At 45.6% G+C, this 57,671-nt stretch carries 55 protein-coding genes and 1 pseudogene (2 of these 56 running past the window's edge); 46 read left to right on the forward strand and 10 right to left on the reverse strand.

Translation table 11 applies throughout. The features are described from left to right. A protein-coding gene (gene purD, locus JOJ89_RS01880; RefSeq protein WP_203289421.1) for a phosphoribosylamine--glycine ligase crosses the window boundary here: on the forward strand, positions 1-511 show its 3' portion. It extends 758 nt beyond the left edge of the window; 511 of the gene's 1,269 nt are visible here — the last part of the coding sequence; the start codon falls outside the window, past its left edge; the stop codon is at positions 509-511. Here the strand turns inward: purD and JOJ89_RS21335 are convergent. Next, a complete protein-coding gene (locus tag JOJ89_RS21335) occupies positions 492-593 on the reverse strand; it encodes an EYxxD motif small membrane protein (RefSeq protein ID WP_342825766.1) in 102 nt (33 codons plus the stop codon). The two genes, purD and JOJ89_RS21335, sit on opposite strands and share 20 nt — an antisense overlap. A 71-nt stretch (positions 594-664) precedes the next feature. Next, complete coding sequence (locus JOJ89_RS01885) at positions 665-907, reverse strand: YgaP family membrane protein (protein ID WP_029285488.1); 243 nt, start codon at positions 905-907, stop codon at positions 665-667. Positions 908-998: 91 nt separating this feature from the next. Here JOJ89_RS01885 and JOJ89_RS01890 point away from each other — a divergent pair, with 91 nt between their 5' ends. Genes JOJ89_RS01890 through JOJ89_RS01900 form a run of 3 tightly spaced genes read left to right on the forward strand, consistent with a single transcriptional unit; the run spans position 999 to position 4,123 of the window. Beyond that, positions 999-2,732, forward strand: a complete 1,734-nt coding sequence (locus JOJ89_RS01890; RefSeq protein WP_203289422.1) for an adenine deaminase C-terminal domain-containing protein — start codon at positions 999-1,001, stop codon at positions 2,730-2,732. A gap of 33 nt (positions 2,733-2,765) precedes the next feature. Continuing rightward, entirely contained in the window at positions 2,766-3,791 is a 1,026-nt protein-coding gene (locus tag JOJ89_RS01895; RefSeq protein ID WP_242524647.1) for a DUF3048 domain-containing protein, read from the forward strand. A 23-nt stretch (positions 3,792-3,814) separates the two neighbouring features. Beyond that, the gene (locus tag JOJ89_RS01900) at positions 3,815-4,123 is read left to right on the forward strand and encodes a YerC/YecD family TrpR-related protein (RefSeq protein ID WP_029285494.1); all 309 of its coding nucleotides are present in this window, start codon (positions 3,815-3,817) and stop codon (positions 4,121-4,123) included. A gap of 65 nt (positions 4,124-4,188) precedes the next feature. On the opposite strand, the gene JOJ89_RS01905 is transcribed toward JOJ89_RS01900, so the two are convergent. Then, positions 4,189-5,163 carry a DUF3231 family protein gene (locus JOJ89_RS01905; RefSeq protein ID WP_242524648.1) on the reverse strand — a complete coding sequence of 325 codons (975 nt, stop codon included), beginning with the start codon at positions 5,161-5,163 and terminating at the stop codon, positions 4,189-4,191. 167 nt (positions 5,164-5,330) lie between these two features. Between JOJ89_RS01905 and pcrB the strand changes: the two genes are divergently transcribed. From pcrB to JOJ89_RS01930, 5 genes and pseudogenes are all read left to right on the forward strand, one after another. Beyond that, entirely contained in the window at positions 5,331-6,017 is a 687-nt protein-coding gene (gene pcrB / locus JOJ89_RS01910; protein ID WP_029285498.1) for a heptaprenylglyceryl phosphate synthase, read from the forward strand. 108 nt (positions 6,018-6,125) lie between these two features. Further along, positions 6,126-8,298, forward strand: a pseudogene (gene pcrA / locus JOJ89_RS01915) (DNA helicase PcrA). Positions 8,299-8,318: 20 nt separating this feature from the next. Further along, entirely contained in the window at positions 8,319-10,328 is a 2,010-nt protein-coding gene (ligA, locus tag JOJ89_RS01920) for an NAD-dependent DNA ligase LigA (protein ID WP_029566462.1), read from the forward strand. Positions 10,329-10,380: 52 nt separating this feature from the next. Continuing rightward, positions 10,381-11,544, forward strand: coding sequence for a CamS family sex pheromone protein (locus JOJ89_RS01925; protein WP_234703394.1), 1,164 nt, complete (start codon positions 10,381-10,383; stop codon positions 11,542-11,544). 130 nt (positions 11,545-11,674) lie between these two features. Continuing rightward, positions 11,675-11,860 (forward strand): hypothetical protein, encoded by a 186-nt coding sequence (locus tag JOJ89_RS01930; protein ID WP_029285506.1) that lies wholly within the window; start codon positions 11,675-11,677, stop codon positions 11,858-11,860. A gap of 27 nt (positions 11,861-11,887) precedes the next feature. Here JOJ89_RS01930 and putP read toward each other — a convergent pair whose 3' ends face one another. Further along, positions 11,888-13,369 (reverse strand): sodium/proline symporter PutP, encoded by a 1,482-nt coding sequence (gene putP, locus JOJ89_RS01935; protein WP_203289424.1) that lies wholly within the window; start codon positions 13,367-13,369, stop codon positions 11,888-11,890. A gap of 350 nt (positions 13,370-13,719) precedes the next feature. On the opposite strand from putP, the gene JOJ89_RS01940 reads away from it, so the two are divergent. The 20 genes from JOJ89_RS01940 to JOJ89_RS02035 all read left to right on the forward strand — a co-directional run bounded on the left by JOJ89_RS01940 (position 13,720) and on the right by JOJ89_RS02035 (position 37,900). Continuing rightward, complete coding sequence (locus JOJ89_RS01940; protein ID WP_203289425.1) at positions 13,720-14,094, forward strand: Hsp20/alpha crystallin family protein; 375 nt, start codon at positions 13,720-13,722, stop codon at positions 14,092-14,094. Positions 14,095-14,352: 258 nt separating this feature from the next. Then, positions 14,353-15,624, forward strand: a complete 1,272-nt coding sequence (locus tag JOJ89_RS01945) for an ABC transporter substrate-binding protein (RefSeq protein ID WP_029285512.1) — start codon at positions 14,353-14,355, stop codon at positions 15,622-15,624. Positions 15,625-15,695: 71 nt separating this feature from the next. Then, the gene (locus tag JOJ89_RS01950) at positions 15,696-16,547 is read left to right on the forward strand and encodes a carbohydrate ABC transporter permease (RefSeq protein WP_029285514.1); all 852 of its coding nucleotides are present in this window, start codon (positions 15,696-15,698) and stop codon (positions 16,545-16,547) included. A gap of 89 nt (positions 16,548-16,636) precedes the next feature. Continuing rightward, complete coding sequence (locus JOJ89_RS01955) at positions 16,637-17,428, forward strand: carbohydrate ABC transporter permease (RefSeq protein ID WP_029285516.1); 792 nt, start codon at positions 16,637-16,639, stop codon at positions 17,426-17,428. Between the two features lie 12 nt (positions 17,429-17,440). Next, positions 17,441-19,162 carry a glycoside hydrolase family 35 protein gene (locus tag JOJ89_RS01960; RefSeq protein WP_203289426.1) on the forward strand — a complete coding sequence of 574 codons (1,722 nt, stop codon included), beginning with the start codon at positions 17,441-17,443 and terminating at the stop codon, positions 19,160-19,162. A 14-nt stretch (positions 19,163-19,176) separates the two neighbouring features. Further along, entirely contained in the window at positions 19,177-21,402 is a 2,226-nt protein-coding gene (locus JOJ89_RS01965; RefSeq protein WP_203289427.1) for an alpha-galactosidase, read from the forward strand. Positions 21,403-21,405: 3 nt separating this feature from the next. Continuing rightward, positions 21,406-23,358 carry a beta-galactosidase gene (locus JOJ89_RS01970; RefSeq protein ID WP_203289428.1) on the forward strand — a complete coding sequence of 651 codons (1,953 nt, stop codon included), beginning with the start codon at positions 21,406-21,408 and terminating at the stop codon, positions 23,356-23,358. Continuing rightward, entirely contained in the window at positions 23,355-24,536 is a 1,182-nt protein-coding gene (locus JOJ89_RS01975; protein WP_029285524.1) for a galactokinase, read from the forward strand. Before JOJ89_RS01970 ends, JOJ89_RS01975 begins: the two co-directional genes overlap by 4 nt. Further along, positions 24,533-25,531, forward strand: a complete 999-nt coding sequence (galE, locus tag JOJ89_RS01980; protein ID WP_029285526.1) for a UDP-glucose 4-epimerase GalE — start codon at positions 24,533-24,535, stop codon at positions 25,529-25,531. The genes JOJ89_RS01975 and galE overlap by 4 nt, the downstream gene beginning before the upstream one ends. Further along, a complete protein-coding gene (galT, locus tag JOJ89_RS01985; protein WP_203289429.1) occupies positions 25,528-27,081 on the forward strand; it encodes a UDP-glucose--hexose-1-phosphate uridylyltransferase in 1,554 nt (517 codons plus the stop codon). The genes galE and galT overlap by 4 nt, the downstream gene beginning before the upstream one ends. Continuing rightward, positions 27,032-28,069 (forward strand): aldose epimerase family protein, encoded by a 1,038-nt coding sequence (locus JOJ89_RS01990; protein WP_203289430.1) that lies wholly within the window; start codon positions 27,032-27,034, stop codon positions 28,067-28,069. The genes galT and JOJ89_RS01990 overlap by 50 nt, the downstream gene beginning before the upstream one ends. Before the next feature lie 36 nt (positions 28,070-28,105). After that, positions 28,106-29,098 carry a LacI family DNA-binding transcriptional regulator gene (locus tag JOJ89_RS01995; protein ID WP_029566454.1) on the forward strand — a complete coding sequence of 331 codons (993 nt, stop codon included), beginning with the start codon at positions 28,106-28,108 and terminating at the stop codon, positions 29,096-29,098. 323 nt (positions 29,099-29,421) lie between these two features. Next, on the forward strand, positions 29,422-30,345 hold the full coding sequence (locus tag JOJ89_RS02000; protein ID WP_203289431.1) for a glycerophosphodiester phosphodiesterase family protein: 924 nt from the start codon (positions 29,422-29,424) through the stop codon (positions 30,343-30,345). Between the two features lie 97 nt (positions 30,346-30,442). Beyond that, a complete protein-coding gene (gene gatC, locus JOJ89_RS02005; protein WP_203289432.1) occupies positions 30,443-30,733 on the forward strand; it encodes an Asp-tRNA(Asn)/Glu-tRNA(Gln) amidotransferase subunit GatC in 291 nt (96 codons plus the stop codon). A 17-nt stretch (positions 30,734-30,750) separates the two neighbouring features. Further along, positions 30,751-32,208, forward strand: coding sequence for an Asp-tRNA(Asn)/Glu-tRNA(Gln) amidotransferase subunit GatA (gene gatA, locus JOJ89_RS02010; RefSeq protein ID WP_203289433.1), 1,458 nt, complete (start codon positions 30,751-30,753; stop codon positions 32,206-32,208). Between the two features lie 12 nt (positions 32,209-32,220). Beyond that, positions 32,221-33,651, forward strand: coding sequence for an Asp-tRNA(Asn)/Glu-tRNA(Gln) amidotransferase subunit GatB (gene gatB / locus JOJ89_RS02015; protein ID WP_203289434.1), 1,431 nt, complete (start codon positions 32,221-32,223; stop codon positions 33,649-33,651). Between the two features lie 171 nt (positions 33,652-33,822). Next, positions 33,823-34,734 carry a diacylglycerol kinase gene (locus tag JOJ89_RS02020; RefSeq protein ID WP_203289435.1) on the forward strand — a complete coding sequence of 304 codons (912 nt, stop codon included), beginning with the start codon at positions 33,823-33,825 and terminating at the stop codon, positions 34,732-34,734. 81 nt (positions 34,735-34,815) lie between these two features. After that, a complete protein-coding gene (rlmD, locus tag JOJ89_RS02025) occupies positions 34,816-36,195 on the forward strand; it encodes a 23S rRNA (uracil(1939)-C(5))-methyltransferase RlmD (RefSeq protein ID WP_203289436.1) in 1,380 nt (459 codons plus the stop codon). A gap of 165 nt (positions 36,196-36,360) precedes the next feature. Further along, on the forward strand, positions 36,361-37,359 hold the full coding sequence (locus tag JOJ89_RS02030; protein WP_203289437.1) for a tRNA dihydrouridine synthase: 999 nt from the start codon (positions 36,361-36,363) through the stop codon (positions 37,357-37,359). A gap of 145 nt (positions 37,360-37,504) precedes the next feature. Then, the gene (locus JOJ89_RS02035) at positions 37,505-37,900 is read left to right on the forward strand and encodes a VOC family protein (protein ID WP_203289438.1); all 396 of its coding nucleotides are present in this window, start codon (positions 37,505-37,507) and stop codon (positions 37,898-37,900) included. Between the two features lie 44 nt (positions 37,901-37,944). Here JOJ89_RS02035 and helD read toward each other — a convergent pair whose 3' ends face one another. Further along, positions 37,945-40,278, reverse strand: coding sequence for an RNA polymerase recycling motor HelD (gene helD / locus JOJ89_RS02040; protein ID WP_203289439.1), 2,334 nt, complete (start codon positions 40,276-40,278; stop codon positions 37,945-37,947). A gap of 737 nt (positions 40,279-41,015) precedes the next feature. Between helD and abc-f the strand changes: the two genes are divergently transcribed. The 3 genes from abc-f to JOJ89_RS02055 all read left to right on the forward strand — a co-directional run bounded on the left by abc-f (position 41,016) and on the right by JOJ89_RS02055 (position 44,216). After that, positions 41,016-42,908 carry a ribosomal protection-like ABC-F family protein gene (gene abc-f, locus JOJ89_RS02045; protein WP_203289440.1) on the forward strand — a complete coding sequence of 631 codons (1,893 nt, stop codon included), beginning with the start codon at positions 41,016-41,018 and terminating at the stop codon, positions 42,906-42,908. A gap of 121 nt (positions 42,909-43,029) precedes the next feature. Further along, positions 43,030-43,506 (forward strand): YehS family protein, encoded by a 477-nt coding sequence (locus JOJ89_RS02050; RefSeq protein WP_203289441.1) that lies wholly within the window; start codon positions 43,030-43,032, stop codon positions 43,504-43,506. Positions 43,507-43,508: 2 nt separating this feature from the next. Next, positions 43,509-44,216, forward strand: coding sequence for a M48 family metallopeptidase (locus JOJ89_RS02055; RefSeq protein ID WP_203289442.1), 708 nt, complete (start codon positions 43,509-43,511; stop codon positions 44,214-44,216). Between the two features lie 126 nt (positions 44,217-44,342). Here JOJ89_RS02055 and JOJ89_RS02060 read toward each other — a convergent pair whose 3' ends face one another. After that, positions 44,343-45,308 (reverse strand): quinone oxidoreductase family protein, encoded by a 966-nt coding sequence (locus JOJ89_RS02060; RefSeq protein WP_203289443.1) that lies wholly within the window; start codon positions 45,306-45,308, stop codon positions 44,343-44,345. A gap of 136 nt (positions 45,309-45,444) precedes the next feature. On the opposite strand from JOJ89_RS02060, the gene JOJ89_RS02065 reads away from it, so the two are divergent. Then, complete coding sequence (locus JOJ89_RS02065) at positions 45,445-45,897, forward strand: SRPBCC family protein (protein ID WP_203289444.1); 453 nt, start codon at positions 45,445-45,447, stop codon at positions 45,895-45,897. A 50-nt stretch (positions 45,898-45,947) separates the two neighbouring features. Here the strand turns inward: JOJ89_RS02065 and JOJ89_RS02070 are convergent, their stop codons facing one another. Continuing rightward, positions 45,948-46,919, reverse strand: coding sequence for a M20/M25/M40 family metallo-hydrolase (locus tag JOJ89_RS02070; protein WP_203289445.1), 972 nt, complete (start codon positions 46,917-46,919; stop codon positions 45,948-45,950). A 174-nt stretch (positions 46,920-47,093) separates the two neighbouring features. Here JOJ89_RS02070 and JOJ89_RS02075 point away from each other — a divergent pair, with 174 nt between their 5' ends. From JOJ89_RS02075 to JOJ89_RS02085, 3 genes are all read left to right on the forward strand, one after another. After that, positions 47,094-47,420 carry a hypothetical protein gene (locus JOJ89_RS02075; RefSeq protein WP_203289446.1) on the forward strand — a complete coding sequence of 109 codons (327 nt, stop codon included), beginning with the start codon at positions 47,094-47,096 and terminating at the stop codon, positions 47,418-47,420. Positions 47,421-47,576: 156 nt separating this feature from the next. Further along, positions 47,577-48,299: a hypothetical protein gene (locus JOJ89_RS02080; RefSeq protein WP_203289447.1), complete on the forward strand. Its 723-nt coding sequence runs from the start codon at positions 47,577-47,579 to the stop codon at positions 48,297-48,299. 5 nt (positions 48,300-48,304) lie between these two features. Continuing rightward, the gene (locus tag JOJ89_RS02085; RefSeq protein WP_203289448.1) at positions 48,305-48,580 is read left to right on the forward strand and encodes a hypothetical protein; all 276 of its coding nucleotides are present in this window, start codon (positions 48,305-48,307) and stop codon (positions 48,578-48,580) included. 58 nt (positions 48,581-48,638) lie between these two features. Here JOJ89_RS02085 and JOJ89_RS02090 read toward each other — a convergent pair whose 3' ends face one another. Then, on the reverse strand, positions 48,639-49,415 hold the full coding sequence (locus tag JOJ89_RS02090) for a hypothetical protein (protein ID WP_203289449.1): 777 nt from the start codon (positions 49,413-49,415) through the stop codon (positions 48,639-48,641). A 92-nt stretch (positions 49,416-49,507) separates the two neighbouring features. On the opposite strand from JOJ89_RS02090, the gene JOJ89_RS02095 reads away from it, so the two are divergent. Next, positions 49,508-50,110 carry a vWA domain-containing protein gene (locus tag JOJ89_RS02095; RefSeq protein WP_203289450.1) on the forward strand — a complete coding sequence of 201 codons (603 nt, stop codon included), beginning with the start codon at positions 49,508-49,510 and terminating at the stop codon, positions 50,108-50,110. Between the two features lie 68 nt (positions 50,111-50,178). Here the strand turns inward: JOJ89_RS02095 and JOJ89_RS02100 are convergent, their stop codons facing one another. Next, a complete protein-coding gene (locus tag JOJ89_RS02100; RefSeq protein ID WP_242524649.1) occupies positions 50,179-51,078 on the reverse strand; it encodes an endonuclease/exonuclease/phosphatase family protein in 900 nt (299 codons plus the stop codon). Between the two features lie 268 nt (positions 51,079-51,346). On the opposite strand from JOJ89_RS02100, the gene JOJ89_RS02105 reads away from it, so the two are divergent. The 7 genes from JOJ89_RS02105 to JOJ89_RS02135 all read left to right on the forward strand — a co-directional run bounded on the left by JOJ89_RS02105 (position 51,347) and on the right by JOJ89_RS02135 (position 55,398). After that, the gene (locus JOJ89_RS02105) at positions 51,347-51,706 is read left to right on the forward strand and encodes a hypothetical protein (RefSeq protein ID WP_203289451.1); all 360 of its coding nucleotides are present in this window, start codon (positions 51,347-51,349) and stop codon (positions 51,704-51,706) included. Positions 51,707-51,717: 11 nt separating this feature from the next. After that, positions 51,718-51,990 (forward strand): DUF5344 family protein, encoded by a 273-nt coding sequence (locus JOJ89_RS02110; RefSeq protein ID WP_203289452.1) that lies wholly within the window; start codon positions 51,718-51,720, stop codon positions 51,988-51,990. Between the two features lie 19 nt (positions 51,991-52,009). Further along, positions 52,010-53,344 carry an LXG domain-containing protein gene (locus JOJ89_RS02115; protein ID WP_203289453.1) on the forward strand — a complete coding sequence of 445 codons (1,335 nt, stop codon included), beginning with the start codon at positions 52,010-52,012 and terminating at the stop codon, positions 53,342-53,344. Between the two features lie 5 nt (positions 53,345-53,349). Further along, positions 53,350-54,042 carry a potassium channel family protein gene (locus tag JOJ89_RS02120; protein ID WP_203289454.1) on the forward strand — a complete coding sequence of 231 codons (693 nt, stop codon included), beginning with the start codon at positions 53,350-53,352 and terminating at the stop codon, positions 54,040-54,042. A 27-nt stretch (positions 54,043-54,069) separates the two neighbouring features. Further along, positions 54,070-54,345 (forward strand): DUF4176 domain-containing protein, encoded by a 276-nt coding sequence (locus JOJ89_RS02125; RefSeq protein WP_203289455.1) that lies wholly within the window; start codon positions 54,070-54,072, stop codon positions 54,343-54,345. Positions 54,346-54,590: 245 nt separating this feature from the next. Next, complete coding sequence (locus JOJ89_RS02130; protein WP_203289456.1) at positions 54,591-54,767, forward strand: amino acid transporter; 177 nt, start codon at positions 54,591-54,593, stop codon at positions 54,765-54,767. Between the two features lie 19 nt (positions 54,768-54,786). Continuing rightward, a complete protein-coding gene (locus tag JOJ89_RS02135) occupies positions 54,787-55,398 on the forward strand; it encodes a DUF2441 domain-containing protein (protein WP_203289457.1) in 612 nt (203 codons plus the stop codon). A gap of 49 nt (positions 55,399-55,447) precedes the next feature. Here JOJ89_RS02135 and JOJ89_RS02140 read toward each other — a convergent pair whose 3' ends face one another. Continuing rightward, a complete protein-coding gene (locus tag JOJ89_RS02140) occupies positions 55,448-56,110 on the reverse strand; it encodes a YesL family protein (protein ID WP_203289458.1) in 663 nt (220 codons plus the stop codon). Between the two features lie 228 nt (positions 56,111-56,338). Between JOJ89_RS02140 and JOJ89_RS02145 the strand changes: the two genes are divergently transcribed. Then, the gene (locus JOJ89_RS02145) at positions 56,339-57,337 is read left to right on the forward strand and encodes a LacI family DNA-binding transcriptional regulator (protein ID WP_347401527.1); all 999 of its coding nucleotides are present in this window, start codon (positions 56,339-56,341) and stop codon (positions 57,335-57,337) included. A gap of 84 nt (positions 57,338-57,421) precedes the next feature. Further along, a protein-coding gene (locus JOJ89_RS02150; protein WP_203289459.1) for an ABC transporter permease crosses the window boundary here: on the forward strand, positions 57,422-57,671 show its 5' portion. The gene runs 686 nt beyond the window's last position; the window shows 250 of its 936 coding nt (coding positions 1-250); the start codon lies at positions 57,422-57,424; its stop codon lies off the right edge, out of view.

Here is a 57,671-nt window from a genome sequence, read left to right on the forward strand (position 1 = left end):
TGCCCGCGGAATGATTGCGAATGGCACACCATTTACAGGGATATTGTATGCCGGTCTGATCTTAACGGCTGAAGGTCCCAAGGTGATTGAATTCAACGCACGATTCGGCGACCCTGAAACACAGGTTGTCCTTCCGCGTCTTGAATCCGATTTGATTGAAGTGCTGCTTGATATTCTCGACGGAAAAAAAGCAGAACTGAAATGGCGCGATGAAGCGGTGATGGGAGTCGTTCTTGCATCAAAAGGCTATCCGGATGCGTACATGAAGGGCGAAGCTATCGGTTCGCTTTTGCAGGGTTTTGAGCAGGGAGCCCTGTTCCATGCAGGCACAAAAAAAGAAGGCCAGCAGTATGTAACTGACGGCGGAAGGGTCCTTGCAGTCGTCGCATACGGAAGCGATCTGCTTGAAGCACAGACACAAGTATATGAATACGTGGCAGAAGTTGCGTCAGATGCCCTGTTCTACCGAAAGGACATTGGAGCAAAAGCGACTAAGCACGTCTTTTCTTAACATACACAAACAAGAGCGCCACAATGCTGCCGATTAGAAGGGCAAGCACAAACGACATATCAGTCAGGTATTCCATGATCATAACGTTCACCTCTTTTAATGGATGCTCTAGTTAAGCAAACCCCCAAATGATGATTTGGGGGTTATTTGTTCTTAAGATGGATTATAAGTCTTATCCTCAAACTCCAAATCCTCTTTTTTATACTCCTGATACATAAATGTAAGCGGGCAGAAACGCAGGATTCCTTCTCCGACTTTCATGGCGCCGAGCAGCATGACAAGCAGGGCAGATTCTTTCCATGGCTTCTTTGAATATTTGGCAGATGCCCATGAGAGCAGGAAAAGTCCGATTGTGATGCGGACCAGGCCGTTTACAATGCCGATGTTTGGTTTCATAAAGATCAGACTCCTTTTTCGAGAAATTCTTTAGTGCGTTAATAAATTGAATATGTTACCATATTGAAAAGACCTTCAGGGAGGTGCTGTCATGCCAAAGCCAAATGCTCCGTGGAAAATCCGGGAGATCAGAGGCCATATTGACGCAGCATCCGGACAAGAGCCGCCGGATCTTTTGCTGAAAAATGGTACCTATCTGAACTCTTATTTAAAGAGATGGGTAAAGGCCCATATTTGGATTAAAGATGACCGGATTGTTTATATAGGAGAAAATCTCCCGGCCTCCGCAAAAGAAACAGCGGATTGCGAAGGGCAGTTTATTGTACCCGGCTATATTGAGCCGCACGCCCACCCGTTTCAACTTTATAATCCCCTTTCTTTCGGAGAGTATGTGTCGCAGTTCGGTACAACAAGCATGATCTGTGATAATTTATTTCTGCTTTTTCAGTCCGATAAAAAGAAAGCGTTTTCTTTTTTGGGGGAAATCAATCGCAGCCAAGTTCAGTATTACTGGTGGGCACGGTTTGACCTGCAAACGGAAGTACCGGATGAAACAGGTATTTTATCTCTGGATTTTATGAAAAAATGGATGGATTCTGAATATGTTATTCAAGGCGGTGAATTAACCGGCTGGCCAAAGCTATTGCAGGATGATGATCTCATGCTGTCGTGGATGAAGGAGATAAAAGGCAAGGGGAAGCGGATAGAGGGGCATTTTCCGGGTGCTTCTGCCGGTACGCTTACCAAAATGAAGCTTTTCGGTGCAGATTGCGACCACGAGGCGATGACAGGCGGGGATGTAGTCGAAAGGCTTTCTCTAGGCTATACGGTAGCCCTGCGCCATTCATCCATCAGGCCGGATCTGCCAGAGCTGCTAAAAGGCATCCGGGAGAAAGAAATCACTTCGTATGATCACTTCTTTTTTACAACAGACGGATCAACGCCGCATTTTTATAAGGACGGCATGATAGACAGTCTGATAAAAATGGCGATGGAAAGCGGTATTCCTGCAGTCTATGCCTACCATATGGCAAGCTTCAATGCGGCCCGCTATTACCGGATGGAAGAAGTGACGGGGGCGGTGGCACCTGGAAGAATGGCCAATCTGAATATCCTTTCAGCGATTGACCAGCCGCTTCCTGTCAGTGTGCTCGCTAAAGGAAAGTGGCTTAAAAAAGCTGGAGTCGCAGCTGAGTTTCCTTCTTTTGACTGGAAACAGACAGGACTTGAACCTCTGCAGCTGAATTGGTCACTCTCCCTTAATGATCTGCAATTTTCCATGGCTATGGGCCTGAAGATGAAAAATGACGTGATCATCGAACCATACAGGATCACCGTTGATCATTCCTTTGATGAGCTCAGTGACAGTCACGATGAATGCTTTCTCGCTCTCATTGATAAAAGAGGAAAATGGAGAATCAACACCATGCTGAAAGGTTTTGCCTCAAGTCTCGGCGGACTTGCAAGCTCGTACTCAACAACAGGTGACATTATTCTAATCGGAAAAAGCAAGCACGATATGATCACTGCTTTTCAGAGGATGAAGGAGCTTGGCGGGGGTATCGTTTTAGCAGAAAAAGGAGAAGTTCTGCACGAGATTCCGCTTGGAATTGGCGGCGGAGCATCTTTGCAGCCGTTTCAGGAAGTGGTAAATCAGGAGGAGACATTCAGAAGTCTTTTGGCGGAAAGAGGCTATCTGTTCGGGGACCCTGTTTACTCTCTGTTTTTCCTCTTATCGACTCATTTGCCTTATATCAGAATAACGCCAGCGGGGATCTATGATGTGCTCAAAAAAATAATACTCTTTCCGCCGATAATGCGTTAAAATATAAAAGGAAGCAAAAGGAGTCAAACTCACGTGAAAACCATCAAGAAGAACTTACAGCGGCTGTTGGCGGCAGTTATGCTGCTTGCATTGTGCACAGCATGCGTCAAAGAAGAGAGCAGCGTGCCAAAACCAAGCGTGATAAAGCAGGAACCATCAGCTCCTGCTGAAGAAATAAGCATCTATCCTCTTACTGGTCTGCCTTCAGAGAACCTGGGAAACCGTGCTTTTGCGGTGATGATCAATAATCACCCTGCAGCCCGGCCGCAGTCGGGACTCCACAAAGCGGACATTGTCTATGAAGTGCTTGCAGAAGGCAGCATCACAAGGTTTTTAGCCATCTATCAAAGCGAGCTTCCGGACATGATTGGCCCAGTCCGGAGTGCAAGAGAATACTATGTTGATCTTTCAGACGGCTACAATGCTTTTTTTGTAAGTCACGGATGGAGCCCTCAGGCGCGCGAACTGCTTGAAGATGGAAACCATGACTTCTTAAATGGAATGTTTTACGACGGCACGCTTTTTCAAAGGGCAGATTTCAGGAAAGCCCCGCACAATTCTTATATCTCATCCGAACATATAAAAAAAGGTGCAGAGCTGAATAAAGGGGATTTTTCGCAGAGGCCGGACCCGCTGCCGTTCATGAAAGCGGTGGAAGTAAATAAACTTCAGGGGAAATCCGGAGCAGAAGCCATCATCCGCTACGATAAATCTGACACTTTTGAATCGCAGTTTATTTATGACAAACAATCACAGACCTATTTCAGATATAGCACCGAACAGACTAAAGATCTCGAGTCAGATGAAGCTGTAGCACCCAGTAATGTCCTTATTGCTGAAATGACTCACGAAATTATGGATAAACAAGGCAGAAGGTCCATTAACCTTACGGAGGGCGGCAAAGCAATCCTCCTTCAGCATGGTGTCAGCCGCGAGGTCGAATGGCGCAATGCGGACGGACGGATCCTGCCGTATCTGAACGGAGAGCAGGTAAAGCTTGTTCCGGGAAAAACATGGATCAGCATCGTGCCCCATCTCAATCAAGTGACCATCCACTAAATCTTTTAAAAAGGAGAATCAACATGCAAATCGAAAAATTACGGGGAAAAGAACTTGACCAATTATTTGAATCTGTCCTCTCACTTAAAAATCTGGATGAATGCTATCGATTTTTCGATGATCTCTGTACAGTAAACGAAATTCAGTCACTTGCACAGCGCCTCGAAGTGGCACGCATGCTGCGCGAAGGGTTTACTTATCATAAAATTGAAACAGAGACAGGCGCAAGCACAGCGACGATCTCGCGTGTGAAACGCTGCCTGAACTACGGCAACGACGCCTATACGATGGCTCTTGAGCGCATCGGCGCGCAGGAGCCGAAAGAATCTTAATAGCAAAAAGGCTGAAGAATTCTTCAGCCTTTTTATTTTGGACTTTTTCGCATGCATCGCCAGCTTCACTCAGGCGGTTCCTCAAACCACCCATTTTCAATCATCAGCTTAATTCCTTCAGTTGCATAAAAGAAAATATCTTTTCCAATCAAAGCGGTTTTCAGCGATAAGTCGCTGCGCAGGCTGAAGATCGTCCCGAAGCTGCTGCCGACGAGGCCAAAGCCGTTCAGCAAGTATACGCAGAACATCATCAGTTTTTCCGAAAACGGTGCAGCGGCAGAGGAGGTCACGGTGCCGCCTGCTCCTGCTGAGAACTGCACATTGCTATCCAAAAGCAGTTTTTCAAAGGTTTCTATTTGTTTTTTCGCAAGCTTTTTTCCTTTTAAAAAGTAGTCCTTAATCTCAGGAGTTGCTGAGCACTGCGCAAATCCTGTCACCAGCAGCATGCCGATATTGTTCGTTTCGATGCCGTGATGAAGATTTCCGATTTCAATGTCGTTCAGTGCGCGGCTGCCTTTAAAAAACGGAAAGCCGTCAAGATAGGATTCATCTTTAATAAACTCGGCCGTTTTTGGCTTTTCCACCAAGGGAGGAAGGGTTAAAATCCCTTTCTCCAAAAGATAATGTGTGGAAAGCTTATACACTTTTTGCGTCGTTGACGTGAGTCCTTCATAAATAGACATTACATCATCGCGGTAGGCCATATTCATATTGAGTGTGTACATCCCCATGCTCACTTCTTTTAAAATACGGAGAAACATGATGTCAAATCCGTTGTCATAAAGCTTTGGAGCCTGCAGATTCACATCATTCTCAGTAAACCCCTTAGGAATCGCAACGCCCTCCTGCTCAAAAATGCCTTCCATTTTTGTGACGAAGTGATTGAGTTCCTGCCAAAGACCGCCCATAATATTTTTCGCCTGCTGGTCATCTGATTTTTCCATGAAGTATTCCAATACGCGTAAAATCATTGTTTTTTCCTGATATGTAAGCCACAGTGTCCCGATTTCAGACGAACTGAGCGGATATTTATTATTCAAGGTCCATCCCTCCATAGAGCTAGTTTCTTCATTGAAAAGCAGAATTATGAACAGTTGCGCCAAAACGTAATCAGATTGTCAAAACCTTCATAGCATGTGTGCGTTTTTTGCAGGGCATTAATTTGATATAATGTTTGAATGGAACCTGATTGTTAGGAGGAACGGCTATGTATGATGTGAGCGAGTGGAAGCATGTATTCAAACTCGATCCCGATAAAGAAATAAGCGACGCTGCACTCGAGAAAATATGTGAGTCAGGAACAGATGCCATCATTGTCGGGGGAAGCGACAATGTAACGATGGATAATGTGTTAAACTTAATGTCCCGAATCAGAAGATACCTTGTGCCGTGTGTGCTTGAGGTATCAGAGATTGAGTCGATCATGCCCGGTTTTGATTTGTATTTCATCCCGTCTGTGATGAACAGCAGGGATGCAAAATGGGTAATGGGGCTGCATCATGAGGCGGTAAAAGAATATGGAGATCTTATGAACTGGGATGAACTCCTCGTGGAAGGCTACTGCATTCTGAACGGGGACTGCAAAGCAGCCAGGCTCACAGATGCAAGGACTGAATTGACTGCTGATGACGTGGTCTCATACGCAAGACTGGCTGAAAACATGTTTCACATGCCGATTTTCTATCTGGAGTACAGCGGAACTTATGGCGATGTGAATGTTGTGGAGGCGGCAGGCAAAGTGCTTTCTGAGACAAAACTGTTTTACGGAGGCGGCATTCAGACGCCTGAACAGGCAGCCGAAATGGCCGAGCATGCCGATGCCGTTGTTGTCGGCAACATTATTTACGAGAACCTGGAAGCCGCATTGAAAACGGTAAAAGCGGTAAAACCATAATTGCATAACACTCAGGTGATGAGATAAAATAAGAACATACGTTTGATATAAGGTGGTGTCCGGAACGTGCAATTTTTAACAGATCAATTATTAAATGGCTTGAATGACATGCAAAAGGAAGCGGTCAAGGCAACGGATGGACCGCTCTTGATCATGGCAGGCGCGGGGAGCGGAAAGACAAGCGTTCTCACAAGAAGAATCGCGTACCTGATGGTTGAAAAGGGCGTCGCTCCGTGGAATATCCTTGCCATTACATTTACAAATAAAGCGGCAAGGGAAATGAAGGAGCGTATCGGAAAGCTGCTTGGACCAGGAGCAGATGATATCTGGATTTCTACATTCCACTCGATGTGTGTAAGAATTTTAAGACGTGACATCGACCGGATCGGCATCAGCAGAAATTTCTCGATTCTGGATACGACAGATCAGCTGTCCGTTATTAAGCAGATCTTGAAAGACCGGAATATTGATCCGAAGAAATTTGATCCCCGCAGCATGCTGGGAAGCATCAGCAATGCGAAGAACGAACTGATCACTCCCGAGGAATTCGAAAAAACAGCGGGCGGCATGTACGAGCAGGTTGCAAGCGACGTATATAAGGATTATCAGAAAAAACTGCTCAAAAACCAGTCTCTTGATTTTGATGACTTGATCATGACGACGATTCAGCTGTTTCAGCGTGTGCCTGAAGTGCTTGAATTCTACCAGCGCAAATTTCAGTACATTCACGTGGATGAGTACCAGGATACGAACAGAGCGCAGTATCTGCTCGTGAAAATGCTTGCATCGCGTTTTCAGAATCTGTGCGTAGTCGGAGACTCGGATCAGTCGATTTACCGCTGGCGCGGAGCTGATATTGCGAATATCCTCTCTTTTGAAAAAGATTATCCGTCTGCCAGTGTGATTCTGCTTGAGCAGAACTACCGCTCGACACAGCGCATTCTTGAAGCGGCAAACGGCGTCATAAAAAATAATATGAACCGCAAGGCGAAAAATCTCTGGACTGAAAATGATGAAGGACAGAAAATCAGCTACTACCGTGCGGACAGCGAATCGGCCGAAGGGCAGTTTGTGGCGGGCAAAATCAATCAGCTCGTCTCCACACAGGGCAGAAAGCTTTCAGATTTTGCGATTCTTTACAGAACGAACGCCCAGTCCCGTGTCATCGAGGAAATTCTGCTGAAGTCGAACATCAATTATACGATTGTCGGCGGCATCAAGTTCTATGACAGAAAAGAGATTAAGGATATCCTCGCTTATATGAGACTGATTGCAAACCCTGATGATGACATCAGTCTGGCACGCGTCATAAACGTGCCAAAACGCGGTGTTGGAGCGACTTCTGTTGACCGGATTGCCCAGTATGCGGCAGATAATGATCTGTCCCTCTTCGGGGGCGATTGAACAGATTGAGTTTGCAGGTGTTAGTGCACGTGTAGTCAGTGCGATGGTAGATTTCCGCGAACTGATCCGGAACATGGCCAACATGCAGGATTATCTGTCTGTCACGGAGCTAGCAGAAGAAGTGATTGAGAAAACAGGCTACCGCGACATGCTGAAAACGGAGAAAACGATCGAAGCGCAAAGCCGCCTCGAGAATATCGACGAGTTCCTGTCTGTTACCCAGAACTTTGAAAAGAACAGCGAGGATAAGAGTCTTGTTGCATTCCTGACTGATCTTGCTTTAGTGGCGGATATTGATAAATTAGACGATGATGAGGAAGCCTCTAAAGAAGCGGTCGTGTTAATGACGCTTCATTCTGCAAAGGGCCTTGAGTTCCCGGTAGTCTTTTTGATAGGCGTTGAAGAAGGCGTCTTCCCACACAGCCGCTCTCTTATGGAAGAAGAGGAAATGGAAGAGGAGCGCCGCCTTGCCTATGTCGGCATTACCCGTGCAGAAAAAGAGCTGTTTATCACAAATGCGAAAATGAGAACTCTCTTCGGGCGGACGAGCATGAACCCTGAATCAAGATTCATATCTGAAATTCCATCCGCTCTGATTGAAAATCTGAATGAAGTGAAAAAGAGCTCTTCGCCATTCGGTGCAAAAGCACGGCCTGAACGGAGACCTGCCGTTACAAGACCGATTGCAGCCTCTACAGGCGGAGATGAAATTGCCTGGAGCGTCGGCAGCAAGGCAGAACATAAAAAATGGGGCATCGGCACCGTTGTCAGCGTTAAAGGCGAGGGAGAGGGCAAGGAGCTTGATATTGCATTCCCAAGCCCTGTCGGCATCAAACGGCTGCTTGCTAAATTTGCTCCGATTAAAAAAGTACAGTAGTGAAAGGAATGGACCAAGGGATGGATATGAATACAGCCAAACAGCGTGCAGAAACCCTGCATGACTTATTAAACAAGTACAACTATGAATATCACGTGCTGGATAAACCGACTGTTCCGGATTCTGAATACGATCAGCTGCTGCATGAGCTGATTGACATTGAAGAACAATTCCCTGAACTCAAGACTCCGGATTCGCCGACTCAGCGGGTTGGCGGCGAAATTCTTGAAGGCTTTAAAAAGGTTCAGCATCAAACACCTATGCTCAGTCTCGGAAATGCATTCGGCGAGCAGGATCTCCGGGATTTTGACCGCCGTGTGAGGCAGGCTGTCGGTGATGATGTTCAGTATATGGTTGAGCTTAAAATTGACGGCCTGGCTGTTTCCCTTACTTATGAAAACGGGGCATTCGTGCGCGGGGCGACCCGGGGTGACGGTACAACCGGCGAAGATATTACTGAAAACCTGAAAACCATCCGGTCCATTCCGCTGAAGCTTAAGAAAAACCTTTCCATCGAGGTGCGCGGCGAAGCCTATATGCCGAAGTCCTCGTTTGAAAAATTAAATGAAGTGAAAATACAGCTTGAGGAAGAGCCGTTTGCCAACCCGCGAAATGCCGCGGCAGGTTCCCTCCGCCAGCTCGATCCGAAAATTGCAGCGAAACGAAATCTCAATATTTTCGTCTATAGTATTGCAGACCTCGGGGAAGAGACAGGTGCCAAAACCCAAAGCGCGGGTCTTGATGCACTCGAGGAACTTGGATTCAAAACCAATACCGAACGCAGGAGATGCGAATCAATCGATGAAGTCATCGAGCTGATTGCAGCCCATCAGGAAAAGCGGACAAGTCTTCCGTATGAGATTGACGGAATCGTTGTAAAAGTCGATTCCATTGAACAGCAGAAAGCATTGGGATTTACGGCAAAGAGTCCTCGCTGGGCGATTGCGTACAAGTTTCCTGCAGAGGAAGTCATGACAAAGCTCCTTGAAATTGAGCTCAATGTCGGACGAACGGGCGTTGTGACGCCGACTGCGATCCTTGAGCCGGTCCGTGTTGCCGGCACGACAGTCAAACGTGCATCCCTGCACAATGAAGACCTGATCCGCGAAAAAGACATTCGCCTTGGCGACTATGTCATTGTAAAAAAAGCGGGGGATATTATTCCGGAGGTAGTAAACGTCCTGCCTGAACACAGAACAGGCGACGAAAAAGAGTTCGCGATGCCGACCCATTGCCCTGAATGCGAAAGTGAGCTTGTGCGGATTGAAGGGGAGGTTGCCCTCAGGTGCATCAATCCAAAATGTCCGGCTCAAATCCGCGAAGGTCTTATTCACTTCGTCTCCCGTAACGCAATGAACATCGATGGTCTAGGAGAACGTGTCATTGCCCAGCTTTTTTCGGAAAACCTGATTGAGGATGTAGCCGATCTGTACCGCCTTCAGCGGGATGAGCTTCTGAAGCTTGAACGGATGGGCGAAAAATCAGCTGACAACCTTCTGCAGGCGATTGAAAACTCCAAGCAGAATTCCCTTGAGAGACTTCTGTTCGGGCTTGGCATCCGTTTTATCGGTTCGAAGGCGGCAAAGACGCTTGCGCAGCATTTTGAGACGATGGAACGATTGCAATCTGCTTCTCGGGATGAGATTATTGCAGTTGATGAAATTGGAGATAAAATGGCGGACGCTGTTGTTACTTATTTTGAGCAGGAAGAGATGAATGAACTTATCTCAGAGCTGAAAGCCTGCGGTGTGAATATGTCCTATCTCGGTCCGAAGCTTGTGAGACCTGAAGAATCCGACTCATTTTTTGCCGGAAAAACCGTCGTGCTAACAGGGAAGCTTGAGCAAATGTCCCGCAATGAAGCAAAGGAAAAAATCGAAGCGCTCGGCGGAAAAGCAGCGGGAAGCGTAAGCAAGAAAACGGATTTGGTCATTGCCGGGGAAGATGCAGGAAGCAAGCTTGCAAAAGCTCAGGAGCTGGGCATTGAGATTTGGGATGAAGAACGCTTGATTGAAGAGCTGAAAAAATAGATTTCTTTTTGAGGAGAAACTAAAAGAGGTGTGTTCCAACTTGAAAAAAGGTATGGTAATACTGCTTGCAGGCTGCCTGTTTTTGTCAGCCTGCGCACCGAGCTTTGGTGAAGAGGAGGAGCTTGTACAGGAAACGGAAGATGATTCAACAGAAAAAGCGATCATTCCGAAGTACAACATTTCAGACTCCTACTATAAAATGATTTTGCCTTTTAAAGAGGGCAAAGCAAGAGGCCTTGTCGCAGAAAACATCAATACCCGTCTTGATATTGACGAGTTTGAAACGGGCCTGATGAGAATGGCTCAGGAAGAATTCCCGCCTGATAACCATCTGTATCAGGAAGGGCAATATCTCGACGAGAAGACAATCCGTTCATGGCTTGGAAGAAAGCTTGAAGGAAAAGATCTTGAAGAGAAGAAATCAGATAAAAGTTTCAAAAACGAAGGACTTAATCCGCCGAAATCATCAGAAGGCGATTATATCCAGCAGAACGAAAAAAGCCCGATTTATTTGGCTCATATGCTTGAGCATAACTACTTGGTCCGAAAAGGCGAAAATACGGTCGAGCTTGGCGGAGTTGTCATCGGACTTGCGATGAACTCAGTCCATTACTACCGTGAAGCCGTAGGAGAGCCTCAGCGGGAATATAAGATTCCTGACAGCCAATTAGAGGCAGAAGGCAAAAAAATGGCCGCAGAGGTCATCAAGCGCGTCAGAAGCCAAAAAGGGCTTGAAAAAGTACCAGTAGTCATTGCCCTTTACAAACAGGCGCCAAAATCCTCTATCGTGCCAGGCAGCTTCATTGCAAGCACTGTCGTTGACGGAGGAAGCAGTTCAATCGGCAAGTGGGACAGCGTAGATGAAGAATACGTCTTCTTCCCGTCGCCAGAAGGAACGGAAAACTACCGCGAAGATGCCAACTTGTTCGAACGCTTCAAACAGGACATTGACGACTTCTTCCCGAACTACACAGGTGTTATCGGCAAAGCCTTCTACAAAGGCGAAGAGATGCAGGAACTGAAAATCGATATTCCGATGCAGTTTTACGGGAAATCAGAAGTGATTGCATTTACACAGTTTGCTACCGGCAAAGTCGTGGACTACTTCCCGGACTACGTTTCGGTCGAAGTTAACATCAGCTCCACAAGCGGCCAGGAAGCCCTGATCGTCCGCAAACCGGGCCAGGAAAAACCGACTGTTCATATCTATCAATAAGCAAGAGGAAACCATCCCGTTAACTGGGATGGTTTTTTTATGTATGCCTTCTAGCAATCCAAACTCTTCCAGGCTGAGCAGCAGCCGGTTATAATAGACTTAAACAAACGTTTAATTAAGAGGTGATCCTATGCAGCATAAGGAAAAACGAACAATGGCGTTTCTAGTTTTAACCGGCATTCTTTTTCTCTTCAGCATGCTGACATTCATAATCCCAATCCCCGGTCTTCTAAAGGATGCCGTCTTACTCATTGGATTTATCACTGCCTGCATCATCCACTACTACTTTAAAAGAAAACAAAAAGAAACCGCCTGATCACAGGCGGTTTCTGCATGCAAAGCATTATTTCGTTTCTTCTTCCAGCGTTTCTTCCATTTCCGTAAACACGTTTTGTACGCGTTTTGACGGTCTGCTTGTGAACAAGCTGACGAGATAGACGGCAATTAAGCTCAGGAAGAATCCAGGAATCATTTCGTATACTGTTTCTTTCAATACTGGTACGTTTACCCAGATCAATACGGTTACGGCACCGACGATCATTCCGGCCAGTGCGCCCCACTTGGTCATGCGTTTCCAGTACAAGCTCAGGAGAACGGCTGGTCCAAATGCAGAACCGAATCCGGCCCATGCATATCCGACGAGTGAAAGAATTGTGTCACTTGGTGTGAGTGACAGAAGCACACCGATGATGGCAACGAGCAGAACGGAAAGTCGTCCAATCAGGACAAGTTCTTTGTCACCGGCACTTCGTCTGAAGAAGGTGCGGTAAAAGTCCTCTGTCAGTGCACTTGATGTAACAAGCAGCTGAGATGAGATTGTACTCATAATCGCTGCAAGAATGGCTGCAAGCAGGAATCCTGTAATTAACGGATGGAACAATACTTGCGCGAATTTAATAAAAATCGTCTCAGGATCAGCAAGCGTTGTTGCTGTCTGATTTACATAGGCAATACCGACAAGACCCGTCAGCATCGCACCAAATACTGAGATAATCATCCAGCCCATTCCGATTCTGCGGGCAGGCTTTAATTCTTTAATCGATGAAATAGCCATAAAGCGGACAATGATATGCGGCTGGCCGAAGTAGCCAAGTCCCCATGCAAGGAATCCGAGTAATCCTAGAACAGTCGTGCCTCTGAACACATCAAGGTATTTAGGGTCGATGTCTCTGATGACATCAAATGTCGGTCCGACACCGCCCAGATCTGTAAAGGCAACAATCGGAACAAGAATGAGGGCAAGGAACATGATAACGCCCTGAACAAAGTCTGTCAGACTGACGGCAAGAAATCCTCCGAATAGTGTATAGGCTACAACGACACCTGCTGTAATAAGCATGCCTGTTCTGTAATCCAGTCCGAATGATGATTCAAATAGAAGTCCTCCGGATACTAATCCTGCTGAAGTGTAAAGCGTGAAGAAAATAAGGATGACAATCGCTGAAACGAAGCGAAGAATGCGCGTTTTGTCTTTAAAGCGATTTTCAAAATAATCCGGGATGGTAATGGAGTCGTCTGCAACCTCTGTATAGGTTCTAAGACGCGGAGCGACCAGAAGGTAGTTGGCATAAGCCCCAACAGTCAGTCCCACTGCTATCCACATACTTGATAATCCAGTTGTATACATAGCACCTGGAAGACCCATCAGCATCCATCCGCTCATATCAGAAGCTCCGGCTGATAGTGCCGTTACTGCAGGACCCAGTCCGCGTCCTCCGAGCATGTAACCAGACACATCGTCCGTAGACTTCTTGTAGGCATACAATCCGATGAGCAGCATGCCGACGAAGTAAATTCCAAGTGATATTAAAGTACCTGTTTCCACCAAATCTCTCCTTTGACTTTAGTGATTGTGTAATAAAAGAACCAAATATTTCTAACCGTTCAGCCCTACGGTTACTTAACCTAACAAACTATTTCCCGCGTTTCAAGGATTTGAAACAGATACGGCGCGGGTTTAAACTCTTCAGACGTACACAGCTTGTATAGGTAAGCGCTTTCCTCATTTTATTAAAGTAAAACTATTCAGAAAAATCAAACGCAGTCACTTTTCGTTTCATACACAGATATTATGTGCATTCCGGCACTAAACAAATCACACTTTTCATCATAGGCAATTTGCTCTCTTCCTACATATGATAAATAGATAAAACTGACCGTATGAGAGGGATGAAAATGGAGAATAACCGAAAAGATCCAATGCGCATGATCAATGAATTTTTTGAGGCGCGGCCAAAACGGTCGCTGCTTGGAAATATAGACGAATACTTCAAGCAATCATTTTCAACAAAGGGTTTTTTGCTTTCAATGGAAGAAAAGGATGATTCGTTTCTAGTAAAAGCCGAGCTTCCGGGAACAGAGAGGGAAAACATCAAGCTGACAATCGAGGACGGGCATCTGGTCATTACAGTAAAAGGGGAAAAGGATGCAAAGGAATCCCTTCAAATTCCTCCGTCTGCCTTAGTTAAAAATCTAAAGGCAAATTACCGGAATGGTGTGCTAAAAGTTGTCATTCCCAAAAAACCATCTACTGAGGTAAAAATCGATTAGTTTTTTTACCTCAGTAAAAAATCTTTTAGTATAATTCAATTTTTACTTGCTGGAATTTGTTAAAACCTATTAGAACAAGGCAGAGAAGTTATTTTCTCTGTCATTTTTCTGTTTTTAGAATTATTTAAGTAAAATAAAAGGTAAAATAATTAAAACTTTTAGTTAAATTTTACTTGAAATGTTCAGTCAATTCATCTAAAATGAGTTTTGTAAACGATTTCATTTTGCGGTCAAAAAAGATGAATTAGGGGGTAAAGCATGAAAAAGGCAATAAGTTTGATCTGTATGGTTCTGATTATCGGCATGCTGTCAGCTTGTTCTGGAGGCAATTCCGAAAAGACAAGCAAAGATGACAACAAATTAACAGCATGGGCATGGAACATCAACGTCCCTGTTCTTGAAGCAGCGGCTGAGCGCTATAAAAAAGAAAACCCGGACTTCGAGCTTGAGATTGTAGAACTTGGGCGCGAAGATGTGTATCAAAAATTAACAACAGGCCTGCAAGCAGGCGGTCAGGGTCTTCCTGACATCGTTCTAGTAGAGGACGACCGTATTCAAGGGTATGCAGAAGCGTATCCGAAAGCATTTCTTGATCTGAAAAAATACGGTTTCGAGGAGCAAAAAGATAAGTTCCCGACAAGCAAAACCGATCTTCTGACTGTAAATGACAAAGTAGTCGGCTTCCCGTTTGACGGCGGCCCGACAGGTGTCTTCTACAGAACGGATATGTTTGAAGAAGCAGGCGTGAAAGCGGAGGACATTGAGACATGGGATCAGTTCATTGAAGCAGGTAAAACCATTAAAGAGAAGACAGGCAAAGCAATGCTTGGTCTTGATCTGAACGGTGACGACGGTCTTTACCGCATGATGATGAATCAGCAGGGTTCACTGTACTTTGACGATAAAGGCGAGCTTGTTCTGACATCTGAACAGTCTATGAATGCTGCAAAGGTCATCAAACAGCTTAAAGATGAAGGATTAGTTAAAAATACGGTTGGATGGGATGCGTGGATCAGTGCAATGGTCAGCGGTGAGGTAGCAACTGCTCCATCAGGCGCATGGCTTTCAGGTTCGATTACCGGACAAGGAAAAGATACATCAGGCAAGTGGGGCGTGATTCCGCTTCCGGCATTTGAAGAAGGCGGCAACCGCGCTTCCAACCTTGGCGGAAGCAACTACGTCATCATGGAGAACACAAATATGAAACAAGAAGCCTATGACTTCCTTGAGTTCTTTTCAACAGATGAAGAAACACAGCTTGAAGCAATGAAGGGCGGACTGTTCCCGACTTTGAACACAATCTATGATGAGCCGGTTTTCACTGAAAAGCAGGAGTTCTTTACAAATCAGCCGATCTGGCAGACATTCACACAGCAAATGGACAGCATTCCGTCTGTTAACTATACAGGCAACTACTCTGTTGCAATGGATGAGTCCATTAAAGCACAGTCAGAAGCTGTCAGCGGAAAAGTATCCATTGAGGATGCCTACAAAGCGGCAGAAGACAGACTGAAGAACAGAGTCAAATAAGACATTGAAAATGAAAAAAGAAAGGGCCGAATCTAAATTCAGCCCTTTCGTAATTTAAGGTGGGATCTCGCATGAGTCAAACACGGTTATTTCCTTATATGTTTATTGCCCCTGCAGTTATACTCTTTCTCGTTTTTACCGTTTATCCGATCTTTGCTTCACTGTTGCTGAGCTTTCAGACGTTTGAAGCAGGGGAATATATTTTTACCGGCCTTGATAACTACATTACGCTTTTTAATGACACGATTTTCAGAAAAGCCCTGATGAACACATTCATTATCTTCATCGTGCAGGTGCCGATCATGCTGCTTCTTGCACTGATTTTATCCAGTGTGCTGAACAGCGGGCTCCTTCGCCTGAAAGGATTTTTCAGAGTATCGTTTTTCCTTCCGGCGGTAACATCTCTTGTTGCATATTCAATCCTTTTCTCCATCATGCTTCAGGAGGAAGGCATCATTAATACAGTCGTTGGTTTCTTCGGTCTGGAAGCGATTCCATGGCTGTCAGACAGTTTTTGGGCAAAAGCTTCCATCATCCTTGCGATGACATGGAGATGGACAGGATACAACATGGTCATTTTCCTTGCTGCTCTTCAAAACATTCCAAATGATATGTATGAAGCAGCTTCACTCGACGGCGCGGGGAAAATCAGACAGTTTTTCTATATTACAATCCCGCAGCTTAAGCCGGTTATTCTTTTCGCTGCAACCCTATCCACGATCGGTACGCTGCAGCTATTTGATGAACCGTTCAACTTAACAAAAGGCGGACCGGCCGATTCAACGATGACTCTCGGTCTGTATATTTACCAGAATGGATTTGAGTTCTTCCAGTTCGGCTACGCATCAGCAGTAGCTTATGTGGTAGTAATTCTAGTGGGTATTCTCACATTTATTCAATTTAAAGTGGCAGGTGATCGATGATGAATGCTGAAACAACCAACCAGATTCAATCAACGTTCGTAACAGGGACAAAGAAAAAGCGCAGCCGTTCGCTGCCGCAGAAAATCGGCATGTACGCCATTTTAATCCTGTTTATGATCATCTCGATTTTCCCGTTCTACTGGATGTTTATCGGGGCGACAAATGAATCAGGCAAAATGTTCACAAACCCGCCGACATTGACGCCGGGCGATCAGCTGATGACGAACTTCCAGAACCTGAATGCATCAATCAACATTCCGCAGGTCATGTTCAATTCGCTGTTTGTGTCTCTCTTGTATGTAGTGGCGGCACTTGCTGTTTGTTCGCTAGCTGCTTATGCACTGGCAAAATTCGAATTTAAAGGCAGAAACTTTATTTTCACCGCGTTTCTTTTATCGATGATGATTCCGTATCAGGCAACGCTGATTCCGCTTTTCCGGATGATGTCTGAGCTGAATCTTTTGAACACATATTTCGCGGTCATCGCGCCGCAGCTTTGCTATCCGTTTGCGATTTTCCTATTAAGACAGAACTTCCTTGCGTTCCCGACAGAGCTGATCGAAGCAGCCCGTCTTGACGGAGCAGGAGAACTCAAGATTTTCTTTAAAGTCGTTGCACCATCGATGCGTCCGGCACTTGCAGCCGCGTCCATCTTCCTGTTCATGACACAGTGGAACAACTTCATGTGGCCGCTTGTTGTATTGAATGATGCAGGCATGTACACGTTCCCGGTCGCACTGTCGACACTAATGGGTCTTTCTTATATTGACTACGGCCAGGTAATGATGGGTGTATCCATTGCAACCGTTCCGATTATCGTTTTCTTCTTGGTGCTTCAGAAGCAATTTATCTCAGGCATGCTTGGAAGCGCCGTGAAATAGGAGGAAAACAGGATGCTGACAACAAAGGGGAAGCAATTTTATTTAAACGGAGAACCGTATCAGATTTTATCGGGGAGCATTCACTATTTCCGCGTTGTTCCCGAGTACTGGGAGGACCGGCTGCTGAAACTGAAGCAGCTCGGTCTGAACACAGTCGAAACGTATATACCATGGAATGTGCATGAACCGAAAAAAGGCCAGTACTGCTTTGAAGGCATGGCTGATCTTGAAGGCTTTATCAAAAAAGCAGAAGAGCTTGGGCTGTATGTCATACTCAGACCGGCACCTTATATCTGTGCCGAATGGGAATTCGGAGGTTTTCCCGGCTGGCTTCTGAAAGAGCCCGGCATGGTGCTCCGAAGCTCAGATCCTGTGTTCTTTGATCATCTGACATCATACTTTGACGTTCTGCTGCCGAAAATGGTCCCGCATCTATCGTCAAACGGCGGTCCGGTCATTGCCGTACAGGTTGAAAATGAGTACGGCGCCTATGGAAATGACCTGGAGTATCTGAATGCATCAGCAGAGCTTTTTAAAAACGCAGGCATTGATGTTCTGCTCTTCACCTCGGACGGACCCGAATTCATTCAGCACGGATCCATGCAGGATGCTGTGACAACCTTGAATTTCGGCTCCCGCTCGGGGGAAGCCTTTGCTGCACTCGAAACGTTTCGACCAAACTCACCGGAAATGTGCGCAGAATTTTGGATCGGCTGGTTCGACCATTGGGGCGGTGAACATCACACGCGGGAAGCGGCTGATGTTGCCGCAGAGTATGAAAAAATGATTTCACAGGGTGCGTCCGTGAATTTCTACATGTTCCACGGGGGAACAAATTTTGGCTTCATGAACGGCGCAAATCATTACGAGTTCTACTCACCGACCATTACAAGCTATGACTATGATGCTCTTTTAACCGAATGGGGAGACCCTGGTGAAAAATACTTCACGGTAAAAAACGTTCTTTCTAAATACAGAGAGGTACCTGAAGAAAATCCGGCACCTTCTGTTAAGAAAAGCTACGGACAAGTGAGCATGAACGCTCAAATGAGCGTGTTTGATTATATCAGCACACTAAAACCGCAAAACGTTATCGCTCCGAAACCGATGGAGGAGCTCGACCAGAATTACGGCTACATTCTATATAAAACAGTGATTACAAAACAAGGTGACCTTGAAATGGACACCGCGCCGATACGCGACAGAGCGTTTATCTATATCAATCGAAAGCTTGAGCGCACCATATACCGCAATGATCCGGAAAAAACGATTACCCTCTCCTTTCCGAATGAGGAAAACATCCTTGAGGTATTCGTGGAAAACATGGGCCGCGTCAACTACGGCAAGCATTTGAAGGACAAAAAAGGCATCACGGAAAATCTCTGGATCGGAAATCAGTACTGGTTCCACTGGGAGGTTTATCCGATTGAGATGGATGATGCGGACCTTGCTTTTATAAAAGGAGAAGACGAACGATATCCGCGCTTTTACAAAGGGGAACTGACGGCAGACGCGCCGGCAGATACCTTTATTGATCTTGAAGGATGGACAAAAGGCAATGTTTGGGTAAACGGGTTTAACCTCGGACGCTACTGGGTGACAGAAGGTCCGCAGCAGCGCTTGTACGTTCCGGGCCCGCTTTTGAAAGAAGGAAAGAATGACATTCTCGTGATGGAGCTTGAGGGAAATGAAAGTTGCTCGATTACGTTTACGGACGAACCAAAACTCGGCTAAAGGAGCATACTGCGATGCCTATATTCATGAATGAAGAACGCAACCAATTCCACCTTGCAAACAAAACGGTCAGCTATATCTTTCATGTGATGAAAAACGGGGAGCTTGGCCAGCTGTATTATGGAAAACGGTTGAATCACCAGCCTGACTTTTCCCATTTTGCCGCCTATCACATTCCGACAGCTGCGAGCTGTCATCCTTATAAGGATGATCCGGCTTTTTCCCTTGAGACAGTATGCCAGGAATATCCGGTGTACGGCACGAGCGATTTCAGAGAGCCTGCCATCTCCCTGAGGCATCCAGGCGGAAGTTCTGTCAGCAAGTTTGAATTTACATCTTTTGAAATAAAGGAAGGAAAAGAGCGGATTCCGGGTCTTCCTGCAACGTTTGCGAATGCAGGTGATGCAAGTACATTGATCATCTCGCTCACAGATAAACTGAGAAAGCTGACATTGAAGCTTTATTATACGATTTTCGAACACTCTGCATCTATTGCCCGTCACGCGAGTCTTGAAAACGAAGGGGAGCAGCCGGTCGATATTGAGCGGATGATGAGTCTCTCCCTTGATCTTTCAGACAGTGATTTTACGATGGTCCATCTTGCCGGAACATGGTCAAGAGAACGCCATTTAAAAGAACGAAAGCTTCAGACGGGTATCCAGTCCATCTCAAGCATTAGAGGCGCAAGCTCGCATCACCACAATCCGTATATGGCGTTTAAACGTGCAAATACAACAGAAACTTCCGGAGAAGCGTACAGCTTCCAGTTCATATACAGCGGAAACTTTTTAGCGCAGGCGGAAGTGGATCACTACGATGCAGCACGCATCCAGATGGGAATTCATCCGTTTCAGTTCAGCTGGCATCTGGCCCCGGGCGAGGTGTTTCATACACCTGAGGCCGTTCTGACGTATTCTGATGAAGGGTTGAACGGGCTCACCCAGTCCACGCACGACCTGTTCAGGGATCACCTTATCGCGCCCGTCTGGCAGAAACGGGATCGTCCTGTTCTGATCAACAACTGGGAAGCTACGTATTTCGATTTTAACGCTGATAAGATTACAGCGATTGCAAAGCAGGCTAAAGAGCTCGGTGTTGAGCTGTTTGTCCTTGACGACGGCTGGTTTGGAAAACGCAATGATGATACAACTTCTCTCGGCGACTGGTTCGTCGATTTGAAGAAACTGCCTGAAGGCATCGATGCCCTGGCTGATGCGGTACGCAGCGAAGGGCTGAAATTCGGTCTTTGGTTTGAGCCGGAGATGATTTCTGAGGAGAGCGATCTTTTCAGCAGGCATCCTGAATGGGTGATTCATGATCCTGAGCGGCCGGTCACATACGGCCGGAATCAGTGGGTGCTCGATTATACGCGCGGCGAAGTCGTTGATTATCTGTATGAGCGGATGTCCTCCATCATCGAGTCGGCAAAGCTCAGCTACATCAAATGGGATATGAACAGAAACATCACGGAGGCTTACTCCGCAGCGCTTGGACAGGACCGTCAGGGAGAATTTTTCCACCGCTATATCCTCGGAGTCTATGAGTTATATGAAAGATTGACAGAGAAGTACCCGGACGTCCTGTTTGAATCTTGTGCAGGAGGCGGGGGCCGGTTTGATGCCGGGATGCTCTACTATGCACCGCAGGCATGGGCAAGTGATGACACGGATGCCGTTGAGCGCCTTAAGATCCAGTACGGCTCATCTTTTGTTTATCCGATCTACAGCATCGGCTCCCACGTATCAGACGTGCCGAACCATCAGACGCTGCGCAAAACCTCGCTGAAAATGCGCGGGGATGCCGCCTACTTCGGCACGTTCGGCTATGAGCTTGATCCGAACAAAATGACAGAGGAAGAGAAGGAAGAAGTAAAAAAACAAATCGAGACATACAAGTCACACCGCACACTGGTCAGAAACGGCGATTTCCACCGGCTGATCAGCCCGTTTGAATCAAACGAAACCGCCTGGATGATTGTGTCCAAAGACCGTTCTGAAGCGCTTGTCGGCTGGTATCAGGTGCTGGCGGAAGCAACTCCGAAAAAAATCAGGACGCTGAAGCTTGCGGGGCTCGAAGCAGACAGCATGTACAAGGTGGACGGCGCCAAATACGGCGGGGATGAGCTGATGCAAAGAGGAATGGCGCTTCCGATCCAGTACAACGGCGTCAATAAGCAGCTTGCAGAACGCAGCGGAGATTTTCAGTCACACGTATTTTACCTTACGAAAAATGGGGGATGAGACATGTATTTAGGCGTTGATTACTATCCAGAGCATTGGGATCCATCCCTGTTCGGCGAAGATATTGAAAAAATGAAGGAAATGGGCGTAAACATGGTGCGCATCGGCGAGTTCGCCTGGCACTTGATGGAGCCTGAAGAAGGAAAGTACGACTTCTCTTTTTTTGACGGAGTCATCAAAAGGTTTAAAGAAGAGGGAATCGCCGTTATGTTCGGCACTCCGACGGCTACGTTTCCTGCCTGGCTTGTCAAAAAACACCCTGATATTCTTCTTGAAGATGAACACGGCCATCCGAAATCTTTCGGGGGCAGAAGACAGTACTGCTATAATTCAAAAACCTATCAGACTTACTCTCTTGCAATCGCAGAAAAACTGGTCACACACTATCAGGATGAGAGCGGCATTGTTTCCTGGCAGATTGATAACGAGCTTGGCCATGAAGGCAGTGACATGTGCTACTGCGGCGGGTGCAGAGAAGCCTTTCACCGGTTTCTTGAGAGAAAATATGAAACGGCTGAGGAGCTGAACAAACGCTGGGGCACGATTTTCTGGGGGCAGACGTACAACGCATTCGATGAAGTCCCTGTCCCGAAACCGACAATTACGGTTCATAACCCGGCTATGATGCTTGACTGGGCAAGATTCAGAAGCGAATCTCTCAGCAGCTTCGCGAAAATGCATCTGAATCTCGTAAAAAAGCTGAAAGGCTCACATCAGGAAGTCACGACGAATCTTCCTGGCGGCTTTTTCGGAAAATGGTTTGACCATAACGAGTTTTCAAGAGAACTTGATTTCGTTTCCTATGACAACTATCCAGTATGGGGAGGACTGACGAAACCGGTATCGCCTGCTTTTCTGTCATTCACTCTAGGATTTGTCCGCGGCATCAAGCGTGAAAACTTCTGGATCGTTGAGCAGCTGATGGGTGCACAGGGACATGATATCATCGGCTACCTGCCAAGACCCGGCCAGGCGCAGCTTTGGTCCTATCATGCATTTGCACACGGGTGCAGCAACATGCTTTACTTCCGGTTCCGCGGCATGAACAGAGGGGCTGAGCAGTATTGCCTCGGCATTCTTGATGCAGACAACACGCGTTCCCGCAAATTTTACGAGGTGCAGGAAGTATTCAAAGAAGTCCGTAAGCATGAAGAGGTATTCCAGGCGCCGATTGAGGCAGATGTTGCCGTTCTTTATGACTTTGACAACGTCTGGTCAATGCGCATCCAGCAGCAGAGCTCGCAGCTTGAATTTACAAACGAACTGATGAGGCTCTATCAGCCTTTCCATGATGTAAATGTACCGGTTGACGTCCTGCGGTACGATCATGATTTTTCATCCTATAAAGTTGTGCTCGTCCCGGTGCTCACACTGGTTGACGACGAACTTGCCGCAAGACTGAAAGCTTTTGCTGAAAACGGCGGAACGGTGATTTTCTCCTTCCGTGCAGGCATGAAAAACAAAGACAACAATATCCCGTTCGGTGAAAAGGCACCTTATCAGCTGAAGGATCTGCTTGGAATTGAAATCGATGAGGCTGAGTCGCTTCACGGCGGCCAGCACGTCTCCATTGTTTCAGCCGACAGTAAAACAGAAGCGTCAGGCAGCGTATGGAGAGATCTTGTCCGTCCGGCAGCAGCGGAAACCCTGTATACCTACAGCGACCGTTTTTATAAAAACTATGCCGCTGTTACGGTGAACAAATTTGGGGAAGGAAAAGCCTATTACGTCGGAACCGGTGCAGAAGAAAAGGTGCTGGGTGAGCTTGCATTATCTGTTTTGAACGAGTCCGGCATCTCCTATATCGAATCAGCTCCGGGTGTCGAAGTGGTCATCAGAGGAGAGCATGCCATCGTCATGAACCACAATGATGAAGATGCGGTCTTTGAAGGAGAAGTGCTGCAGCCGTTTGAGACGAAAATTCTGGCACGGTCAAAAGGGGGACACACACAATGAATGCGGCTGAACTGGAAACATTATTCCAATCGACATTTGGAAGCGGGAGCTACCGCAGTTTTTTCGCTCCGGGACGCATTAACCTGATCGGGGAACATACGGATTACAACGGCGGACACGTCTTTCCATGTGCGATCACGTATGGAACGTATGCCCTTGCGGCAAAGCGTTCAGACCGAATGATTCGCATGTACTCCGTGAATTTTCCTGACAAAGGCATTGTGGAGTGCCCGCTTGACGATTTAGCTTACAGGTCCGAAGACGATTGGGCGAACTATCCGAAAGGCATGATAGCAGCCCTTAAGGAACGCGGATACGCCATCGAAGAAGGGCTGGACCTTTTAATCTACGGAAACATTCCGAACGGGGCAGGGCTTTCTTCATCCGCATCGGTTGAAATGGTCACAGGCGTCATGCTCGAAAAACTGTTCAATTTGAAAATCGACCGGATTGACATGGTGAAGCTTGGGCAGGTCGTTGAAAATCAATATATCGGAGTCAACAGCGGCATCATGGATCAGTTTGCCATCGGCATGGGGAAAAAAGCGTGCGGGATGCTGCTTGACTGCCAGACACTGAACTACCGCTATGCACCGATTGAGCTCGATCACCACGTAATTGTCATCATGAATACGAACAAACGGAGAGAGCTTGCTGGTTCAAAATACAATGAACGCCGCGGGGAATGCGAAGAGGCACTCCGTATTCTGCAGGAAAAAGTGCCTGCGCAGTCACTTGGCGAACTATCAGCTGAAACGTTTGAACGCTATGCATCCGCAATCAGCAGTGAGACCGTCCGTAAGCGCGCGCGTCATGCTGTGAGCGAAAATGAGCGGACGATTCAGGCTCTCGAAGCGCTTGAAAGGAACGACCTGTATACGTTCGGCGAGCTCATGAACGCGTCCCACCGCTCCCTTCGCGATGATTACGAAGTAACGGGAAAAGAGCTTGATGCATTAGTGGAAGCTGCCTGGAAACAAAACGGCGTCATTGGCGCGCGGATGACGGGAGCAGGCTTTGGCGGCTGTGCGATTGCCATTGTAGAGAAAACGGCGGCTGAAGACTTTTTAAGAGAAGTAGGCCGCGCATATCTCTCTGAAATCGGCTACGAAGCGTCCTTTTACATCGCAAACATCGGGGACGGAGCATGCGAAATCGAATTGGGGGTTCACATATGAGCGTATTAGTTCTTGGCGGGGCCGGCTACATCGGCTCCCATGCCGTCTACCAACTCATCGGCCGGGGGATCGACACGGTTGTGGTCGACAATCTGCAGACCGGGCACAGAAAAGCCGTTCACCCTGAAGCAAGCTTTTACGAAGGGGACTTAAGAGACGAATCCTTTTTAAACAGCGTTTTTGAAAAAGAGACTATCACCCAGGTGCTGCATTTTGCTGCAAGCAGCTTAGTGGGCGAATCAGTGGAAAAGCCGCTCAAATATTTCCGGAATAACGTTTACGGGCTCCAGGTCCTGCTTGAAGTGATGCAAAAGCACGGTGTAAAAGAGATTGTCTTTTCGTCTACGGCAGCTGTTTACGGCGAACCGGAGACTGTTCCGATTACGGAAACCGAACCGGCAAACCCGACAAATCCGTACGGCGAATCCAAGCTGATGATGGAGAAAATGATGCGCTGGTGCGAGCAAGCATACGGCATCCGTTATGTGTCTCTCCGCTATTTCAATGTGGCGGGCGCGCGGGCAGATGCTGAAATCGGCGAAGATCACACACCTGAAACACACCTGGTGCCGATTATCCTGCAGGTGGCGCTCGGACAGAGAGAGCACATCTCGATCTACGGAGATGATTACCCGACGCCTGATGGCACATGCATCCGTGATTACGTTCACGTAGAAGACCTGATTGATGCACACCTTCTTGCCTTGAACTATTTGAGCAGACAAGGGGAGAGCACCATTATCAACCTCGGCAGCAGCCGCGGCTTCTCAGTCAGCGAGATGATTCGGGAGGCGCGCGAAGTGACGGGCCATCCGATTCCTGCTGCCGCCGCACCTCGCAGAGCAGGCGACCCGAGCACGCTCGTCGCTTCATCCGGTAAAGCAAAAGCCATTCTCGGCTGGGAGCCGGCGCGAACAAACATCAAAACGATTTTGCAGGATGCGTGGAACTGGCATCAAACAAAACCACACGGATATGGAGAGGATTCCAGATGAACATGTCTTCATTCGTCAATCAATTAACAGAGCAAGCCATCCAGAAAAAATTCATCACAGACAGAGACCGCGTGTACGCACGGAATCAGCTGATCGGACTGCTTGGGATTGATGCCTATGAAGAATGCGGTCTGCCTGAGACTCTATTGACAGTTCCGGATCTCCTGGACGTTTTGGTTGAAGACGCAGCCAGACGCGGGGTGGTTGAGGGAACCTTTGATGAAAAAGAAAAACTGTCTGCAGGCCTGATGAATGTCTTTTTAGATAAACCATCCCACATTCAGCAGACATTCGAAGAATACTACAGCCTGTCGCCTGAAATTGCGACCGATTACTTTTATAAACTCAGTCAGAACAGCAATTACATCCAGACAAAACGGATTGCGAAAAACATCCATTACAAAACCCCAACTGAGTACGGGGAGATTGATATCACCATCAATCTCTCAAAACCGGAAAAAGACCCGCGCGACATTGCAAGAGAGAAGGCTGCCAAAAACGATGCAGCCTATCCGAAATGCCTCCTTTGCGCAGAAAATGAAGGGTACGCGGGGCGCATAGGCCATCCGGCACGCGCCAATCACCGGATTATTGAACTTTCGCTAGAGAGCGAGAAGTGGTATTTCCAGTACTCTCCGTATATTTACTACAACGAGCATTCCATTGTTTTATCAGGAGAGCACCGGGACATGAAAATCAACGGGGACGCCTTCTGCAGGCTGCTTGCGTTCGTTGAGCAGTTCCCGCACTATTTTATCGGTTCAAACGCAGATCTGCCGATTGTCGGCGGTTCGATTCTTTCTCACGACCACTATCAGGCAGGGCGCTACTCATTCGCGATGGCTGAGGCACCGGATGAAACGGTATTTGAAATTCCCTATTTTCCGGAAGTGTCATTTGCAAGAGTGAAATGGCCAATGTCCGTGCTGCGTCTGCGTTCTGCGGACAAAGCCTCGCTTGTTGCGGCAGCAGAGCACGTGCTGAATACATGGAAAACGTACTCGAACGCGGAAGCGGATATACTAGCCTTTACAGGAGATGAGCCGCACCAGACGGTCACGCCGATTGCCAGAATGCGAAGCGGCGAGTTTGAACTCGATCTTGTTCTGCGCAACAACCGAACAAGCGAAGAGCACCCGATGGGCATTTTCCATCCGCATGCGGACCTCCATCACATCAAAAAAGAAAACATCGGCCTGATTGAAGTCATGGGACTTGCGGTGCTTCCGGAGCGGCTAAAAAACGAACTACAGCAGATCGAAGCGTACCTGCTTGGTGAAGGCGGGTCTGTTCCTGATCATCACCTCCAATGGGTCAGCCAGCTGCAGGCCAAATACGGCTCTTTTGAAAAGAAAACGATCGATGCTGTCCTGAAAAAAGAAGTTGGCATAAAATTCAGCAGGGTTCTGGAGGATGCGGGCGTTTTTAAACGAACTATTGAAGGGAATAAGCATTTTAACCACTTTATAGAGTGTTTAAAAACAGAGAGGAACGATACGCATGAACATCCTTCACGAAACGATTCTCAAGCATCCGCAGCAAAACATTGAGAAATACACCCTTGAAAACAGCCAGGGATACTCAGTCAGCTTCCTGAACCTCGGCGGGACCATCACATCCATTATGGCACCAGACAAAAACGGAACCTTTGAAAATGTTGTTCTCGCATATGACCACGCGGAACAGTATCTCGAAAATCCGTATTACCTCGGTGCTCTGATCGGTCGCGTTGCCGGCCGCATTCAGGACGCGCAGCTTGGTCCTTACAAGCTTGAGGCAAACGAGGGGGAGCACCAGCTGCACGGCGGTCCGCACGGTTTTCACAGTGTTTACTGGAACGTCAGGACGGAAAAGCGGGATGATGCAGCTGTTGCTGTCCTTACACACTTCAGCAGGGACGGAGAGGGCGGATATCCCGGCAACCTTGACGTGCAGGTGACCTACACGCTTGACTGCGACAATACGTTTACGATTGACTATGAAGCACGGTCTGACAAGGATACGTGGTTAAGCCTGACAAATCATGCGTATTTCAATCTGTCTGCAGACAGCGGGCGGGACGTGCTCGGCCATGCGCTGCAGCTGAATGCAGAAGGCATCGCAGAAATGGACGAGGATCAGCTCCCGACAGGAAAGTGGATTCCTGTAAAAGACACCCCGTTTGATCTGAAAACTGGTAAACTGGTAAGAGAAGCAGCAGAGTCAGACAATCGGCATATTATTAATGCCGGAAACGGGTATGATCACCTTTTTCTTCTTGAACAGCGCGACCTTAACCAAATCATCGTTCAGGAAGAAGAAAGCGGCAGGAGGATGACGGTGCAGACGTCAGAGCCTGCAGCGGTCATTTATACGGCCAACAAAATGGACACAGTGCATCCGCTGAAGGCGGAACAGGCTAAAGGGCCATATGCGGCAATCTGCGTTGAAACGCAGCGGATTCCGGAATCACTTCTAGTGCCGGGGCTGCATACTCACAGGCTTGCAGCACATGAAGCGTACAGATCCAGAACATCATTTACATTTGGACTGGTTTAAACAAGAAGATATTGAGTGAACAAAGGGGTAAGGTATATGGCGGCTACAATTAAAGATATAGCTGAAAAAGCGGGTGTTTCCATTGCGACAGTTTCAAGGGTGCTGAATTTCGACGAAACGCTGTCTGTCGGGGACGAAACAAAAAAACGCATATTCGAAGTGGCCGAGGAACTGTCTTATAAAAAGCGGAAGACAAAAAAAAGCCTCGTGCCGAAGATTGCAATCGTCCACTGGTACACAGCCCTTGAGGAGCTGAATGACCTCTATTACATGTCAATCAGACTTGGCATTGAGGAGCGGGCGAAGCATCACAACCTTCAGCTTGCGACTTACTTTTATGATGACTTTGAAGAGATCAATCAGGACCAGCTGCAGGGCATCATTGCAGTAGGCAAGTTCAGCAGGCAGCAGGCAGAGGAATTCAAAAAAGCGGCCCGCAACGTCGTCTTCGTCGATTCAAGTCCGGATTCAGAACGCTTTGATTCGGTCATCGTTGATTTCGAGCGGGCAACGGAACGCGTCCTCGATCACTTTATCGCAAAGGGCCACACGCAAATCGGCTATATCGGCGGCCGCGAAACCTACCGTGAGCATACAGAAAAGCTTGACGATCAGCGTGAGGAAACGTTCATCAAGTACATGGGAGAGCGGAACATGCTGCGCGAGGACGCCATCTTCATCGGTTCCTTCACCGTTCAGGACGGCCACCGCATGATGTCAGAAGCCATCGCAAAGCTTGGCGACAATTTGCCGACCGCCTTCTTTGCAGCCAATGACAGCATTGCCATCGGCAGCATCCAGGCCCTGCACGAAAAAGGCATTCGCGTGCCCGAGCAGGTCAGCATCATTGGCGTCAATGACATTAGTGTATCAAAATACATTTTCCCGTCACTGACAACTGTCAAAGTCTACACTGAAGTCATGGGCGAAACTGCCGTAGACCTGATGGTCGAACGCATCACCGAGCGCAAAATCGCCAAACAGGTGACGATCGCAACAAAGCTGAAGCTGCGCCAGAGCTGCAGATAAGACGTTTAATTAAACGTTTGTTTAAAAGGGAAAACACCGCGTGCGGTGTTTTTTTATTGTAAATCAAAAGAATGTACGAGTATATTGGATGCGTTTGGAAATTTTCAAGTGAATATTCCTAGCCGGCAAGTAACCTCGTGTAAGCGGCAAGTAAATTATAATAACTGGCAAGTAAATCTATAAATGAGGCAAGTAAAGTGTGAAAATTCTCAGATAAACCGCACACCGCCGATAAAACCGGGCGGAATTTAACCAAATTTTAATACATAATCAAAGCTCCTCCATGATATAAAGAAATGACAACTACAATGGAGGTCCAGCCCATGCAACCAATACCTCAGCCCGACAGGAAAAAGAAAACCGCACTTCCTATATCCGCTGTCGTCCTCATCACCGCACTGCTCTTTTTTGTCATCATTCAATTCATCCCTGTCACTCAAACGGAAAACCAGACGTTTCTCAAAAAAGGAAACCGGCCCCTCATCATCGCTCACCAAGGAGGTGCCGGCATGGCGCCCGGCAATACGATGGCTGCTTTTTCGCTGTCTGAAAAGCTCGGAGTGGATATGCTGGAAATGGATGTTCATCTCTCTAAAGACGGGGAGGTAGTCGTCATTCATGATGACACTGTTGACAGAACGACAAACGGTACGGGGGCTGTCAAAGACATGACGCTAAATGAACTGCAGAAACTCGACGCAGGCTATCATTTCATCGGTCCGGACGGAAGCTACCCTTACCGGAACAAAGGCATTACAATTCCTTCCATGGATGAAATCTTCAACGCGTTCCCCGGCTATCCCATGACGATTGAGCTCAAAAAGGACGATCCGGCATTAGCAGACAAAATGGCAGATCTAATTAGAAAGCACAACATGAGCGATAAAGTAATCATCGCCTCCTTTTACGACGATGCACTGGAGTACTTTATTAAAGCAACGGACGGGACGGTCCCTGTCAGTCCTGCCCAAGGAGCCACGCGGAATTTTGTCATCGCCCACAAACTTTATTTAGACCGCATCGTTCCTATGGAAAAATACACAGCCGTCCAGATCCCGATGGAGGCAAGCGGTATGAACCTTGCGACAGAACGCCTGACAGAATCTCTCCACAAGCGCGGCATCGCGGTCCAGTACTGGACAATCAACGACGAAGACAGTGTCCGGAGGCTTGTGGAGATCGGCGCAGACGGCATTATGACAGATCATCCGAACATTGTGAAGAAGGTGCTCGATCAGGAACTGTAGAAAACCCGAATAATCACGGCCTTTTGTTGCTTTAATGCAATGACTTTTGTTATCATCAGAGTATTGTTTACACGAGATTTATCGGAGGTGGAGCCCCATGTCACGCATTTCAAAAGAAGAAGTGAAGCACGTTGCAAATCTTGCACGTTTAGCGATAACAGAAGAAGAAACGGAAATGTTCACAACGCAGCTTGATGCGATCATTTCGTTCGCCGAGCAGCTCAATGAGCTCGATACAACTGGCGTAGAGCCGACAACACACGTCCTTGAGATGAAAAACATCCTGCGCGAGGACAAAGCAGAAAAAGGATTGCCGGTTGAGGACGTTGTGAAGAACGCTCCTGACCATAAAGACGGATACATTCGCGTACCGTCGATCTTAGAATAGGGAGGGAAGCAGCCGCTATGCCATTATTTGACCAGAAACTTTCAGAACTGAAAGCAAGTTTACATAAAAAAGAAATCACGGTCTCAGACCTTGTAGACGAATCCTACAAGCGCATCGGAGCTGTCGACGGAAAAGTGAACGCGTTCCTTGCATTAGATGAGGAAAAAGCCCGCGCATACGCAAAGGAACTCGACGAAGCCATCGGCACCCGCGATGAATTCGGCCTTCTTTTCGGAATGCCGATCGGGATAAAAGATAACATTGTGACGAAAAACCTGCGCACAACTGCTGCGAGCAAAATTCTTGAAAACTTTGATCCGATCTATGACGCAACCGTTGTGCAGCACCTGCAAAAAGCAGAAGCAGTCACAATCGGAAAGCTGAATATGGACGAGTTTGCCATGGGTTCCTCTACGGAAAACTCAGGCTACAAAGTAACGAAAAACCCTTGGAACCTTGAGACTGTGCCAGGAGGATCAAGCGGCGGCTCTGCTGCGGCCGTTGCAGCACGCGAAGTGCCGTTTGCTCTTGGATCTGACACAGGCGGCTCGGTCCGCCAGCCTGCAGCCTATACAGGTGTCGTCGGCTTAAAGCCTACATACGGCCGCGTCTCCCGTTTTGGCCTGATTGCCTTTGCCTCATCTCTTGATCAAATCGGACCGCTCACAACAAGCGTGGAAGACAACGCATTCCTGCTTCAGGCCATTTCCGGTGTGGATCCAATGGACTCCACGTCTGCGAACGTTGAAGTGCCTGACTTTTTATCAGCATTGACAGGTGACGTGAAAGGGCTGAAAATCGCTGTACCGAAGGAATACCTCGGAGAAGGCGTAAACGAAGAAGTAAAACAGTCAGTCCTTGATGCCCTGAAAGTGCTCGAAGCACAGGGCGCAACGTGGGAAGAAGTCTCTCTTCCTCACAGCAAATACGCGCTTGCAACGTACTATCTGCTGTCTTCATCTGAAGCGTCAGCAAACCTTGCACGCTTTGACGGCGTCCGCTACGGCTACCGTTCAGACAATGCGAAAAACCTGATCGAGCTGTACAAGCAGTCCCGTTCCGAAGGCTTCGGCGATGAGGTCAAGCGCCGCATCATGCTTGGAACGTTTGCGCTGAGCTCCGGCTACTACGATGCCTACTACAAAAAAGCGCAGCAGGTCCGTACTCTCATTAAAAAAGACTTTGAAGATGTTTTTGAAAAATATGATGTCATCGTTGGACCGACAACTCCGACGCCGGCCTTTAAAGTTGGCGAAAAAACGGATGACCCGCTTACGATGTATGCAAACGATATTTTAACCATCCCTGTAAACCTTGCAGGCGTCCCTGGAATCTCCGTTCCGTGCGGATTCTCAAACGGACTGCCGCTCGGCCTGCAGATCATCGGAAAGCATTTTGACGAAAGCACTGTATACCGCGTTGCCCATGCATTCGAGCAGGCAACGGATCATCATAAAGCAAAACCTGAACTGTAAGGGGTGAAAACCATGAAGTATGAAACGGTCATTGGACTTGAGGTCCACGTAGAGCTGAAAACAGAGTCAAAAATCTTCTCAAACGCTCCGAACCACTTCGGCGCGAATCCGAATACAAACACAACCGTGGTTGAGCTCGGCTATCCGGGTGTTCTGCCGGTTTTAAACAGAAAAGCCGTTGATTTCGCCATGAAAGCTGCAATGGCACTGAACTGCGAAGTTGCGACAGACACGAAATTCGACCGCAAAAACTATTTCTATCCCGACAACCCGAAGGCGTATCAGATTTCCCAGTTTGACAAGCCGATCGGCGAGAACGGCTGGATTGACATCGAAGTAAACGGTGAAAAGAAACGAATCGGCATCACGCGCCTTCACCTTGAAGAGGATGCGGGCAAGCTGACGCATACGGGCGACGGCTATTCCCTTTGCGACTACAACCGCCAGGGCACGCCGCTTGTCGAAATCGTATCAGAACCGGATATCCGGACGCCTGAAGAAGCGTATGCTTATCTTGAAAAGCTGAAAGCGATCATTCAGTACACAGACGTTTCCGACTGCAAAATGGAAGAAGGCTCACTCCGCTGTGACGCCAACATTTCCCTTCGTCCCGTTGGACAAGAGGAATTCGGAACAAAGACGGAGCTTAAAAACCTGAACTCCTTCAACTTTGTCCGTAAAGGTCTTGAGCACGAAGAAATCCGTCAGGAAGAAGTGCTCCGTGCAGGAGGCGTCATCGACCAGGAAACACGCCGCTTTGACGAAGCAACAGGCAAAACAATCCTGATGCGCGTAAAAGAAGGCTCTGACGACTACCGCTACTTCCCGGAACCGGATCTTGTGTCCCTCTACATTGATGATGAGTGGAAGGAGCGCATCCGTGCAACGATCCCTGAGCTTCCGGACCAGCGCCAAAAACGCTACACTCAAGAGCTCGGCCTGCCTTCTTATGATGCTCAGGTACTGACTCTGACAAAAGAGATGGCAGACTTCTTTGAAGCAACTGTGGACAAAGGCGCCGATGCGAAGCAGGCGTCCAACTGGCTCATGGGTGAGGTGAGCGGCTATCTGAATGCAGAAAGCAAAGAGCTTAAGGATGTTGCTCTTACTCCGGACGGACTTTCCGGCATGATCAAGCTGATCGAAAACGGCACAATCTCTTCAAAAATAGCAAAAAAAGTATTTAAAGAACTGATTGAAAACGGCGGTGATGCCGAGACAATCGTCAAAGAAAAAGGTCTTGTCCAAATCTCTGACGAAGGCACGCTCCGCACGGCAGTCAATGAAGCAATCGATGCGAACCCTCAGTCTGTTGAAGACTTCAAGAGCGGAAAGCAAAAAGCGATCGGCTTCCTTGTCGGCCAAATCATGAAAGCAACAAAAGGCCAGGCAAACCCGCAGCTGGTCAACAAACTGCTTCAGGAAGAACTTCAAAAACGTTAATACACAGACGGCGCCGCGACTGATTTCAGGAAGGGCGCCGTTGTTTTTGCCGTGCTTTGGCTATACTGGTTCTATGGTTTGCGTATCGGACAAAAAAGGTGTAGACTAATCCTTGGCTTGTACGATACAACAAATCATGGAAATACATTCTGACATAGGATGATGGGGAAAATGAAAAGAGCAAGAATAATCTATAATCCAACATCAGGCCGAGAAGCCTTTAAAAAACAACTTCCAGAGGTTCTGGAGAAATTTGAAATTGCCGGTTACGAGACATCCTGCCACGCCACTACGTGCGAGGGGGATGCTGTTCAGGCTGCCCGTGCAGCAGGCCTCCGCGGCTTTGATCTTGTTGTCGCAGCTGGAGGAGACGGCACAGTCAATGAGGTCGTGAACGGCCTTGCTGAACTTGAAGAACGGCCTCAGCTTGCAGTCGTTCCGGTCGGTACAACAAACGACTTTGCCCGTGCCATCGGCATTCCGCGCGACAACATCCTGACTGCAGTGGATGCCATCCTTGCAGGCGAAGCAAGAGCCATCGACATCGGACGCGTCAACGGCCACTACTTTGTCAACATCGCAGGCGGAGGACGTCTCACCGAACTCACATATGAAGTCCCAAGCAAGCTTAAAACAGTCCTCGGCCAGCTCGCCTATTACTTAAAGGGCATCGAAATGCTTCCGTCCATCCGTCCCGCAGAAGTCGAGATCGAATACGACGGCAAGCTATTCAAGGGCGAAATCATGCTGTTTCTCGTCTCCCTGACAAACTCTGTCGGAGGTTTTGAGAAGCTTGCCCCTGACAGCAAGCTGAATGACGGCATGTTCGATCTGCTGATCCTGAAAAAAGCAAACCTTGCCGACTTTATCCGGGTCGCAAGCCTTGCGCTCCGCGGCGAGCACATCAGCGACAGCAACATCATCTATACAACGGCCAACAGAGTAAAGGTCACATCCGCTCAAAAAATGCAGCTGAACTTAGACGGCGAATACGGCGGCGATCTGCCGGGCGAATTCGTCAACCTGTACCGTCATATTGAAGTCCTCGTGCCGCTTGCAAAAGCCCAGCAAATGGACGAATAGAAACTTGGCCCTGCGCCAAGTTTTTCTTATGTCTTCAGTGTGGTAAAATGAACAAATCAGTAACTATAAAGGAAGATTACCATGACAAAGGCAATTGCGCCTGTACAAAAAAATGAATACTACGACGTGACCTTTGAAGACCTGACGCATGACGGATCAGGCGTTGCGAAAATTGAAGGATATCCAATTTTCGTTCCTAACGCCCTGCCAAACGAAAAAGGCCAGATCAAAGTCACGAAAATAAATAAAGGCTACGCATTCGGACGCCTTGTCGAGCTGCACGAGGAAAGTTCAGAGCGCACCGATGCGCCGTGCCCGATCTATAAACAATGCGGCGGCTGCCAGCTGCAGCACTTAAGCTATCAGGGCCAGCTTGACTTTAAGCACAAGCAGGTCAAAGAAGTGCTCGCACGAATCGGCAAGCTGAATCTCGACAACGTTACGGTCCACCCGACACTCGGCATGAATGATCCGTGGAACTACCGCAACAAAGCACAGGTCCCAGTCGGAGAACGCGAAGGCGGGCTCATCGCCGGCTTCTATCAGCAGCGCTCCCATGAAATCATTGATATGGAACAATGCCTGATCCAGCAAAGCGAAAACGATGAAGTCGTCGCAGCCGTGAAAGAAATCGCAAACCGCCATGGCATCCGCGCCTACGACGAACAGAAAAACAAAGGCTGGCTGCGCCACATCATGGTCCGCCGCGGCACCGTGACAAATGAAATGATGGTCGTCTTCATCACCCGGACATCTGATTTTCCGAACAAAAAAGCCGTCATTGAAGACATTACGGCCCAATTCCCGGCCATCAAGTCCATCGTTCAAAACGTTAACCCAAAACGCACCAATGTCATCTTTGGCGATAAAACAACTGTGCTATGGGGAGAAGAATACATCTACGATTACATCGGCAACATCAAATTTGCCATCTCAGCGCGATCCTTCTTTCAGGTAAATCCTGAACAGACAAAAGTACTCTATGAAAAAGCACTGGAATATGCCGATCTGAACGGAGAGGAATCTGTCATCGATGCATACTGCGGCATCGGAACCATTTCCCTGTTCCTTGCTCAAAAAGCCAAAAACGTGTTCGGCGTTGAAATCGTTCCTGAAGCCATTGAAGATGCCAAGCGCAATGCCGAACTGAACGGAATTGAAAATGCAGACTTTGCAGTAGGTGAAGCTGAAGTTGTCATTCCGAAATGGTATGAAGAAGGAAATGCAGCCGACGTCATCGTAGTCGACCCGCCGCGCAAAGGGTGCGATGAAGCCCTGCTGCGGACAATCCTTGATATGAAGCCGAAGAAGGTTGTCTATGTAAGCTGCAATCCTGCGACTCTTGCTCGTGATTTGAAAGTGCTGGAGGATGGCGGATACGCTACGGTGGAAGTGCAGCCGGTGGATATGTTCCCGCATACGACGCATTGTGAAGCGGTAGCTTCTTTAAAATTGGTCTAATAGAAAAAAGCAGCTGAGATAGAATCATTCTATTCCATCTGCTTTTTATTTCGTTTTCCAAAATTTTATAACAGGCAGAGATTGATAAACAGGCAGGAAACATGTTATAAGTGTAAAAGAATATTTTTTAACGGAAGTTTGACATTGAGAGGATTTGAGTTTGGCATGACCAATAATTTTTGGCGTGATCTGCCGAAGCCATTTTTCGTACTTGCCCCGATGGAGGACGTGACAGATGTTGTGTTCCGTCACGTAGTCAGTGCAGCCGGCCGTCCGGATGTTTTTTTCACAGAGTTTACTAACTCGGACAGCTACTGTCATCCTGAGGGTCTGAAAAGTGTGCGCGGCCGATTGACGTTTACAGAAGATGAACACCCGATGGTTGCACATATATGGGGAGACAATCCCGATTATTTCCGTCAAATGAGCATCGGCATGGCGGAAATGGGCTTTAAAGGAATTGATATCAATATGGGCTGCCCGGTTCCGAACGTGGCATCAAGAGGAAAAGGCAGCGGCCTCATCCTCCGCCCGGACGTTGCGGCAGAACTCATTGGGGCTGCAAAAGCAGGCGGACTGCCTGTCAGCGTGAAAACAAGACTTGGATTTAAAAAGGTAGACGAGTGGGAGGAATGGCTTGGGCACATCCTGAAACAGGATATTGCGAACCTTTCCATTCACTTGCGCACAAGAGACGAAATGAGCCAGGTCGATGCGCATTGGGAACTCATCCCGGAAATCAAAAAACTGCGTGACCGCATCGCGCCGGACACGATGCTGACCATCAACGGCGACATCCCAGACCGGCAAACAGGTCTTCAGCTTGCAGAACAATACGGCATTGACGGCGTCATGATCGGCCGTGGGATCTTTAAAAACCCGTTTGCCTTTGAAAAAGAGCCGAGAGAACACAGCAGCAAAGAATACCTCGACCTTCTGAGACTGCAGCTTGACCTTCAAGATCAATATGCAGAAGAAGTACCGCGCGCTGTTACCGGCCTTCACCGCTTTTTCAAAATCTATGTCAAAGGATTCCCGGGAGCTGCAGAGCTGCGGAGTCAATTGATGAACACGAAATCGACAGATGAAGTGAGGGCAATGCTTGAGAGGTTTGAGGAAAAACAAGCAGCAGAACGGTTAAACGAAAAGCAGGAAACCTTATAAGGGTTCCTGCTTTTTTGTGCAAATAATATCAGTAAATAAAGGATTTTTTCTTTTCATGGAGGGTTTATAGCAGGTAAAACAGAAATACATTCCTGTACCAATTTAGAAAAAATAATAAAAATACATATGCAAATAGGAGGCTCACATGGGCAGATTAGTACACTTTGAAATTCACGTAAATGAAATGGAGCGCGCAAAGACGTTTTATGGAGAGGTCTTCGGCTGGACATTCCAGGACTGGAGTGAGTATGCAGGCCTTCCGTATTTCGGAGCAGTGACAGGAGATGAGAATGAACCAGGTGTCAACGGGGCTTTGATGCAGAGACAAGGTCCTTCTCCTGAGCAAAACCAGCCGTTAAACGGGTTTTCCTGTACGATGGGCGTTGAAAACTATGACGCAGCGGAAGCGAAAATCCTTGAGTGCGGAGGCAAGGTTGCATTGCCGAAATATGCCCTTCCCGGAATGGCGTGGCAAGGGTACTACCTTGATACGGAAGGCAACATCTTCGGCATTCATCAGCCTGACGCGAACGCAAAATAAAAAGGAAGGAAAGGCGGTGAGGCAGCCTTTCCTTCCTTTTTTAGTCAACTCCAAATCAAATTCTCCCGCGGTACCTCCTGTAAAAATCCGCACGGCTCTCCGGCGCTGTAAATCTGCAAGAGATGCAGCGCGCGCGTGCAGGCCGTATAAAACAATCTGCGCAGGCTCGCGTCTCCATAAACTTGAGCCGATGCGTCATAGATAATGACAGCGTCGAATTCAATGCCTTTAGCCAGATAGGCAGGGATCACAACGATGCCCTGCTCATATTCAGCCGAGCCGCTTTTTACAAGCTTAATGTCCGGAATATGACCAAGCGCGCCAAAAGCTTCGCTGCTTTCGGCAGCGGATTTGCAGATGATGGCAATGGAATGGTGCCCCTGCTTTTGGAAGTCTGCAACTTTGGATGCGATGCGCCGGTGCAATTCGGTCCGGTCTGATACGGCAGTCAGAACAGGCATCTCGCCGCCGCGCTCAAAAGAGACAATCTGATCACCGTTAGGAACAAGTTTCCGAGTGAAATCTGTTATCGGCTTAGTAGACCTGTAGCTTCGGTTTAAGAGAATGGCTTCTGTTTCATGGGGGCCATATAAGCCCATTAGCGGGTGGAAATCGGACAGGCCGCTTGCGTGAACGAAGATGGCCTGGTTAAAGTCCCCGAGCACGGTCATCTTTGCCATAGGAAACAGCCGTTTCAAAAATTCAAATTGAAAAGGAGAATAATCCTGTGCTTCGTCTACAAGAACGTGCTTAATCGACGTGTTTGTCTGAAAGCCCTGAATCTGCTCTTTCAAGAATAAAAACGGAGGAGCATCTTCATAAAACAGTCTTCCTTCATCAAGCATGTTCATCGTCATCCTGCAAATATCCGCCCACTCTTCAGGCGGTTTCTCAGTCATCCAATTGCTTATGTTCGAAGGGTCTGAAAAAAGCTGTCTGTATAAAGCGGTAAAATCGACGAAGCGGATGCCCTGCACCCATTTTCTGAGTGGCTTCAGCTTCCTCCGCACAACCATCCTGCCGAGCACCTTGATCTCTTGTTCGTAATCATCAAGATCTTCCTCAGAGTCCTTTCTTTTCTCTAAATAAGAAAAAGCCTTTTGATACTCATCTTTGCTCAGAAGCTCAATTTCTTCCTGGACCCAAGGTTCGTTCAGCTCGGCTTTTTCCGTTTCATCGATTTTTGCGTTCAGCCATTCCTGCAGCTTCTCAATTCTGTTCGAAAAGCGGTTGGAAGTATCCGTGCCGTAAAATCTTTCTTCCATTTGTTTGCCGGAGACAAATGGTTTTCCTCTGAATTTAACCCCTTTAAATACCATGCCGGATTCTTCAAGGGAGTGGCTGTACGCTTTTACCGTCTCGAAAAAGGAAGTGGAAGCCTTGAACCGGATACTTGCCGTTCTTGTGCGGCGGGCAGGTTCATCAGCCGCGGTCAGTACATATTCCAACTGTTCGTAGGGATCCTCGACTTTAAAGGAGCCGCTCAGCCTGTGGTACATATATTCCTGGAACGTAACCTGCTGCATGTTCTCTTCGCCAAGCTCAGGCAGGACATTGGATACGTAGCTGTTAAACATGGAATTAGGGGAGAAAAGAATGATTTGATCAGCTTTCAGACGGTCCCGGTACTTATAGAGGAGGTAAGCAATCCTTTGCATAGCTGCCGAGGTCTTGCCGCTTCCTGCTGCTCCCTGAACAATGAGCAGTCTGCCCGATACGTGACGGATGATCCGGTTTTGCTCCTGCTGAATGGTCGCCACGATGCTGTGCATGTGTTTATCTGTCCCTTTGCCAAGCACTTCCTTTAAAATCTCATCTCCAATGGTAAGGCTCGTATCAAACATCGACTCGACCATGCCCCCGCGGATGAGATATTGCCACTTTGTCTCCAGATTTCCTTTAATCACGCCTCCTGGAGTCGTGTATTCAGCAGGGCCTGGGGGATAGTCATAATAAACGCTCGAAACCGGAGCGCGCCAATCATAGACCAGAAAATCCTCGCCGCTTGAATCTGTGAGAGTTGAAATGCCAATATAGACTTTTTCGGGTTCCTTTGTGCCTTCCTCGGTGAAATCAATCCGTCCGAAATAAGGTGATTTTTGCATGCGCTCAAGGACAGACAGCCTGGTTTTGGCATGCCTGTGGGTGCTCTGGCTGACAGTCAGGGCCTGCGCCTGCTGCCTTAAACCGATGATGGTCTCAAGATAGTCGTCAAACGTATCTGTATTTACCTTGACTTCATCCCAAAAGTGCCTTTGAATATGGGTAACTTCACTCCGGCGCCGGCCGGCTTCATCCGCAAGCTTGCTCATCTGCTCCGTAATAGTCCCGGTCACCAGATCCAGTCGTTCCTGCTCCTGCCGAAGGTCATTTTTCATTCAAAGCACTCCTTTAAAAAAAGTTTGATAAAATGGGTTGACTGAGAGAGAGGTTTTGATGTAAGATTAAGATAAGGATAAATATATGGTGTTTAATTATTAGGTTTTGTGTTTCTAAAGTAATATATCATGGCGGTATTAATTTATCAATGACTTTTTAAGATATAAATACTATTTGTTTTTTAATATACGTTAAACAAAGCGGGCAGAGAAAATCTCTGGCCGTTTTATTATCGCCTTAAATCCTTTATGGAATTTTGTTTATTGATAGCAAGAACACGATTGAATTCTGAATCGATTATTTACATATTTACCTAAAAATGAGACAATAAAACAAATCTTAGGAGGAGGAAAGTAACTATATGATGCCATCTTATTGCTAATTCATTTCCAGATAAAATTCATACGAATTTTATAACGAGTATAAAAATGTGCCTGATTACCAGGTTTATTTGGTTATGCTCTTTATGGAATGTTGGCAATACAGAGGATCGCTTACTTTTCTAAAACCTGAGATGATGAAGGCTGGCTGTTTTTATCAGTAACGCTGATAAAGGAATGTTCTGTGCATTATGCAGACGCCTGCTTATTTAAGCTGACCCCAATCATAATTTCGGACGATTTTAGGCTGTAGGAAGAGATATCTTCTTGCGGCCTTTTTGCATGTGAAAGTAACTGACTTCTTTGCCCTGTCCATAGACGGCATAACTCACACAATGATGAAAGAAGGGGATTTTGTGTTTGAGTTGACGCTGCAGGGTGTGAAGAAATATATGGAGGCTACCCTTGTGCTGAGGAATATCAGCTTCGAGGTGTATGCCGGAGATAAGGTTGGGATTGTCGGCGCGAACGGAAGCGGGAAGAGTACGGTGCTAAAGCTGATTGCCGGTATTTTGAAGATGCATTACTATCCGGGTTATCCGCAGACTTCGAGCCCGGGGTATGATGAGGGGCTGATCCACCGGCCAAGGGGTGCGACCATCGCGTATTTGGAACAGATGCCGTCTTTACCTGAAGGTCTTAAGGTAATGGATGTGCTGAATATGGCGTTTGAGGATGTTCATAAGATTGAGGAACAGATGCGTGATTTAGAGGAGCAGATGCAGACACTTACGGATGCTGCTCTTGAGAAGGCCCTGATGAAATACAGTGTGCTTGTCCAGCTGTATGAAGGCAAGGGCGGCTATGAGATTCAGGAGAAGCTGGGGAAGGTGTGCACGGGGCTGAAATTCAGCGATGCTTTTTTGAATCAGGACTTTGATTTGCTTAGCGGCGGGGAGAAGACGACGGTCATGCTTGGGAAGCTATTAGTGCATGATCCCGACATTCTTCTGCTGGATGAGCCAACGAATCATTTGGATATGGAGGCTCTTGAATGGCTTGAAGGTTATTTGAAAAACTATAAGGGAATCGTCATCATTGTCTCGCATGACCGTTATTTTCTCGATCATGTCGTGACAAAAATCGTGGAGATTGAAGACATGGAGTCCATCACGTATAAGGGCAACTACTCTTCCTTTGTGAGTCAAAAGGAAGAAAACATGCGGATTCAGTTTGAGCATTTCCGGGAGCAGCAAAAGAAAATCACTTCCATGGAAAGCACCGTAAAGGACCTCAGGGACTGGGCGATGCGTGCTGATAACACCAAGTTTTTCAAACGGGCAGCGAGCATTCAGAAAAAGCTTGCGAAGTTGGAGCGGATTGATAAGCCGGTTTTTGAAAAACGGAATATGAGGCTGAACGTCAAACAGGCTGAACGGTCCGGGAATGAAACGATCAAAGCGGCCGGTCTTTCGAAAAGCTACGGAGATAAGGTGCTGCTTGAAAATGCAGACCTGATGATCCGCTACGGGGAACGGGTCAGTCTGATTGGAGGGAACGGCAGCGGAAAAACGACTTTTTTGAAAATGCTGCTTGGAGAAGTGAAGCCGGATGAAGGGGTGGTAGAGGCTGGAGCAAATGTTAAGGCTGCCTATCTGCCGCAGACAATCACTTTCAACAACGAACAGCATACCGTCCTTGAATGCTTCAGGGAAGATATTTCGATTCCGGAGGGCAAGGCAAGGGAGTATTTGGCCAAATTTATGTTTTATAAAAATACGGTCTTCAAAAAAGTGAATCAGCTGTCAGGGGGAGAGCGTATCAGGCTTAAGCTTGGAATGCTGCTGTTTCAGGATGTGAACTTGCTGATCCTGGATGAGCCGACGAATCATCTGGATATTGATTCGATTGAAACCCTTGAAGAAGCACTTGAGGAGTTCACAGGAACCATCTTCTTTATCTCGCATGACCGGTATTTTATCAATAAAATCAGCCAGCGGATCGTTGCGCTTGAGGACTTTGCGTTTAAAAGCTACTTTGGAAACTATGATGAGTACAAGCGGCAGAAGGTGAAGCAGATTCCAGCACAGACAATTGTTAAAGAGAAAAAACGAATGGAAACTGTGAAGCAAATGGAAGCGGCTGAAACTGCTCTTGCGAAGGTGGAGCGGCTTGAAAAGGAACTCGTTCATCTCGATTCCTTAATGGGGGATGAACTGGACTATGAAAAGCTGGGCTGGCTGCACGAACGGAAGATGAAAGTCACGGCAGAACTTGATGAAGCAATGGAAGAATGGATGAAAGAATAAAGTAGAAGCCTGTCCTTTCGGGGGCAGGCTTTATTATTGTCCGTCTACCCTTTATAATGAACAAAGCAATCACGCAAACACCCGCCGGTTATTAGGTAACTGACGGACAGGAGGTCATATAATGGATAATAACGATATTTTAATTCGCTTACGATATGCACTGGATTTGAAAAATGCAGAGATGGTCGAGATTTTCAAGCTTGGCGGGATCGAAGTAAGTCCCCTGGAGCTGCCGCTCATTTTGACAAAGTCTGATTCAGAGGAAGAAAACATCACCTGCGACAATGTGATGTTCGAGTCGTTTTTAAATGGATTAATCACCTTTAAGCGCGGTCCGAAGCCTGGGGCAGAGACTCCGGAACTGACTCTTGCCAGAAGCACGAACGTAAACAATCATCTTTTGAAAAAAGTGAAGATTGCCCTTGCGCTCACAACTGAGGAAATGATTGAGATTTTTGACCTGGCAGGTTTGCAGGTGACTAAAGGAGAACTCGGTGCTCTCCTCAGAAAAGAAGGCCATAAAAATTACAAAGCGTGCGGAGATAAGTTTGCCCGGAACTTTTTAAAGGGACTGGCTGTTAAATACCGGGGCGCTTAAAGATGAATCACACATATGCAGGAGAAACAATCCGGTATGAGGTGACGCATAAAAACCGCACCTCAATCGGGCTGCGCATGGACCAGTACGGGATTGTGGAGGTCCTGGCTCCGAAGGGCACAAGCGAAGAGCAAGTGCATAAGGTGCTTGAGGCAAACTGGGCACTGATTCAGGAAAAGCTGAAGGAAATGCAGACCAGGATGCAGGGTGCGCTGAAGAAAACCTATGAATACGGGGAGACCTTTCTATATTTGGGAAAGGCGTACCCCATTAGCATTACGCACGATGAAACCATCCAAAAAGACCATGTGGTATTTGACGGGAAAACCCTGCACATTCAAGTAAAGCAGCAGGAGGATGCCATCATCAGACAGGCACTCAAACGCTACTATTACCAACAGTGTAAAGCCATCGTGGAAAAGAGCATCAAGTCCCATCAAGCCCATTTCAAAATGAAGCCCCGCTCTGTCAAAATTGTCGACAGCAACAAGAACTGGGGGACGTGCAACGGAAACCTGGAGCTCACCTTCAACTGGAAACTTGCGATGGCGCCCCAGGAGGTAATCGACTATGTTGTCGTGCACGAAATGTGCCACATGGTGCATCTGAATCACGACCGGTCGTTCTGGAGATTAGTCGGGAAGATTATGCCTGATTATAAAGAGCGGGAGGCTTGGCTTGCTGTGTCTAGTTGGAGGATGACGGTTTAGGTATTGTAAAGCAAGCAACATAGACAGGGAGAAAATGACCAGACTAACATCCGGTCGTTTTTTCATTCCGATGATTTTACCTTGCATTCGTCATCTATGTCTATTCAACTATTAAATCATCCATCTTTATATCTTGATTAAAATTTTCCCTTCATAATTGCGGCTTTCAATTAATCTATGAGCCTGTGCCGCCTCGCTTAATTCAAACACTTCGGCGATAGGAAGGGTTATTTCTCCTGAGGCAAATAATCTTAAAGCTCTTTCTGCAACAGGCGCTAGTTTGGCTGGGTTGTGTTTTCTGGTAGTGCCCAGGCTGAACCCTTTAATGTTTCTGCAGCTGCTGTGAACATCACTTGTTTTAAAAGTGCCGGGTTTGCCGCTGCTGTTGCCGAATTGAACGAGAGTGCCATACAGTGCCAAACACATCAAACTTTGACTGGTGACTTCCCCGGCTATGGAGTCAAAAATAACATCAGCCCCAAGATGATTCGTCTGTTTCAGCACTTCCTCTGAAAAGGTTTCGTAGGTGTACACGAAATCTGCACCCAAATTCTTTACGTAGTTCTCTTTATCTAAACTGCCAACCGTCCCGATAATTTTCTGAACACCCTCGAGCTTTGCAAGTTGAACGAGCATAGAGCCTACGCCGCCGGCTGCGCTGTGTATCACAATGGTATCTTTCTTTTTTACTTGTCCGATTTCAAATAAGAGCAGGAAACTTAAAATAGATACTGTGGGCATTGCTGCCGCCTGTTCGAATGACAGGTTTTCTGGAATTTTAAAGACTAATTGTTCGTTTGCTGCAACAAACTCTGCATATGAACCGTTTTTAGGAAAAGCTATTACACGGTCTCCTTTGGAAAAAGATGAGCCAGCGGGTGCCTCTTCAATTGTTCCGGCAACATCCAATCCAAGCGTTAGAGGAAAACTCCCTTTCTCTTTATTTCCTAACCGCTTTTTAATATCTGCATAGTTAACACTTGTATAAGCCGCTTTAATTAATACTTCGTTTTTTCCTATTTCGGGTACCTCAATATCTGAATATGTAAGGACACCGGGATCCCCAAACTCATATTGTACTACTGCTTTCATTCTCTGCATCTCCCCGTATACTTCTGTTAAATACCATTTAATTTTAGCATAAAATGTAAAATGGAGATCGCCTTTCTTGTGTACTAGTCAGCCGTTGCTTACAATTGGTGTATCCGATAGATGAGAGGTCCCTGATATGCCAACAATTAAACACGAAGTTTATATCCATGCCCCCATTGAAGTTTGTTTTGACCTTGCGCGCAGTGTAGATGTGCATATGGAAACAACAAGCAGAACTCAGGAAAAAGCGGTTGACGGCGTTACCAGCGGCCTGATGGAACGCGGAGATTCAGTCACTTGGGAAGCTGTTCATCTTGGAGTGAGACAGAGATTAACAGCTAAGATTACTGAGATGAAAAGGCCCTATCAATTTACAGATGTTATGGTTAATGGAGCTTTCCGTTCATTTACGCATACGCACGAATTTAAAGAAAGCGGAACAGGAACAATCATGAAGGATTCCTTTTCCTATGAATCTCCTTTTGGTATTCTTGGAAAGATGGCCGATCTGTTATTTCTAGAAAGGTATATGAGGAACTTTATTGCTGCTCGTGCTTTGGAGCTGAAAAGGATTGCTGAGAAGATGTAATGCTATATGGACAAAACAAAAAGAAAGGCAGATGCCTTTCTTTTCTAGTTCTATTTGTTTGATAAACTTGGGTTATTCATATGCTTCAAAAGTTCAGTCAGCACCTGGCTGTAAGAGGATAAGCGTTCCTCTGTTCTGCCTGGAAATGCTTCCTCAATAAAGGCAAGAGTGTCGTTTTCTGTATGCCAGATTCCGCCGTGCTCTTCTGTTTGCTCGTAGCCGTCAAGTTCACCGATTTCCCAGTTGGTAGATTCAAAGTAAGCAAAAGGAATACCGAGCTTATCAAACGGAGCATGGTCGCTCCAGTCTCCAGTTGTGCCTGCCGGGTAGTCAGGGTTTAACCCTGGGTTGATGCCGATATCGAGCTTTTTCTTTTTAGATATGTTCACTGCTTGGTCACGAATGAACCCATCTTCGCCTGCGCTGCCGTGAACATACATTTTGTCGCCCGCAGCAAGGCTGTCCAGGTTGATCATGCCAATCGTGTTGTCGATTTCTTTAGCTGTCATTTGCTTCGCATAATGGTTTGATCCATTTAATCCGCCTTCTTCAGCGCCGAAGGCAACGAATACGATGGAGTATGGGGTGGATACTTTGTTCAGGACTTGAGCGACCTCAAGCATAACGCCTACTCCAGATGCGTTATCATCGGCTCCTTTGATTTTTTCAACAGAATCATAGTGAGCGCCGACAATAATTTGCTTGCTTGATTTTCCCTGCTTAAAGGCAAGTACGTTCGCTGAGGATAAATTTGTGCCTCTCTTTTTAAAAGTGAAAGGTTGTTCAGCGGTTTTGTATCCCATGCGCTTAAATTGATCATGAATATACGTTTTCGCTTCCGTTTCACCAGAAGTGCCCATAAAACGAGGTCCTATTTTTTCAGACAGGTACTTCGTGTGCTGGTAAGCCATGGCACCTTTCTTATGTACCAATGATGGGGAATATGTGACAGCCGAAGCCGCTCCTGCAGATGAGATGAGCAGGAATAGAACGGTGAGTAAAGTAAAAAGCTGCTTTTTCATGAGAGTCTCCTTTTTATTAAAATTCATTAACATGCATAATTATAAGTATAGATTCATAGAATTACAATCCCCTTTTTTATAGCGGAGGTTAAGAGCTTGTTTCCCTCTTGCAGGGAAACGAGGCTTAATGGAAGAATAGATAATGATCATCAGAAAAAAAGTCAGGAGATCAACATGAACGAAATTTTCAGCCAGTATAGATTTAAACTAACAAAAGAAACAGCAAAAGCAACCGAGTACGAGCATATGATCAGCAGAGACATCATCTATACTCAAAACACGAAAGGGATCAATATTGTTCTGCACCCTGATACGGCGGAGTCGCTCCGCTTGGTCCAAAAAAGCGGCGGTCCTGTACATAGCACGGCGCTAAGCGCATATCCGAAAAGGCTGAACGGGGGAAAAACACCCATCCATTATGGCTATTCATTCAAGTTTCAGTCAGAGGAAGAGTTGGGTCAGTTCTTAAAAGGGCTGGATGACTTGTTCTGCTGCAGATAAAAAAACGATCAGCGTGTGTGCTGGTCGTTTTTTTGTCTAATTAATCATCTTGAGAAGTAATTAAATTGGTTATTATTTTGAAAAAAAAGGAAAATCGATTTTTTCACAGAATATAGTTCTAAATAACTAAGCTTAAGTGAGGAGCTGACAACAGTCTTGAGTGAATTAACACAAGAAGGAAAAGGTCTTAAAGGCAGTAAATTTCTATTTCAACAATTAGTGAATGACAAACAGGCATCATTAAACTATGCAATCTTATCCAGCTCTCCATCATTAATGGGGTTTATAAAACATAAGGATTCTTTTCAATGGAAGTCACCGCTTAAAGAGCTTGCATATAAAGAATTCAGAAATGAGTTATTGGAACTTGAGGACAGTTGGACTATAAATAAAGATCTGCTGAAAGAATATTGGCCTGCTATGGGACCTCAATGGGATGGTATAGCAATTGTGGAAGGAAAAGATGGCAAGAAAGGGCTGCTGTTAGTTGAGGCAAAAGCTCATATAAAGGAAATGAGATCCCAAATACAGGCGAAGGGTGAAAGCAGGCTGTTGATAGAAAAAACAATCAATGAGGTTAAAAACTATTTTCATTCTTCAGAACCGCTAGATACGTGGATAAACCAGTATTATCAGCTCTCAAATCGCCTTGCATTTTTGTATATATTAAACCAAAAGATGGAGATTCCTGCTTGGCTGGTACTAACTAACTTTGTGGATGATCAATCCCATATCTCGACCAGTTTAGAAAGTTGGATGGGTCATTATATAGAAGTTTTTGATCAAATGGGACTGAATTCATCAAAGTGCCACCTTATTAACAACGTTATTACTATCTTTCCTGAATTGAATGAGACGTGGTTAACAAAGAAAGGGTGAAATCTATGCCGGACGTGTCGTACAAACCTATCGTTGAATCAGAGGTTAAGGTAAACAGCACTTATTCCATATGCATCGATAAATGCATTAAGTATGAAGATGGTGAGGAAAAAGAAGAACAAGTTGTTTTAAGATATAAGAAAGACGGTATTAGAATTCCCAGGCAGCCTGCATTCAATGAAATAAGTGTCACTGAAGCAATCATTTCTGCTTATAAGAAAGGTGTCTTTTCAAGAGAAGCTTTAGAAATGATGAAAAAGGGCATCAGCGAAATTAAATAAAAGAACTAAAACCCAGGAGTATATATTCTCTTGGGTTTTAGTATTTGTATTTATATGCTTACCTGCTTAAAAACGCAATATCCGATTTTACGTGCTTAATAACCTGTTCAATCGTAGTAATTCCAAGTTTATTCCTTGAAGTCCAGGCTCCATTTTTATAAAGAGTGAAGTACGTGCCTTCAGGAGATATATCCCCAATGACATTCTTACGGCGATGGTGAGGCTTCCTTGTTACACATTCGCCGTTCTGCATATTGCTTTTTACGTGCTTATTGAGCTGAAGGCCTGGAATGGTTTTTAAGGTTTCTAAAAGAACGGCATTACTCGTCAGCGGATTTTCAGTATGTTGTTTTTTAGGGATGAACTTGTCAAACGCCTCGTTTAGTTCGTCGATATCATATCTTTTTTTCTCGAGAAAGAACTTAATAATAAGATCTTGTGTGTCGCTGTTTGAGAGTGAATAACCAGCGGTTTCTAAGAAGCTGTCAAACTCATCTTCACTTAACTTCAATGCGAATGCAATGGATACAAGCGTGTTTTTCTTAGGCTTATAGGAAGGATTTGTTCTTATTTTCGAAAACAGCTTTCTGTCTAATCCGGCTTTATTATACACTTGTGCATCAGTAAGGCCCCGTTTATCAATCAGGTCAAATAATACCTGGTTTAAAACAGGCTGGCGGTTTTTGCCGATGTAATCTTCGATATCCTGAGAAATGATTTCTGGCGAATACACCAGAATATCTTCTGATGCCGGTGAATAGCAAAGGAAATCTGAAGAATATAATGCGTTGTCTATGTAGTCTTTCAGTTCATCTATAAAGGTTTGATTAAGCAAATGACCGCCTCCAAATGTCGCTTTCAAAGCGACCATAATATGGATATTTCTCGTTAAGATTATATCATGAATATGTATGGAGGCTGATGAACATGAATCATAAGTTAACTGAAATTGTCTTTCTGCTGGACCGCAGCGGATCAATGGGCGGACTCGAACAGGATGTTATTGGAGGGTTCAACTCTTTTGTTGAAAACCAGTGCAGGCTTGAAGGCGATACAGTGCTGACCACTGTATTATTCGATGATGAATATGAAGTGCTTTGGAAGGGCGAAGATGCAAAGTCCGTCAAACTGACTGTGGGAGATTACTATGTCAGAGGATTGACCGCCCTTTTAGATGCCATTGGGAAAACAATTACCGATGTGGGTCGAAGACTTTCAAAAACTCTGGAAGAACAGCGTCCAGGAAAAGTAATCTTTGTCATTACAACAGACGGACAGGAAAATGCCAGTAAAGAATTTTCATATGAAAAAGTCCATGAACTCATCATGCATCAGCAGAAAAAATACAGCTGGGAATTCATCTTTATGGGAGCGAACATAGATGTTGCAAAAGAAGCTGAGAAAATTGGGATTAGAAGCGCCGATGCGTATTCTTTTGAAGCATCTGAGGCCGGAATGAAGGAAATGTATGATGTAGTTTGTCAATCTGTGAATCAGATCAGGATAGAGCTTCCAATTGAAAAGGAATAAAAAATCGCAGTTAGCAAATTCCCACCTGTAAAGAAGGCAGAAAAAACATTCGTTTTTTCTGCCTTACCTTATCTTCCGCTAATCGCATTTTTAATTAGCAAATCCGCCACAACAGGAAAATGATCACTCGGAAATTGTCCGTTCTCATAATCATTTACTATTTTGACAGAGTCAGCAAGAACATTCCCTTTGGTCAAAATCCAGTCAATACGCCTCTTTGGACCCTCACCTGTTGGATCTTTAAAACGGTTTAAGGTGCCAAGATTTTCATTGATGCGCACAGCTGCCGTTTTCCATGAATCCTTGAATGCACCTCCTCGTGTCAAAATTTGATGAGGTGGACTGCCTGGAGCTGCGTTGAAATCTCCGGTCAGCAGAACAGGAAGAGCGGGATCAAAATTCTTAATCTTCTCCAGAATCAATGAGGCACTTTTTTCCCTCGCTTCTGCCGAGACGTGGTCGAAATGAGTATTTATAACGTAAAAGGACTGATTTGTTTTCCGGTCTGAGAATTTCGCCCATGTTGCCATCCGCGAAATGACGTTGCCCCAATTCTTAGATCCAACCGTCCCCGGAGTATCCGAAAGCCAGAAGAAATTGTACTCAAGTAGTTCATACCGGTCAGTTCTGTAGAAGATGGCTGTATATTCCCCGCTGCTTCCGCCTTCCCTTCCAATCCCAACCCAGTTGTACTCAGGCAAAGATGCATCAAGGTCCTGGATTTGCTGATACACAGCTTCCTGCGTACCAATAATATCCGGATTCTCCTTTTGAATAAGCTTCACAATGGCAGGAAGCCTCTCTGCCCATGTATGAGGAGAAGAATCGGAGCTGTTCAGATACCGGACGTTGTAGGTCATCAGCCGCATTGCTGTGTCGGTTGGCGCTGCTGAAATGGGCTTGATGATTGTGCTTGGCAATAGCATGAAAGTTAGAGAAAGGATTAGCAGGATGGCTGTTTTTTTCACTAAACGTAGACCTCCGTCTTAAATAGCCTTACCTTTAGGTTGTCGTGTTTGTGAGGGGAGTATGTATGAGAGAAGCTTATAAAAAAACGGAAATTGAGTGAGTGTGACAGTTACATAAATCTCTGCCATTACTGCATTTTGAAAAAAATATTAATGTCTGTGAAAAAAGTCTTAATTTGTTATTAAAACAAGAAAAAACTGGGTATTGAGATATGTGGTGTGTTTTAATAGATTATAGAAATTTGTAATGATAAGTGGGGTATGTAAAGTGTTTGGGCAATCGCTTTCGGGTTTGTATGAAAAAATTCATAAAAAAGAACAAGAACTATCGGACCTCAAGACTGCTGGAGCTAAATTGTTATCCCTATATGAAGATTTTAGTTCCAATGAAAGCCTTTGTATGGAGCCGTCTCTTTCTGCGAACACATTCCAGGGAATGAATGCTAACGGATTTGAGAGACATAGAGAATATGAAGTCTTCCAAGCATACAGGGAGCTGAAGGATGAACAATTAGTACAAGGGATTAGTATGGTGGAATATTATATAAATAAAATCGAAGATGAGATAGAAGAACTGAAGAATCAAATAGCTGCACTCGAAGCAGAAGAAAAAGCTAAAAATGATTAATCGGGGATGAAATGATGGAAAAAGAAATTAAAATTAATTATTCAGAGGTAGAGCAATCTTTAGAAGATATGAAAGCATCAGCGAGTTTGTTAGAAATGAATCTTAAAGTTTTGGATGGAGAAAATATTCTAGCCTCTGCGAAGAAGCTGGATGAGCTTAACAAACAATTAGTTCTTTTAACTGAAGAATATAAAACGTTGTTGAAAGTGAATATTCAACTAACTAAACAGTCGGTTGAAAATATGCATGAAGCAGATAAAAGTACTGCAGCTTCGCTAAAATGAGGATGGGAGAGTTTGACTGATGAAAGTTTTGGACGTGAATTCCTTCCAGGATGGAATTAGTGCCACTATTAAAAGTATCGATAATCATAATGATGAAATAAAAAAGCTGGCAGAATCTCTTCATTCCTTTTTATCCTTAGGCGATTCTTTTAAGGGGAATGGCCCAGATGCTATTCGTGCTTTCTATCAGGAATGCCATATTCCCTTTTTACTATTTTATGAACGGACTCTAGTAGAATATAGGCGAACACTGAAGTCAATGTCAGATGCCATACGTTCGGTAGAACCAGAGAAAAAAGGGTTCATCAGGGAATCATTCTTGGAACAGGAATTAATAGAGGGTTTAAATAAAATGCAGGATACTACAATAGGACTAACGGATGAAGTTAATAAAGTCTTATCACACATTCAAGACATTACCTCGATAAATCCTTTAAACGATGATAAAGTGATAGATGGAATCCAATCAACCAAAAAGCGAGTTGAAAAGATAACAGAAGAGCTTAACGAGATGGATCAGGAGCAGTTAAAAGAACTGGAGAGTGTTGAACAAAATATTGCTGCTTTAAAAAAATATGCCCACGAAATGAAAGGGATGTTCAGCAGCAATAAGATGTCTGTTAGTGATTTTAATATTCAGCAGTTGCAGGAAATGAAGAGTTATAATAAATTGCAGGATATGATTAGTGAGAAGGATTGGACTGCGCTGGAAGTGCTGGATACGGGGATATTATTTGATGCAACCGCTCCAATTTCTTCTGCAGGAAGTACTTTTGGGACTATAACTGATAGTTTAGCAATATCTGAAACTGCCTATGCAGTTATTAGAAAGGGTTCGAAGATATCGAAGATTGATTCAAACGGTTATTATAATGTAACTGCTGGAAGAGGAATTGGTTTTAAAAAAGACACTGGTAAATATCATAAAAATTATATTGAAAGTCAATCGAAATTAGGTAATGAACTCGATATATCTAAACATTTAAAGGTATCATCGGCAGTAAAGGATGCCTTCAAAAGTAAGGTTGGATTAGTTGGTGTAGCAATAGGAACCGGTGAAAATGTAATGGAGAATATAAATAATAACGAAACAAAATCTAAGATAGTTGGTGATGCCGCCGTAGATACTGCTTTTGGTGTTGCAACTCTTGCCGGTGGTGCGGCTGTGTCTGCTATAGCACTAGGTACTTTTGGTGCACCAATCTTAGGAGCAGCTGCAATTGGCATTGGTGCAACTATATTTGCAACATATCTATTGGATGGAGTGAAATTTGGTAAGGATGAAGAAACGGTTTCAGATAAAGTAAAAGATGGTGTTGAAAAAGGTATAAAAACAATAGCAGGGTGGTTTTAAAAGTAATGCTAAACAATGAATTTTTTAGATTAGATAGGAATCTTAAAAGAAGTCAGTTGCCTGACTCATTTTATAAAAATTTGGGGCCATATCCAACCTTCCAAATGAAAACAACTATTAGTGTTTTTACTCTTTTTATGATTGATTTTTTGTTGCTATTTCCAATGCTTGCTTTAGGTGTGAATATATTTACATATCTAACAGTTCCTTTAATAGCCATTTTAAACATTTGGGCGTTGGCGTTACTCTTTAGGAATGTTGAAAAGACTCAAGTCGAGTCAATTCAATTTATTATGTTTTTGGGATTGACGGGCTCGTGGGGCTTTTTCCTACTATCATTAAAATTTGCATATATGAGTGGTGTGATAACGTGGGTGTATTATGCAGTAATGACAGTACTTTACATAACTAGTATTTTCATATTCTTCTATAAGCAATTAAATAGTTACTGGAAGGAGTTTAAAGAAGATAGAAAAGATACTCCCCGCTGGCATTATGTAGTACTGTCCGCAGGCCCGCCGATTGGATATATACTAGCTCAATTTTTGATGGGGCTGGGAGAAGATGTGACCTTAATCGTAATGACAGGCATTCTAATCATGTTTTCCGTTTTCTTCACGTATTTAATGACTAAGTCGATCCATAAATATCTCTTTGTTAAGAATAATCCCCACCTTGTAAATTTGCCTGAAAAATAAATATTTAATGAAGGGAAACTGTCTAAAATGAAATCATTCCTACCAATCGGAACAATTGTGACTTTAACCGGTGGAAATATAAAGTTAATGATTCACGGAAGAAAACAAATCCTAGTTACAGACGATGAGCGTAATGGGAAAATGTACGACTATCTAGCCGTTCCTTATCCAGAAGGATATATATCACCTGAATATACATATGTTTTCAATCACGAAAATATTGAAAAAGTCATTTTTGAAGGTATGTCTGATGAGGAAGAAAAAGAATTCCAAAAAGTGCTGGAAAAAGCTAGCGCTGAATGAGATGAAAGGACTGGTCAACAGCGACCAGTCCTTTTCTATGAAATTTATACCCTTTCAATCCGCAAATACTTCATTCACCTGCTTAATTTAGTCAAGCCGTCCCTTCGGAGGAGAACTTTTTTAGCTTAAGAGGTTTTAACAGCTTATGGTGGAATTATAGATGAATATGAATGGTGTTAGAGAAGTGAAGATGTGGTTATGCAGCGATAAGAAGTTTCGTGCAATCTTTTGGAGGAGGGCCCAAGATGTCCGATCAAAAACCATTCAACGATGCTGTGGAGCACATGAAAAAAATCGAGGGACTGCCTTGGCAGATCGATATGAAAAAGCTTCCCAGGCCAATCCGTTACTTCGGATACTTTTTTCTTGGCTCTTTTGCTATTTCCCTTCTTTTTATTATGCTTGGGGTTTTAATCACATAATCAGCAACAGGAGGAACCTATGAATAAACCGTTTTACGTTTACCATCTAGTAACAAAGAAAAAAATGAGTCCCGGTCAGATTATTTCCTTCGACAAGAACGAGCATAACTCTTTGTTCCGCTTCTTTTTCGAAACAAATATCTTAAATGCAAAAGGTGAAACAGTTGACCGGATTCTTCAGAATGGAATATGTGATGATGGTTTAAAATTGAATAAAGATGATGCAGAAACAACAATGAAATATATGGACAAAACAATGAGGGCTGTCAGGGAAGCGGTCGTTGAAATGGTCAGATTACAAGATTACCCTGATTACCCTTCACGGCTTTCATGTTTATATGCAGCGAAAACGTATGAGGATATTCTGAGTTGGAAAAAAATCTTTGACTCTTATAACCGGGGAGTCTTACAGATTGTGAAACTCAGGGTAGAAGGCAGCTGCTTTGAAGGCAATGGCAGCCTGCTGCCAAAGGAAGACTGTGTTCCATTTTCAGATAAGATGAAGCAGGCAAAGGCATATTGGGAGAACCGCGAAGAAAATGAGCTGCCGGAGCTTTTAGTCAATGGGAAGATAGAAGTCGTTGAAATAGTAGATGAGTTTGAACAGAATTTCATAGCCGCACATACTTAAAAAACTCGCCATACAAAATGACGAGTTTTTCACGTGCATTAAAACCAACTCAAACAGCCCTTGAAAACAGATAAAACGCCACCCAGGCCGTCAAACTCCCAAAGCCTAGCAAAATGAGAAGAGGAAAAACGCTCGTGCTGACATAAAAAAGAGCGGCGACTCCTGCTACAATTCCGATAGTGTGCACAGGCTTTCCGATTGAAAGCAGCATCGAATTTTTAAGTGATTGAAGCAATGTCAGATGAAAGTGCACGGTGTTTGAAAAGAAATGCATGGTTAACACAAACATGAATACTCCGATTGCCAAAAATAGATAATACAGCGGCGAGCCGGATTTTGCGAAATAAAAGTAGTCGATGACAAGGATGATCCAGATTGGGACAATCAGCAGTCCGCCCGTCATGCTGCGGGTGTAGTTTTCTTTGTAGAGCTTCCAATAGGTGCGAAGCAGAGGAACCTGGCTGTCTGCAGTAATCCATTTCCGTGAGAGGCCGAAAAGGGCGGTAGTCGCCGGAAAAAGGATGAAAGGTGTGAAAATAGCAATTGTCAGCCCATTTACTAGTAAGCCGGCCGGATCTTTAACGGCAAATAGATTAAAGGATAAGTAGACAATTGGCAGACTGAAGAACAGCCAGACGATGTTGGCTGTAAAGATTCGTGTGATCCATTCGGTTGCGGTGTAGAGCTGCTGCACCAATCCTCCTGTATTCATGGCTTTCCCCCTGATGTTTGAAAACGTTTTTATTTTTATCATAGCATAAAGGATGGACTTTTTTGAATATAAATCCGATTTTTGAAGGTGAATTATCAGTCTATTAAAAAAATTCATCTTATTTTGTCAAAAAAACGTTGCGCAGGGATATTTTAGGGAGTATGCTAGATTCATAAATAAAAACGTTTTTATTGAAGGCAGGAGAGTACAATTACGACAAAAATCACCATTAAAGACGTTGCAAGAGAAGCGGGAGTTTCCATTTCAACCGTATCCAATGCTCTGAACGGCGTGGATGTGCTCAATGCAGCAACACGTGAGCATGTGCTGAATGTCGCCAACAGGCTGAATTACATTCCCAATGTGAACGGACGGAATTTGAAAACAAGCGCGACGAAGGTTCTTGGGTTATTTATTACAAGCATGCAGGGACCGTATTACGGGATTCTGACCGATGCTGTCTACAAGGAATGTGAGCGCAATGGTTATGAACTGAATGTGTTTGTAACGAAAAATGACCGGAGCGCACTCAGCAGTATCCTGGGCAAACGCGTAGACGGCGCAATTATTTTGAACGATTATATTACGGACAAAAATGTGGAGCAGCTCGAACAGGCAAAGGCGCCGGTCGTGTTTCTCGACAGGGAGCAAGTAAGCGGGACGATGTCCAGTGTTGTATTTGATTCCTACAAGGGCGGACAGATTGTTGCCCGTTATCTAATGAATTTGGGTCATAAACGCCTGGGATACATACAGGGATACTCAAATCTATACGACGACATCGAACGGTTCCGCGGATTCAGAGATGCCATTATGGAAGCTGGTCTTGAATTTCATAAAGATCACCGGCTGGTAGGGTATTTCGAAGAAGAAGCGAGCTATTCGGCTGTGAAGTCCTACGTCAGGAATGGAAAACGGCTTCCCGATGCGTTCTTTGCAGCAAATGATCTCAGTGCGATTGGAGCAATAAAAGCTTTGAAATCAGAAGGATTAGTTGTGCCGGATGATATAAGCGTTATTGGGTTTGATGACATCGACATCAGCGGCTTTTTCAATCCCCCAATTACGACAGTGAACAATCCGATTGCAAGACAGGGGCTTCTGGCAGTGAACCGGCTGCTCGCCATGATCCAGAAAAAGGATACAGGCAGGCTGGACAAGCTTGAAGGAACACTGGTTGTAAGAAATTCATGCTCGGTAAATAAAATGGTTTTTATGAGTGACTAAATATAAAAGCGCTTACAAAATAAGTGCTTTTATATTTACTTTGAAATAAAAACGTTTTTATGCTACAGCGAAGGGAGAAGGGAAATGGCAATAGAAGGAGTGCAAGTAAGCAAAAAGCCTTTCTTGAAAAAACTTAAGGAGCAGTGGCCGCTTCAGGTCATGGTGCTTCCTGGCATTATTTTTATGATTATTTTCTGTTATGTGCCTATTTACGGATTAACTATCGCTTTTAAGAGCTTCTCGGTTACAGACACCATTGCTTCGGCACCCTGGGTGGGGTGGGAGAATTTCAAAGTGGCATTCGGAGACAAGTTTTTCTGGGATTCGGTTGTCA

Origin of the sequence: Metabacillus sp. cB07 (assembly GCF_016839225.1) — a bacterium.
Classification (GTDB): domain Bacteria; phylum Bacillota; class Bacilli; order Bacillales; family Bacillaceae; genus Bacillus_P; species Bacillus_P indicus.

What these genes read in the sequence shown, in the direction of transcription:
- JOJ89_RS21335 (WP_342825766.1), bottom strand. Translation starts at nt 593, where the DNA reads ATGATCATGGAATACCTGACTGATATGTCGTTTGTGCTTGCCCTTCTA.
- JOJ89_RS01885 (WP_029285488.1), bottom strand. Translation starts at nt 907, where the DNA reads ATGAAACCAAACATCGGCATTGTAAACGGCCTGGTCCGCATCACAATC.
- JOJ89_RS01890 (WP_203289422.1), top strand. Translation starts at nt 999, where the DNA reads ATGCCAAAGCCAAATGCTCCGTGGAAAATCCGGGAGATCAGAGGCCAT.
- JOJ89_RS01900 (WP_029285494.1), top strand. Translation starts at nt 3,815, where the DNA reads ATGCAAATCGAAAAATTACGGGGAAAAGAACTTGACCAATTATTTGAA.
- pcrB (WP_029285498.1), top strand. Translation starts at nt 5,331, where the DNA reads ATGTATGATGTGAGCGAGTGGAAGCATGTATTCAAACTCGATCCCGAT.
- ligA (WP_029566462.1), top strand. Translation starts at nt 8,319, where the DNA reads ATGGATATGAATACAGCCAAACAGCGTGCAGAAACCCTGCATGACTTA.
- JOJ89_RS01925 (WP_234703394.1), top strand. Translation starts at nt 10,381, where the DNA reads ATGGTAATACTGCTTGCAGGCTGCCTGTTTTTGTCAGCCTGCGCACCG.
- JOJ89_RS01930 (WP_029285506.1), top strand. Translation starts at nt 11,675, where the DNA reads ATGCAGCATAAGGAAAAACGAACAATGGCGTTTCTAGTTTTAACCGGC.
- JOJ89_RS01940 (WP_203289425.1), top strand. Translation starts at nt 13,720, where the DNA reads ATGGAGAATAACCGAAAAGATCCAATGCGCATGATCAATGAATTTTTT.
- JOJ89_RS01945 (WP_029285512.1), top strand. Translation starts at nt 14,353, where the DNA reads ATGAAAAAGGCAATAAGTTTGATCTGTATGGTTCTGATTATCGGCATG.
- JOJ89_RS01950 (WP_029285514.1), top strand. Translation starts at nt 15,696, where the DNA reads ATGAGTCAAACACGGTTATTTCCTTATATGTTTATTGCCCCTGCAGTT.
- JOJ89_RS01955 (WP_029285516.1), top strand. Translation starts at nt 16,637, where the DNA reads ATGTACGCCATTTTAATCCTGTTTATGATCATCTCGATTTTCCCGTTC.
- JOJ89_RS01960 (WP_203289426.1), top strand. Translation starts at nt 17,441, where the DNA reads ATGCTGACAACAAAGGGGAAGCAATTTTATTTAAACGGAGAACCGTAT.
- JOJ89_RS01965 (WP_203289427.1), top strand. Translation starts at nt 19,177, where the DNA reads ATGCCTATATTCATGAATGAAGAACGCAACCAATTCCACCTTGCAAAC.
- JOJ89_RS01970 (WP_203289428.1), top strand. Translation starts at nt 21,406, where the DNA reads ATGTATTTAGGCGTTGATTACTATCCAGAGCATTGGGATCCATCCCTG.
- JOJ89_RS01975 (WP_029285524.1), top strand. Translation starts at nt 23,355, where the DNA reads ATGAATGCGGCTGAACTGGAAACATTATTCCAATCGACATTTGGAAGC.
- galE (WP_029285526.1), top strand. Translation starts at nt 24,533, where the DNA reads ATGAGCGTATTAGTTCTTGGCGGGGCCGGCTACATCGGCTCCCATGCC.
- galT (WP_203289429.1), top strand. Translation starts at nt 25,528, where the DNA reads ATGAACATGTCTTCATTCGTCAATCAATTAACAGAGCAAGCCATCCAG.
- JOJ89_RS01990 (WP_203289430.1), top strand. Translation starts at nt 27,032, where the DNA reads ATGAACATCCTTCACGAAACGATTCTCAAGCATCCGCAGCAAAACATT.
- JOJ89_RS01995 (WP_029566454.1), top strand. Translation starts at nt 28,106, where the DNA reads ATGGCGGCTACAATTAAAGATATAGCTGAAAAAGCGGGTGTTTCCATT.
- JOJ89_RS02000 (WP_203289431.1), top strand. Translation starts at nt 29,422, where the DNA reads ATGCAACCAATACCTCAGCCCGACAGGAAAAAGAAAACCGCACTTCCT.
- gatC (WP_203289432.1), top strand. Translation starts at nt 30,443, where the DNA reads ATGTCACGCATTTCAAAAGAAGAAGTGAAGCACGTTGCAAATCTTGCA.
- gatA (WP_203289433.1), top strand. Translation starts at nt 30,751, where the DNA reads ATGCCATTATTTGACCAGAAACTTTCAGAACTGAAAGCAAGTTTACAT.
- gatB (WP_203289434.1), top strand. Translation starts at nt 32,221, where the DNA reads ATGAAGTATGAAACGGTCATTGGACTTGAGGTCCACGTAGAGCTGAAA.
- JOJ89_RS02020 (WP_203289435.1), top strand. Translation starts at nt 33,823, where the DNA reads ATGAAAAGAGCAAGAATAATCTATAATCCAACATCAGGCCGAGAAGCC.
- rlmD (WP_203289436.1), top strand. Translation starts at nt 34,816, where the DNA reads ATGACAAAGGCAATTGCGCCTGTACAAAAAAATGAATACTACGACGTG.
- JOJ89_RS02030 (WP_203289437.1), top strand. Translation starts at nt 36,361, where the DNA reads ATGACCAATAATTTTTGGCGTGATCTGCCGAAGCCATTTTTCGTACTT.
- JOJ89_RS02035 (WP_203289438.1), top strand. Translation starts at nt 37,505, where the DNA reads ATGGGCAGATTAGTACACTTTGAAATTCACGTAAATGAAATGGAGCGC.
- helD (WP_203289439.1), bottom strand. Translation starts at nt 40,278, where the DNA reads ATGAAAAATGACCTTCGGCAGGAGCAGGAACGACTGGATCTGGTGACC.
- JOJ89_RS02050 (WP_203289441.1), top strand. Translation starts at nt 43,030, where the DNA reads ATGGATAATAACGATATTTTAATTCGCTTACGATATGCACTGGATTTG.
- JOJ89_RS02055 (WP_203289442.1), top strand. Translation starts at nt 43,509, where the DNA reads ATGAATCACACATATGCAGGAGAAACAATCCGGTATGAGGTGACGCAT.
- JOJ89_RS02060 (WP_203289443.1), bottom strand. Translation starts at nt 45,308, where the DNA reads ATGAAAGCAGTAGTACAATATGAGTTTGGGGATCCCGGTGTCCTTACA.
- JOJ89_RS02065 (WP_203289444.1), top strand. Translation starts at nt 45,445, where the DNA reads ATGCCAACAATTAAACACGAAGTTTATATCCATGCCCCCATTGAAGTT.
- JOJ89_RS02070 (WP_203289445.1), bottom strand. Translation starts at nt 46,919, where the DNA reads ATGAAAAAGCAGCTTTTTACTTTACTCACCGTTCTATTCCTGCTCATC.
- JOJ89_RS02075 (WP_203289446.1), top strand. Translation starts at nt 47,094, where the DNA reads ATGAACGAAATTTTCAGCCAGTATAGATTTAAACTAACAAAAGAAACA.
- JOJ89_RS02085 (WP_203289448.1), top strand. Translation starts at nt 48,305, where the DNA reads ATGCCGGACGTGTCGTACAAACCTATCGTTGAATCAGAGGTTAAGGTA.
- JOJ89_RS02095 (WP_203289450.1), top strand. Translation starts at nt 49,508, where the DNA reads ATGAATCATAAGTTAACTGAAATTGTCTTTCTGCTGGACCGCAGCGGA.
- JOJ89_RS02110 (WP_203289452.1), top strand. Translation starts at nt 51,718, where the DNA reads ATGATGGAAAAAGAAATTAAAATTAATTATTCAGAGGTAGAGCAATCT.
- JOJ89_RS02115 (WP_203289453.1), top strand. Translation starts at nt 52,010, where the DNA reads ATGAAAGTTTTGGACGTGAATTCCTTCCAGGATGGAATTAGTGCCACT.
- JOJ89_RS02120 (WP_203289454.1), top strand. Translation starts at nt 53,350, where the DNA reads ATGCTAAACAATGAATTTTTTAGATTAGATAGGAATCTTAAAAGAAGT.
- JOJ89_RS02125 (WP_203289455.1), top strand. Translation starts at nt 54,070, where the DNA reads ATGAAATCATTCCTACCAATCGGAACAATTGTGACTTTAACCGGTGGA.
- JOJ89_RS02130 (WP_203289456.1), top strand. Translation starts at nt 54,591, where the DNA reads ATGTCCGATCAAAAACCATTCAACGATGCTGTGGAGCACATGAAAAAA.
- JOJ89_RS02135 (WP_203289457.1), top strand. Translation starts at nt 54,787, where the DNA reads ATGAATAAACCGTTTTACGTTTACCATCTAGTAACAAAGAAAAAAATG.
- JOJ89_RS02140 (WP_203289458.1), bottom strand. Translation starts at nt 56,110, where the DNA reads ATGAATACAGGAGGATTGGTGCAGCAGCTCTACACCGCAACCGAATGG.